The sequence below is a fragment of the Dyella telluris genome (assembly GCF_014297575.1).
Classification (GTDB): domain Bacteria; phylum Pseudomonadota; class Gammaproteobacteria; order Xanthomonadales; family Rhodanobacteraceae; genus Dyella; species Dyella telluris.
On the sequence record NZ_CP060412.1, the window covers coordinates 2110884 to 2168554 of the forward strand.

Annotated in this window: 47 protein-coding genes (2 of these 47 cut by a window edge); 21 read left to right on the plus strand and 26 right to left on the minus strand. The window is 65.1% G+C overall.

Features of this window, described 5'->3' with window-relative positions; translation table 11 throughout:
- On the minus strand, nt 1-721 hold the 5' portion of the coding sequence (locus H8F01_RS09545; RefSeq protein ID WP_187058791.1) for an LpxL/LpxP family acyltransferase. The gene continues 161 nt to the left of window position 1, outside the view; the window shows 721 of its 882 coding nt (coding positions 1-721); its start codon is at nt 719-721; its stop codon lies off the left edge, out of view.
- Between the two features lie 138 nt (nt 722-859).
- On the opposite strand from H8F01_RS09545, the gene dtd reads away from it, so the two are divergent.
- The gene (gene dtd / locus H8F01_RS09550; RefSeq protein ID WP_187058792.1) at nt 860-1300 is read left to right on the plus strand and encodes a D-aminoacyl-tRNA deacylase; all 441 of its coding nucleotides are present in this window, start codon (nt 860-862) and stop codon (nt 1298-1300) included.
- 166 nt (nt 1301-1466) lie between these two features.
- On the plus strand, nt 1467-3326 hold the full coding sequence (rpoD, locus tag H8F01_RS09555; protein WP_187058793.1) for an RNA polymerase sigma factor RpoD: 1860 nt from the start codon (nt 1467-1469) through the stop codon (nt 3324-3326).
- Between the two features lie 202 nt (nt 3327-3528).
- Here rpoD and H8F01_RS09560 read toward each other — a convergent pair whose 3' ends face one another.
- The 5 genes from H8F01_RS09560 to ftrA all read right to left on the minus strand — a co-directional run bounded on the left by H8F01_RS09560 (nt 3529) and on the right by ftrA (nt 11121).
- Nucleotides 3529-3903: a nuclear transport factor 2 family protein gene (locus H8F01_RS09560; RefSeq protein ID WP_187058794.1), complete on the minus strand. Its 375-nt coding sequence runs from the start codon at nt 3901-3903 to the stop codon at nt 3529-3531.
- 96 nt (nt 3904-3999) lie between these two features.
- The gene (locus tag H8F01_RS09565; protein WP_187058795.1) at nt 4000-5604 is read right to left on the minus strand and encodes a S10 family peptidase; all 1605 of its coding nucleotides are present in this window, start codon (nt 5602-5604) and stop codon (nt 4000-4002) included.
- A 128-nt stretch (nt 5605-5732) separates the two neighbouring features.
- Complete coding sequence (locus tag H8F01_RS09570; protein WP_187058796.1) at nt 5733-8888, minus strand: efflux RND transporter permease subunit; 3156 nt, start codon at nt 8886-8888, stop codon at nt 5733-5735.
- Nucleotides 8889-9189: 301 nt separating this feature from the next.
- Entirely contained in the window at nt 9190-10047 is an 858-nt protein-coding gene (locus tag H8F01_RS09575; protein WP_187058797.1) for an EamA family transporter, read from the minus strand.
- Nucleotides 10048-10131: 84 nt separating this feature from the next.
- Nucleotides 10132-11121 carry a transcriptional regulator FtrA gene (gene ftrA, locus H8F01_RS09580; protein ID WP_238481206.1) on the minus strand — a complete coding sequence of 330 codons (990 nt, stop codon included), beginning with the start codon at nt 11119-11121 and terminating at the stop codon, nt 10132-10134.
- A gap of 79 nt (nt 11122-11200) precedes the next feature.
- Between ftrA and H8F01_RS09585 the strand changes: the two genes are divergently transcribed.
- The 4 genes from H8F01_RS09585 to H8F01_RS09600 all read left to right on the plus strand — a co-directional run bounded on the left by H8F01_RS09585 (nt 11201) and on the right by H8F01_RS09600 (nt 14682).
- A complete protein-coding gene (locus H8F01_RS09585) occupies nt 11201-11593 on the plus strand; it encodes a rhodanese-like domain-containing protein (protein ID WP_187058799.1) in 393 nt (130 codons plus the stop codon).
- Between the two features lies 1 nt (nt 11594).
- Nucleotides 11595-12077: a GNAT family N-acetyltransferase gene (locus H8F01_RS09590; protein ID WP_187058800.1), complete on the plus strand. Its 483-nt coding sequence runs from the start codon at nt 11595-11597 to the stop codon at nt 12075-12077.
- A gap of 47 nt (nt 12078-12124) precedes the next feature.
- Nucleotides 12125-12430, plus strand: a complete 306-nt coding sequence (locus tag H8F01_RS09595) for a DUF1272 domain-containing protein (protein ID WP_187058801.1) — start codon at nt 12125-12127, stop codon at nt 12428-12430.
- Nucleotides 12431-12504: 74 nt separating this feature from the next.
- Nucleotides 12505-14682, plus strand: coding sequence for a sensor domain-containing diguanylate cyclase (locus tag H8F01_RS09600; protein ID WP_187058802.1), 2178 nt, complete (start codon nt 12505-12507; stop codon nt 14680-14682).
- Nucleotides 14683-14686: 4 nt separating this feature from the next.
- Here H8F01_RS09600 and H8F01_RS09605 read toward each other — a convergent pair whose 3' ends face one another.
- The gene (locus tag H8F01_RS09605) at nt 14687-16012 is read right to left on the minus strand and encodes an MFS transporter (protein WP_187058803.1); all 1326 of its coding nucleotides are present in this window, start codon (nt 16010-16012) and stop codon (nt 14687-14689) included.
- 141 nt (nt 16013-16153) lie between these two features.
- On the opposite strand from H8F01_RS09605, the gene cyoA reads away from it, so the two are divergent.
- From cyoA to H8F01_RS09630, 5 genes are read left to right on the plus strand one after another with little or no spacing between them, the layout of a single operon-like run.
- Nucleotides 16154-17131: a ubiquinol oxidase subunit II gene (gene cyoA / locus H8F01_RS09610; RefSeq protein ID WP_187058804.1), complete on the plus strand. Its 978-nt coding sequence runs from the start codon at nt 16154-16156 to the stop codon at nt 17129-17131.
- A gap of 53 nt (nt 17132-17184) precedes the next feature.
- Nucleotides 17185-19158 (plus strand): cytochrome o ubiquinol oxidase subunit I, encoded by a 1974-nt coding sequence (gene cyoB / locus H8F01_RS09615; protein ID WP_222615767.1) that lies wholly within the window; start codon nt 17185-17187, stop codon nt 19156-19158.
- Entirely contained in the window at nt 19151-19786 is a 636-nt protein-coding gene (gene cyoC / locus H8F01_RS09620; protein WP_187058806.1) for a cytochrome o ubiquinol oxidase subunit III, read from the plus strand. The genes cyoB and cyoC overlap by 8 nt, the downstream gene beginning before the upstream one ends.
- On the plus strand, nt 19783-20172 hold the full coding sequence (gene cyoD, locus H8F01_RS09625) for a cytochrome o ubiquinol oxidase subunit IV (RefSeq protein WP_187058807.1): 390 nt from the start codon (nt 19783-19785) through the stop codon (nt 20170-20172). The genes cyoC and cyoD overlap by 4 nt, the downstream gene beginning before the upstream one ends.
- 34 nt (nt 20173-20206) lie before the next feature.
- Nucleotides 20207-20974: an SURF1 family protein gene (locus H8F01_RS09630; RefSeq protein ID WP_187058808.1), complete on the plus strand. Its 768-nt coding sequence runs from the start codon at nt 20207-20209 to the stop codon at nt 20972-20974.
- A 111-nt stretch (nt 20975-21085) separates the two neighbouring features.
- Here the strand turns inward: H8F01_RS09630 and H8F01_RS09635 are convergent, their stop codons facing one another.
- Entirely contained in the window at nt 21086-21625 is a 540-nt protein-coding gene (locus tag H8F01_RS09635) for a DUF2501 domain-containing protein (protein WP_222615745.1), read from the minus strand.
- A gap of 200 nt (nt 21626-21825) precedes the next feature.
- Between H8F01_RS09635 and H8F01_RS09640 the strand changes: the two genes are divergently transcribed.
- On the plus strand, nt 21826-22191 hold the full coding sequence (locus tag H8F01_RS09640; protein ID WP_187058810.1) for a lipoprotein: 366 nt from the start codon (nt 21826-21828) through the stop codon (nt 22189-22191).
- A gap of 38 nt (nt 22192-22229) precedes the next feature.
- Here H8F01_RS09640 and H8F01_RS09645 read toward each other — a convergent pair whose 3' ends face one another.
- From H8F01_RS09645 to zwf, 5 genes are all read right to left on the minus strand, one after another.
- Nucleotides 22230-22631, minus strand: coding sequence for a hypothetical protein (locus tag H8F01_RS09645; RefSeq protein WP_187058811.1), 402 nt, complete (start codon nt 22629-22631; stop codon nt 22230-22232).
- Between the two features lie 202 nt (nt 22632-22833).
- On the minus strand, nt 22834-23475 hold the full coding sequence (gene eda, locus H8F01_RS09650) for a bifunctional 4-hydroxy-2-oxoglutarate aldolase/2-dehydro-3-deoxy-phosphogluconate aldolase (RefSeq protein WP_187058812.1): 642 nt from the start codon (nt 23473-23475) through the stop codon (nt 22834-22836).
- A 52-nt stretch (nt 23476-23527) separates the two neighbouring features.
- Complete coding sequence (gene edd, locus H8F01_RS09655; protein WP_187058813.1) at nt 23528-25345, minus strand: phosphogluconate dehydratase; 1818 nt, start codon at nt 25343-25345, stop codon at nt 23528-23530.
- Nucleotides 25346-25413: 68 nt separating this feature from the next.
- Nucleotides 25414-26127, minus strand: a complete 714-nt coding sequence (gene pgl, locus H8F01_RS09660; RefSeq protein ID WP_187058814.1) for a 6-phosphogluconolactonase — start codon at nt 26125-26127, stop codon at nt 25414-25416.
- Between the two features lie 154 nt (nt 26128-26281).
- The gene (zwf, locus tag H8F01_RS09665) at nt 26282-27787 is read right to left on the minus strand and encodes a glucose-6-phosphate dehydrogenase (RefSeq protein WP_238481208.1); all 1506 of its coding nucleotides are present in this window, start codon (nt 27785-27787) and stop codon (nt 26282-26284) included.
- A gap of 178 nt (nt 27788-27965) precedes the next feature.
- On the opposite strand from zwf, the gene H8F01_RS09670 reads away from it, so the two are divergent.
- Nucleotides 27966-28718 (plus strand): GntR family transcriptional regulator, encoded by a 753-nt coding sequence (locus H8F01_RS09670; protein WP_187058815.1) that lies wholly within the window; start codon nt 27966-27968, stop codon nt 28716-28718.
- A 364-nt stretch (nt 28719-29082) separates the two neighbouring features.
- Nucleotides 29083-32238, plus strand: coding sequence for an efflux RND transporter permease subunit (locus tag H8F01_RS09675; RefSeq protein ID WP_187058816.1), 3156 nt, complete (start codon nt 29083-29085; stop codon nt 32236-32238).
- A 1170-nt stretch (nt 32239-33408) separates the two neighbouring features.
- On the opposite strand, the gene H8F01_RS09680 is transcribed toward H8F01_RS09675, so the two are convergent.
- The 5 genes from H8F01_RS09680 to H8F01_RS09700 form a co-directional block, all read right to left on the minus strand.
- The gene (locus H8F01_RS09680; protein WP_187058817.1) at nt 33409-33879 is read right to left on the minus strand and encodes a DUF3617 domain-containing protein; all 471 of its coding nucleotides are present in this window, start codon (nt 33877-33879) and stop codon (nt 33409-33411) included.
- 74 nt (nt 33880-33953) lie between these two features.
- The gene (locus H8F01_RS09685) at nt 33954-35975 is read right to left on the minus strand and encodes an alkaline phosphatase family protein (RefSeq protein ID WP_238481209.1); all 2022 of its coding nucleotides are present in this window, start codon (nt 35973-35975) and stop codon (nt 33954-33956) included.
- Nucleotides 35976-36431: 456 nt separating this feature from the next.
- A complete protein-coding gene (locus tag H8F01_RS09690; RefSeq protein ID WP_238481210.1) occupies nt 36432-38078 on the minus strand; it encodes a multicopper oxidase family protein in 1647 nt (548 codons plus the stop codon).
- A gap of 188 nt (nt 38079-38266) precedes the next feature.
- Nucleotides 38267-39733: an MATE family efflux transporter gene (locus H8F01_RS09695; RefSeq protein WP_187058818.1), complete on the minus strand. Its 1467-nt coding sequence runs from the start codon at nt 39731-39733 to the stop codon at nt 38267-38269.
- Between the two features lie 28 nt (nt 39734-39761).
- Nucleotides 39762-40358: a DUF2239 family protein gene (locus H8F01_RS09700; protein ID WP_187058819.1), complete on the minus strand. Its 597-nt coding sequence runs from the start codon at nt 40356-40358 to the stop codon at nt 39762-39764.
- Nucleotides 40359-40476: 118 nt separating this feature from the next.
- Here H8F01_RS09700 and H8F01_RS09705 point away from each other — a divergent pair, with 118 nt between their 5' ends.
- Entirely contained in the window at nt 40477-41397 is a 921-nt protein-coding gene (locus tag H8F01_RS09705) for a bestrophin family protein (RefSeq protein WP_187058820.1), read from the plus strand.
- 263 nt (nt 41398-41660) lie between these two features.
- Nucleotides 41661-42176, plus strand: coding sequence for a lipid A 3-O-deacylase (locus tag H8F01_RS09710; RefSeq protein WP_187058821.1), 516 nt, complete (start codon nt 41661-41663; stop codon nt 42174-42176).
- Between the two features lie 565 nt (nt 42177-42741).
- Here the strand turns inward: H8F01_RS09710 and H8F01_RS09715 are convergent.
- From H8F01_RS09715 to H8F01_RS09735, 5 genes are all read right to left on the minus strand, one after another.
- Entirely contained in the window at nt 42742-44262 is a 1521-nt protein-coding gene (locus tag H8F01_RS09715; RefSeq protein ID WP_187058822.1) for a DHA2 family efflux MFS transporter permease subunit, read from the minus strand.
- Nucleotides 44263-44547: 285 nt separating this feature from the next.
- Complete coding sequence (locus tag H8F01_RS09720; RefSeq protein ID WP_187058823.1) at nt 44548-45750, minus strand: HlyD/EmrA/EmrK family protein; 1203 nt, start codon at nt 45748-45750, stop codon at nt 44548-44550.
- 17 nt (nt 45751-45767) lie between these two features.
- Nucleotides 45768-47234 (minus strand): efflux transporter outer membrane subunit, encoded by a 1467-nt coding sequence (locus H8F01_RS09725; RefSeq protein ID WP_187058824.1) that lies wholly within the window; start codon nt 47232-47234, stop codon nt 45768-45770.
- A 31-nt stretch (nt 47235-47265) separates the two neighbouring features.
- A complete protein-coding gene (locus H8F01_RS09730; protein WP_187059235.1) occupies nt 47266-47634 on the minus strand; it encodes a MarR family winged helix-turn-helix transcriptional regulator in 369 nt (122 codons plus the stop codon).
- A gap of 170 nt (nt 47635-47804) precedes the next feature.
- On the minus strand, nt 47805-48044 hold the full coding sequence (locus tag H8F01_RS09735; RefSeq protein WP_187058825.1) for a hypothetical protein: 240 nt from the start codon (nt 48042-48044) through the stop codon (nt 47805-47807).
- Nucleotides 48045-48287: 243 nt separating this feature from the next.
- On the opposite strand from H8F01_RS09735, the gene H8F01_RS09740 reads away from it, so the two are divergent.
- Nucleotides 48288-49112 carry an AraC family transcriptional regulator gene (locus H8F01_RS09740; protein ID WP_187058826.1) on the plus strand — a complete coding sequence of 275 codons (825 nt, stop codon included), beginning with the start codon at nt 48288-48290 and terminating at the stop codon, nt 49110-49112.
- 1235 nt (nt 49113-50347) lie between these two features.
- Here the strand turns inward: H8F01_RS09740 and H8F01_RS09745 are convergent.
- A complete protein-coding gene (locus tag H8F01_RS09745; RefSeq protein ID WP_187058827.1) occupies nt 50348-52780 on the minus strand; it encodes a S9 family peptidase in 2433 nt (810 codons plus the stop codon).
- Between the two features lie 237 nt (nt 52781-53017).
- Here H8F01_RS09745 and H8F01_RS09750 point away from each other — a divergent pair, with 237 nt between their 5' ends.
- From H8F01_RS09750 to H8F01_RS09760, 3 genes are all read left to right on the plus strand, one after another.
- On the plus strand, nt 53018-53683 hold the full coding sequence (locus H8F01_RS09750) for an alpha/beta hydrolase (RefSeq protein ID WP_187058828.1): 666 nt from the start codon (nt 53018-53020) through the stop codon (nt 53681-53683).
- 73 nt (nt 53684-53756) lie between these two features.
- Complete coding sequence (locus tag H8F01_RS09755) at nt 53757-54803, plus strand: sensor histidine kinase (protein ID WP_187058829.1); 1047 nt, start codon at nt 53757-53759, stop codon at nt 54801-54803.
- Between the two features lie 10 nt (nt 54804-54813).
- The gene (locus tag H8F01_RS09760) at nt 54814-55518 is read left to right on the plus strand and encodes a LytR/AlgR family response regulator transcription factor (RefSeq protein WP_187058830.1); all 705 of its coding nucleotides are present in this window, start codon (nt 54814-54816) and stop codon (nt 55516-55518) included.
- 53 nt (nt 55519-55571) lie between these two features.
- Here H8F01_RS09760 and H8F01_RS09765 read toward each other — a convergent pair whose 3' ends face one another.
- Nucleotides 55572-56240 (minus strand): tetratricopeptide repeat protein, encoded by a 669-nt coding sequence (locus H8F01_RS09765; protein ID WP_187058831.1) that lies wholly within the window; start codon nt 56238-56240, stop codon nt 55572-55574.
- 135 nt (nt 56241-56375) lie between these two features.
- Here H8F01_RS09765 and hemC point away from each other — a divergent pair, with 135 nt between their 5' ends.
- The gene (gene hemC / locus H8F01_RS09770; protein WP_187058832.1) at nt 56376-57293 is read left to right on the plus strand and encodes a hydroxymethylbilane synthase; all 918 of its coding nucleotides are present in this window, start codon (nt 56376-56378) and stop codon (nt 57291-57293) included.
- 73 nt (nt 57294-57366) lie between these two features.
- Here hemC and H8F01_RS09775 read toward each other — a convergent pair whose 3' ends face one another.
- Nucleotides 57367-57671, minus strand: partial view of a DUF481 domain-containing protein gene (locus tag H8F01_RS09775; RefSeq protein ID WP_187058833.1) — the final stretch only. Its footprint extends 541 nt past the window's final position; the window shows 305 of its 846 coding nt (coding positions 542-846); its start codon lies beyond the right edge, outside the window — the gene reads right to left on this strand; its stop codon occupies nt 57367-57369.

Sequence of the window (57671 nt, forward strand, 5' to 3'; positions counted from 1 at the left end):
GGATGCGGTATCCCTCGCCCCGGGGCAGGCGCTCGGCGAAGGCGAACAGCACGGTTGCCCCGGTGCGTGCCGCCAGGCGCGGCAGCAGCACCATGGTCAGGGCGTTCTGCCCGAAGAAGGGGGCGACCTCGCCCTCGCCAGCACGCGGTTTCTGATCCGGCAGGATGCCCACCGTGCCGCCGGCCGCCAGCCGCTTGTAGAGCGTGCGCACGCCGGCGCCTTCCGCGCGGACCTGCTCCGGCGCCAGCGCGCCGCGCACCTTGCGCAGCAGGCCCTCGATGGCGGCGATGCGCGGCGGGCGGTACAGGATGGCCATCGGCGTCTTGCGGCACAGCCAGTAGTTGAGCAGTTCCCAGCAGCCCAGGTGCGGCGCGGCGATGATCACGCCCTTGCCCGAGGCCAGCGCGGCATCGAACAACGCTTCGCCGCGCACCTCGCGCACCATGTCCAGCGCGCGCTCGGGGTCGTTGCCCCAGATCTTGGCGATCTCGGTGGCCGAACGGCCGCTGTCTTCCATCACGTGGCGAAGCAGGGTGGCGTGCGCGGGCGCGTCCAGCGACGGCCGCACCAGCTTGAGGTTCACCGAGGTGGTGTGCGCCGTGCCGGTGCGCAGCGCCAGCGAGAGTCGGCCGATGCCTGCGCCGATGGCATGCAGCACGCGCAGGGGCAGCAAGCCCAGCAGGCGCAGGAGCAGATAGAGGAGGGTGATGTCGAATCGCATGGGCGAAGGAGTTTAACTGGCTGGCCGGCGAGTTCACGGGTCAACGACAAGCCGCCTGTTCTCGTTCACGGCGCTCAGGACTGTCGGCTCGGCCGGCCAGGCCCTAATCTTTCGCCCCCTTCCGCCGTTACCACATCCATGATCGCCCTGATCCAGCGCGTACTGTCCGCCCGTGTCGACGTTGAAAACACCACCGTGGGTGCCATCGGGCCCGGCCTGCTGGCGCTGGTGGCCGTGCAGCCCGGGGACGACGAACCGCGCACCCGGCGGATGCTGGAGCGGCTGCTGGGGTACCGCGTGTTCCCGGACGAGCAGGGCCGCATGAACCGCTCCCTGGCCGATAGCGGAGGCGAGCTGCTGCTGGTCAGCCAGTTCACCCTGGCCGCCGACACCCGCTCGGGCATGCGACCCAGCTTTACCCGTGCGGCAACCCCCGAGGAAGGGCGCCGCTGGTTCGACCGGCTGGTCGAACTGGCCCGTGCCGCCCACCCGAGGGTGGAAATCGGTCGCTTCGGCGCCCATATGGAAGTGCACCTGGTCAACGATGGCCCGGTCACCTTCTGGTTGGAGACCCCATGATCGCCATTTCCCCCGGCGCGTCCCGACCTCCTACGAAAAAATCACTGGGAAATGCCGGTTTGGCGCGATTTTTGCGTACCGGCGTGACTCAATTTATTCCTTGAAAACTGGTCAAAAAAGTACCACATGGGTATACTGATCGGTTCCTGCATACGCGGCGGTAGGTATGAATAGCAAAGCTCCTGAGCAACAGTCTGAAATCAAGGCGCTCATCTCCAAGGGTCTGGAGCAGGGCTACCTGACTTACGCCGAGATCAACGACCACCTGCCCGACGACATCGTCGATCCGGAGCAGATCGAAGACATCATGGCGGTGCTCAAGGGCGTCGGCATCGAGGTGCATGACGCCGCGCCGGATTCCGATCCGCTGTCGGACAACGCCCCGGGCGCGTCCACCGACGATGAAGCTGCCGCCGAAGAAGCCGTGGCGCTGCTGTCGGCCGTCGACTCCGAAGTGGGCCGCACCACCGACCCCGTCCGCATGTACATGCGTGAGATGGGCACGGTCGAGCTGCTGACCCGCGAAGGCGAAATCGCCATCGCCAAGCGCATCGAGGAAGGCCTGGGCCAGGTGCAGACCGCGCTCGCCTCCTTCCCGCTGACCATCGAGCTGCTGCTGGAGGAATACGACCAGCACCTGGACGGCAAGCGCCGCCTGAGCGAAATCCTGGCCGGCTTCGCCGACCTGGAAGAAGCCGCCGACGCAGCCCAGGCTGCCCTGGCTGACGCCGAAGTCGAAGACTCCGACGCCGAAGGCGACGAAGAAGAAGGCGAAGAAGGCGGCGAGGAAGAAGAGTCCGGCCCGTCCGGTCCGGACCCGGAAGAGGTCAAGCGCCGCATGGAACTGCTGCGCGACTACTACGGCAAGTTCCAGAAGGCGGCCCCCAAGGCCACCGACATCAGCGACAAGAAGGTCACCAAGCTGCGCGACCAGATGGCTGAGGAGTTCCTCAAGCTCAAGCTGCCGTCCGCGCTGATCGACAGCTTCGTGCGCAAGCTGCGCGAAGTGGTGAACGACATCCGTCACCACGAGCGCGTGCTGATGGACATCTTCGTCAAGCACGTGAAGATGCCCAAGGCCGAGTTCCTCAAGGCGTTCCCCAGCAACGAGGGCAACCTCGAGTGGGCGAACGAGCTGGGCCGCAAGCGCCAGAAGTGGTCGCCGAACATCAAGCCGTACAAGGAAGCGATCGATGCCGAGCAGGACAAGCTCGGTGCCATCGAGCGCAAGCTGTTCCTGCCGCTGACCGACATCAAGGAAATCAACCGCACCATGTCGATCGGCGAGGCCAAGGCCCGCCGCGCGAAGAAGGAAATGGTCGAGGCCAACCTGCGCCTGGTCATCTCCATCGCCAAGAAGTACACCAATCGTGGCCTGCAGTTCCTGGATCTCATCCAGGAAGGCAACATCGGCCTGATGAAGGCCGTGGACAAGTTCGAATACCGCCGCGGCTACAAGTTCTCCACGTACGCCACGTGGTGGATCCGCCAGGCCATCACGCGCTCGATCGCCGACCAGGCACGCACCATCCGTATCCCGGTGCACATGATCGAGACGATCAACAAGTTGAACCGCATTTCCCGCCAGATGCTGCAGCAGTTCGGCCGTGAGCCGACGCCGGAAGAGTTGGCCAAGGAAATGGACATGCCCGAGGACAAGATCCGCAAGGTGCTGAAGATCGCGAAGGAACCGATCTCGATGGAAACCCCCATCGGTGACGACGAAGATTCGCATCTTGGCGACTTCATCGAGGACACCAACGCGTCCTCGCCGATCGAGTCGGCCACCGAAACGGGCCTGATGGAAACCGTGCGCGACGTGCTCGCCGGCCTCACCCCGAGGGAAGCGAAGGTGCTGCGCATGCGCTTCGGCATCGACATGAACACCGACCACACGCTGGAAGAAGTGGGCAAGCAGTTCGACGTGACGCGCGAGCGCATCCGTCAGATCGAGGCCAAGGCGCTGCGCAAGCTGCGTCATCCGAGCCGCTCGGAGCAGCTGCGCTCGTTCCTCGATATCGATTAAGCACTACGCTGGTGCAAGTTGCAGGAAGCCCCGCGAAAGCGGGGCTTTTTGTTGGTGCCGAGCTTGTCCCTGCAGGAGCGCACAGGTGCGCGACCGGCCCATGGCCTGATGTCGCATTCTCGTTGCATATCCGTGCACTGAGATACCCGATGGTCTGCGGTCGCGCACAAGTGCGCTCCTACAAAGTGGCCGGGCGCCCCGCTCAGCCACCCGCATCGTAGAAAAACTGCTCGCTGGTGATCTTGTCGTCCTTCACGTGATACACGCAGATCTCGGTCATGGTGACGCGGCCGTAGTCCTTCATGGTCACGTCCATGGTCATGACGACGCTGAACCAGTTGCCGGCGACCAGCGGTTCGCTGACTTCCAGGCCATGCATTTCCTTGACGCTGTCCTTGAACCGCTTGCCCTTCTCTAGGATGGCGTCCAGCCCTTTCACGTTGCCCAGCGGGCCGTTGGCCATGCTTTCCGGTTCGATGCTCACGGCATCCTTGGCGTATAGCTCGTGCTGGGCTTCCTCGAACTGGCCGTGGCGGCACATGGCCACCAGGCGCTTGGCGACGGCTTCGGTACTCATGGGTAACCTCCGGCGGGCGAGACCCGCGAAGGTAGCGCCGCATCCGGCATACGGGCGTGAAGGTGCACCGTTCCCGGCGCACCTTCACTGCTGCCGTCAATGCTTGCCGACGTTGTCGGTGTCGTCGATGAAGCGCGCCACGTTGTCATGCAGCTTCTTCAACGAATCCTCGTGCGCGTAGACCATGTGGCCCGACGGATACCACGCGTAGGAGATGTTCTTCTCCAGGCTTGCCGGGATCGGCATGTGGTGCATCTCGTAATCGGCGGCGTAGTACGGCGTGGCCAGGTCGTAGTAGCCACCATGCAGCGAGACGTGCAGGTTCGGGTTGGTCTTCATCGCCTTGGCCAGGTCGGGCAGCACGTTGGTGCTTTGCTGCAGGGCTTCGTCGGAGCCCGGCACGCCGTGCTTGAACTCCCAGCTGTCGATGTCGGCGAACAACCGATAGCTCTGGCCGTCACCGAACTTGAGCTGGCGGCGCACGTAGTCGTTGAATGCCGCGACATACGCCGAGCTGATGGCCGAGGACTGCGGATCGTATTCGGCCGACTTGCTCAGCGGGTCCAGCGCGGGGCCGGAGAAGCGGCTGTCCAGGCGCCCGGTGGTCATGCCATCGTCGGCCTGCAGTTGTTCTTCGAACATGCCGCCATTCACGCGCAGGTTGGCCTTCAGCAGATAGGCGACGGACAGGCCGGTGTACTGGTGCAACTTCTGCGCCACTGCCTGACGGCGCGCGTCGTCCAGTCGCGAACCGGCCATCAGCGCGGTGGCGTATTCCGTGGTGGCGTACTGCTCCACTTCGCGCAGGAAGGGCTCCAGCGCTGCCGGCTGCTGCGGCAGCTTGTGGTGGTAGTAGGCGGTGGCGGCATAGGTGGGCAGCGCCAGCTCATACGGCAGGTCCACGCCCGGGTTGGCGGTCGCACCGCCGATGTACGTGTCGAAGCTGAGGATCTGCGACAGCAGGATCACGCCATTGAGGTCGACGCTGTCCTCGTTCTCCAGGATGTTGGCCACCACCGCCGAACGGGTGGTGCCGTAGCTCTCGCCGAACAGATACTTCGGCGAGTTCCAGCGGTTGTAGGTGGACAGAAACTGGGTGATGAACTTTGCGAACGCGTGCCCATCGCCATCCACGCTGTAGATGGCCTTCCTGCGCTCCTTCATCTGCTCGTCGCGCCGGCCCTTGTCGGCATCGTCGGCAATCAGGCGGCTGAAACCCGCACCCGGCGCATCGATGAACACCAGGTCGGTGGCGTCGAGCAGGCTGTAATCGTTGTTCACCAGGCCATACGGCGCCGCCGGCGTGTGCGAGTCATCGCTGGTCACCACGCGCCGGGGCCCGAACGCGCCCATGTGCAGCCACACCGTGGCCGAACCCGGGCCGCCGTTGTAGACAAAGGTGATCGGACGCTTGCCCGGCTCCACGCCTTTCTTGAAGTAGGCGGCATAGAACATGCTGACCTGCGGCTCGTTCTCCTTGTCGCCCGTGCCATGCAGCACCAGGGTTCCCGCCACCGCCTTGTAGTCGATGCTGCGGCCTTCCACCTTCACCGTGCCCGAGGTTTCCGACGATTGCGGCTTGAGCAGCGCGGCCTCGGGCTTGTCGTCGGGTTTGTCGTTCTTGGGATTCTTGTCGGCCGCTTGGACGGTGGCGCCCAGCAGCAAGGTGGCCAGTGCCACGACCAGGGGAAGCTTGCGCATGAAGGAAGAACCTCGTGAAGGACGCAGGGCGCGAGCCACCAGCTTAGGCAGCGAGGTCGCCCGGTTTCATACGCCAGAAGTCACGAGCACCCTCCCGCCGACGCACGGCGGGAGGGTGGGGATGCGGATCAGCCCGCCGCCGTCTGCGCCTTGAGCGCCCGCTTGGCCGCCCGCTTCTCGCGGCGCTTTTCCTTGCGGATCTTGCGGTCGTGGTTCCACAGGTAGATGGCCGGCGTGCTGAGCAGGGTCAGCAGCTGCGACACCAGCAGGCCGCCCACGATGGCCACGCCCAGCGGCTGGCGCATCTCCGAGCCTACGCCGAAGCCGATGGCCAGCGGCAGGGCCGCGCCCATGGCCACCAGGGTGGTCATGGTGATCGGGCGGAAGCGCACCAGCGCCGCCTCGCGGATGGCATCCGGCGGCGACAGGCCGCGTTCGCGTTGTGCCACCAGCGCGAAGTCCACCATCAGGATCGCGTTTTTCTTCACGATGCCGATCAGCATCAGGATCGCGATGATGGCCATCAACGTGAGCTGCGTCTGCGTCACCAGCATGGCGAGGAACGCGCCCATGCCCGCGGCCGGCAGCGTGGAGAGAATGGTCAGCGGATGGCCCAGGCTCTCGTAGAGGATGCCCAGCACGATGTACATGGCCACGATGGAGCCGATCAGCAGCACCATGCCGTTGCTCTTGGCCTGCTGCATGCGCTGGTTCTGGCCCGTCCATTCCACGCGCACGCCTTCGGGCAGGCCGGCCAGGATGCCTGCGTTGCCCACCAGGCGCACACCCACGTCCTGCGTGACGTCCTTGGCCAGGTTATAGGTGATGGTCGAGGCTTCGAGCTGGTTGTGATGGCGGATGCGCATCGGGCTCATGTTCGGCTCGATGCGCGCCAGCGCCGACAGCGGAATCATCTCGCCCGAAGCATTGCGCACGCGCACATTGAGCAGCGCCTGCGGGCTCAGCGACGTTGCCGAACTGGAGGTCAGCACCACCCAGTACTGGTTGATGTCCGAATAGATGATCGACACCTGCCGCTGACCGAAAGAGTTGAGCAGCGCGGTATCCACGTCACCCATGGTCACGCCCAGCCGGCTGGCCGAGTTGCGGTCCACCTTCAGCTGCTGCTGCTTGCCCACCAGGTCGAAGTTGCTGCCGACGTCGCGGAACTCCTTCATCTTGCGCATCTGCTGCACCATCTTCAGCGTCCACGGCTGCAGGTCCTCGCCGTTGCTGCCGATGAGCTGGAATTCGTAGGCCGCGCCTTTGTCGCCACTGCCACCGCCGCCGAGGAATTGCACCAGATCCAGCGAGACGCGGATGCCCGGCAACTGGTCGTACTGCTTGGAGAGGCGCTCCATCACCACCTTGGCACTGTCGTGGCGATCGTTGGGGCCGCTGCCCTTGGGTTTGAGGTCGACGAACATGCTGCCCGCATTGCCGACCGCACCGGTGCCGTCGTTACCGCCCAGGGTGGTCATCACGTCGAGCACGGCCGGATCGGCCTTCATGATGTCCGCAGCCTTCCGCGCCTGTGTCGCCATCATGGTGGGCGAGATGTTCGCATCCGCGCGGATGTCGCCCTGGATCATGCCGATGTCTTCCTCCGGCATGAAGTTGCCGCCGGCGGTGGCCACCACGGCGGCACCGAGCGCGAAGGTGGCGAACAGCAGGATAAGTGGCTGCCAGCGCATCAGGCGGCGATGGTGCATGGCCCAGTCCAGCGCCCGCTCGTATAGGCGATGAAGGCCCTTGTCGAAGCGTTCCAGCGCGAGCTCCATGCGCCCCTGCTTCCGCTCGCCCGGTTCTTCATGCTTGAGGAACTTGCCGCACAAGGCGGGTGTGAGCGTCAACGAGACAACGGCCGAGATCACCACCGCCACGGTCAGCGTCACCGAGAATTCGCGCAGCAACATGATCAGCATGTTGTTGCCAAACAGCAGCGGTGCGAACACGGCTACCAGCGACAAGGTGATCGACACCACCGTGAAGCCGATCTCGCGCACGCCCATCAACGCGGCCTGCAGCGGCGGTTCGCCATGCTCCATATGGCGTACGATGTTCTCGATCACCACGATGGCGTCGTCCACCACGAAGCCGATGCACAGCACCAGCGCCACCAGCGACAGCGTGTTGAGCGTGTAGTTGAGCGCCAGCATCGCCACAAACGCACCTGCCAGTGACAGCGGCACGCTCAACGAGGCGATCAGCGTGGGACGCAGGCGACGCAGGAACACCAGCATCACCAGCACCACCATCGCGATACTGATCAGCAGCGCCACTTCCACTTCGTGCAGCGCCGACTTGGTGGTGGTGGTGAGGTCGAAGATCGGCGTGACCTGCACATCCGCCGGCAGCCAATGGCTGAACTCCGGCAGGCGGCGGCGGATTTCGTCCACCGTCTCCACCGCATTCGCTTCCGGGCGCTTGCTGATCTGCATCGCCACCGTGGACTGGCCGTTGAACCACGCACCCTGGTAAATGTCCTGCTGGCCGCTGTACACCTTCGCCACGTCCGACAGCCGCACCGGGGCGCCGTTGTGGGTGGCGACCAGCACGTTGGCGAAATCCGCGGCCTGGCTCAGGCCGTCATTGGCGGTCACCGTCATCTGCGTGCGGCCATCGGTGAGCACGCCCTGCGGCGAGGTCACGTTGGCCGCGATCAGCGCATTGCGCACGTCGTTGGCGGTGAGGTTCTTCGCGGCCAACGCGTTGATGTCCAGTTCCACGCGTACCGCGTGCGGCGTGCCACCGAACACCTGCACCTGCGCCACGCCGGGGATCTGCGCCACGGCCGGCTTCAGCAGCGTGTCGGTCAGGTCGTAGAGCTTGTCCTGCGGCAGGCCGGTCGACGTCAGCGAGACCAGCAGGATGGGAATCTGCGAGGTGTCGAACTTGAAGTACTGCGGCGGGCTGGGCAGCTGCGGCAGGTCGGCCTGCGCTGCATTGATGGCCGCCTGCACGTCGCGCGCGGCCTGGTCCGCCGTGCGGTCGAAGGTAAAGCGCACCTGGATCGATGCGGTGCCCTCGGCGGCATTGCCATACATGTCGTCGATGCCAGGGATGCGCCCGATGTGGCGCTCCAGCGGCGCCAGCACGGTGGACGCCATGGTCTGCGCATTCGCACCCGGCAACTGGGCCACGATGTACACGCCGGGAAATTCCAGCGACGGCAGCGCTGCGACGCCCAGCAGGCGATAGGCAAAGATGCCCGCCAGCAGCAGGCCCAGCGCCAGCAGCGACGTTCCCACGGGTCGGCGGATCAGGGGGGCGAAGATATTCACTCAGGTTTCCATACCGGTCAGGGCTGCACACCCGTCACCCAGGCAGACCATCGGCGCGGGCGCACGTTCACGCAAGCAAGGCGAAAGGCCCATACATGCCGCTCTTTATGCCTGTGGGGACGGGAATGGCGAATGTGCCTGAAGTCGGTCCGTGCCGAAAGGCAGGGGGAGGGCGACGAGGGCTCGACTGACACGATGTGACGCGTGAAACAGGGCATTCCAGCGCGGATTTCGCCCCGGCGGGCGGAAAGCGGCGGTGGATGACCTCCGGAAGAAAAGCCCGTCTCAGCGCCTCACCCGGTCAAGACCAGGCAATCACCCCGATCGCCACCAGCGCCAGCGCCACTCCCAGGCCATTGAGCCAGCTCAGCCGTTCCCGGAACGCCACCGTACCCACTACCGCGCCCAGCGCCACCACGCCCAGGTTCATACTCGCGAACACCAGCGAAGGATGATCCGGCAGCGCCCGGTGGCCACGCAGGTAGAACACGATGTTGCCGAAGTTGGCCAGGCCCAGCAGCAGACCGGCGACAGCGTCGCGCAGGGTAAAGAAGGTGCGGTCGTGCCAGCGGCGCCAGAGCAGGATGAGCAGCGACACCACCAGGGCGAGCGCGAACATCGCCTGCAGCGAGGCTTCGAACGGCGTGCCTGCCACGGCCACGCGCTTGAACAGGATATCGATCAGGCCGAAGCCCACGAACACCACGCAAGGCCACAGCCAGCTGCGTTCGCCGTTTGCGTTACTCGTCGGCGTGGCGCGCCAGATCATGCAGAGCAATGCCGCCAGGCCCAGCGCGATACCCACGCCCTTGCCCACGCTCAGGCTTTCGCCGAACAGCACGAAGGCCGCCAGCAGTGAAATCAGCAACGACAGGCGCTGCGCCGCGTCGGTGCGCACGATGCCGGCGCTGCTGACCGATGCCGCCAGCGCAAGGAAGATCAGCGGCAGCAGCAAGCCCAGCCCGATGAACCCCAGCCAGGGTGCCTGCGGACTGGTGAGCGCCGACAACGACGGGTGGAACACCGTGGCGGTAAGCACGCTGGCGGCGACGTAGTTCCAGGCAATGGCCTGGCCCACGTCCACCGACAGGCGACGTGCAAGCTTCAGCAGCACCGACACCAGCACGCTGCACACCACGCTCAGCAATACGTAAACCATGAAGATCCTTGAGGGCGGCGCTGGGACGCGCCACGCCGATATAACGGGGCTTGATGTCAGCCATGCTGCGGCCGGCCACGGGGCTTATCGCTGGTGGGTGAAGCGCTCGCGATAACGTGCCGGGCTCAGCTGCAGGTGCTGGCGAAAATGGTGTCGTAGGGTATCCGTACTGCCGAATCCGCACACCTGGGCCACGCGGTCCACACCCATGCCGCTGCCTTCCAGCAGTTCACGGGCGCGACCCAGGCGCTCGCGGGTCAGCCACTGCTTGGGCGAGCAGCCGGTGGCCTCCTCGAAACGCCGCAACAAGGTGCGTTCGCTCATGCGCGCACGCTCCGCGAGCACGGACACCGGCAGTGACTGGTCAAGATGGCGGCGCATCCATTCCAGCAGCTTGCCCAGGCCATCGCCCTGCGCTGGCAGTGGCGACTGGATGAACTGCGCCTGCCCACCATCACGATGCGCAGGCACCACGGCGCGGCGTGCGACGGTGTTGGCCGCCTCCGGGCCGTAGTCGCGGCGGATCAGGTGCAGGGACAAGTCCAGTGCGGCGGCACTGCCGGCCGACGTGAGCAGCTGCCCCTCATCCACATACAGCACATCCGGCTCCACGCGGACACGGGGGTAGCGCTGGGCCAGTGCATCCACATAGCGCCAGTGCGTGGTGGCGCGGCGCCCGTCCAGCAGGCCGGTAGCGGCCAGCACGAACACCCCGGAGCAGAAGGACATCAGCCGCGCGCCACGCGCGTGTGCCGCCCGCAGGGCGTCCAGCAGCGGCTCGGGCGGCACCGCGTCCACACCACGCCAGCCGGGCACGATGATGGTGCCGGCGGCGGCGAGTTGTTCCAGCCCGCCATCCGCGCTGACCTGCATGCCGCCGGCGGCGCGCATGGGGCCCGGGTCCACGGCGCAAAGGCCGAAGATGTACCCCTCGGGCAGCTCCGGCCGCGGCAAGCCGAACATCTCCACGGCGATGCCGAACTCGAACGTGCAAAGGCCGTCGTACACCAGCGCGGCCACGCGGCGGTTTGGCGGCCCGACAGGGCGCCTGGAACGCTTTGGCGGATTTTTCATGGTGATTGTCATTCTTGCCAATGTCGGCCAGCGACGCCAGTGCCGATACTGCGTCCACCCCAACGCAGGAGAGCCACGCATGAGCAGCGTCGTCCAACGAGTCAGTGCCGCACCCAGCCACCATGCACTGGCGCATTTCCAGGCACGCCTGGGTTTTGAAACCGACTGCGCGGATGTGCATTACGCAACCCACCACGAGTCGAAGGACTTCGTCCTGCTCGATGTCCGTACGCCCACGCTTTACGCCGCCGGCCACGTGCCTGGCGCCCTCAACCTGCCCACGCGCATGATCAGCGAGCAGCGGATGGCGGAGTACCCGGCCGACACCCTGTTCGTGGTCTATTGCGCCGGGCCGCATTGCAACGGCGCCAACAAGGCGGCGGTGAAGCTGGCGCAACTGGGCCGCCCGGTGAAGGAGATGATCGGCGGCCTTACCGGGTGGATCGACGAAGGCTTCGGGCTGGAACGCTGATATGCGCGCGGGCCCTGCCATCCGTCGCGCCACGGGCATCGATGTTCCCGCACTGTTGTCGCTCGGTGCGGAGCACGCCGCCTTCGAGCAGCTGCACCATCGCGCCAGCCAGCGGCCTGCCGCGCTGGCCGGTGCGCTCGACAGCGATCCACCTCGGCTGCATGCATGGCTCGCCTTGCAGGATGACAACGCCGTGGGCTACGCCAGCGCCACGCTCGACTACGCCACGCTGGACGGCGCGGACTATCTGCACATGGATTGCCTGTACGTTCGCGAAGCATGGCGAGGCCAAGCCATCGGCCTTGGCTTGTGGCATGCCATACGCGAATTCGCCCAGGTGCGTCGCTGCGCCGCCATCCAGTGGCAGACACCGTCGTGGAACGTGCACGCGGCACGCTTCTATCGCCGGCTGGGCGCAGCCGAAACGGCCAAGCTGCGTTACTGCCTGCCGCTGCCCGGCGACGTGAATGACAGCGGGGCGTGAGGCGACGGTGCGATCATGCCGGCACCACCCGGCCTCGAGGAGGCTGCATGCTGGAACTTCGACCCACCTGCGAGCAGTGCAACAAGGCGCTGCCGCCGGCCGCCACCGACGCCATGATCTGTTCCTACGAATGCACCTACTGTCGTGATTGCGTTGCTCTGCTGCAGAACGTATGCCCGAACTGCGGCGGCGGCTTCATGCCCCGCCCGATCCGCCCCGCCCATGCGTGGAAACCCGGCGTCTCGCTGGAACGCCAGCCCGCCACGCAGGTGATCACATACAAGCCGGTGGATCCGCTGAGCCACGCGGCGTTTGCCGCGCTGTTCGAAAGCCTGCCGCCGGAACAACGCTGAACATCGACGGCATCTTGACGCGCACCACCCTACACATGGGCCCCTGATCACGGGCCCACGGGGCGTTCCGCAGCATGCGCAGGCATGAACCCACCGCGCCGGATGGCGAACGACGGCTGCTGCTGATCGGCGCAACGGTACTGTTTCTGGTCGTCTTCGCGTCCGATGCGATCTCCCTGCTGCTGGCCCGCCATGCCGGCGCCATGCCTTCGCTCTGGACCGCCAACGGCATCGCCGCCGGCGTGTTGCTGTCGGTGCAGCGACGCTACTGGGGCCTCCTGTTCGTGGTGACCGGGCTCGCGTTGCTGCTTGGCACGTATGCCGCGTTTGGTGAACTCCAGCTCAGCCATGGGCTGCTGGTGCTGGCGAACCTGGTGGAAATCCTCATCGTCATTGTGATCATCCATCACTACTTTCCGACGATCACCGGCAGGGAAGGCGGCTATCTCCGCCTCGGTCGCGTGGCCATAGGCGCTGCGCTGGCGGCCTGTGTCGTGTCCACGCTGGTGGCCAGCCTGGCCGGGAAGCTGTCCAAGGACCCTGCCGTGTTCGGCCGTCCGGAAGAATGGTTTCGCGCGGACCTGCTCGGCATGGTGATCGTGGGCATGCTCACCCTGGTGGCGTTTCGCGAGCGGGGCCGCATGCTTGGCGCGGAGGGAACACGCTTCCGCATGCTGTGCGACGTGCTGGTACTGGTCGCCGTCACCATCGGCGTATTTGCGCAGACGCGCTACCCGCTGCTGTTCGTGGTGTTCGCACCGTTGCTCTACCTGGTGTTTCGCTACCGCTTCACCGGACTGGTGCTGGGCATGGCCGTGGTGTCCCTGATCACCAATGTCGCCACCTCCGTCGGGCTGGGCTCCTTCGCGCTCATCGCCGGGGTCGACGCCGACGAGCGCACCCTGGTCGCCCAGATCTACCTGGGCGTGGTTTGCCTGGTGGCAGTGCCGGTGGCGCTGGCGCTGGCCGACCGGCAACGTCTGTCGGAGAAGGTCGCCGAAAGCGAAGGTCTTTATCGACTGCTGGCCGATTACGCGAGCGACCTGATCGTGCGCGTCTCCCAGGATGGCACGCGCCGCTATGTCTCCCCGTCGGTGAAGGAGATGCTGGGCTGGACACCGGAGGAGTTCGCCGCGCAACGGGTGGAGCTGATTCATCCGGACGACCGCCACCTCGTGGCGGTCCTGCTCGCCCGACTGCAGCAGAGCGGCAAACCGGAAATCGTGCGTTACCGGGTCCGCAACCGCGCTGGCGAATACCAATGGCTGGAGGCCATCGGCCGACTCGCGCCCAGCCCTGATCATCCCGGACACCAGGAAACCGTCTACAGCGCCCGTGACATCACCCAACGGGTGCTGGCGGAAGAAGCACTGGCTGACAGCGAGAAGCGCCTGCGCACGATCACCGACAACGTGCCTGCCGTGATCGCGCAGATCGACGCCGAGCAGCGCTACACCTTCATCAACGCGTATGCGGCCGAGGTGATCGGTGGCATTGCCTCATCCAACATCGGCCGTACCGTGGCGGAGATGCGCGGTCCCACGGTGTATGCCTTGCTCAAGCCACACATCGAGAAGGTGCTGCAGGGCAAGCCCGCCACCTTCGAGTACCAGGTACCGGTGGGCGGCGAAGCCCGCACCTTCCAGGCGACCTACCTGCCGGCCATCACGGCCGATGGCCAGCGCAGCGGCTTTTACTCCCTGACCACGGAAATCACCCGCATCAAGCAGGCCGAGCAACAACTGGATTTCCTAGCTCATCATGACGCGCTCACCGGCATCGCCAATCGGCTGTCGTTCCGCGAGAACGTCACGCGGGCGGTCGACCGCGCCGGGATCACGCATCAGCCACTGCTACTGATGATGATCGACGTGGACCACTTCAAGCAGATCAACGACACCTGGGGCCATGCCGCCGGCGACATGGCGCTCAGCGAGGTGGCGAACCGGCTAAAGGCCAGCATCCGCAAAACCGACCTGCTCGCCCGCCTGGGCGGCGATGAGTTCGTGATCCTTTGCCACGACATCGAGGATGCTGAAACGGGGCGCCAACTGGCGGAGAAGATCATCGATGCGATGCGCGCACCGGTACACGTGGGCCCGGCGGATCTGGGCGTCACGCTCAGCATCGGCCTGGCGCTGTCCCGCGATGTCTCCTCCGGCGACGAACTGGCACAGCAGGCGGACGAAGCGCTCTACCAGGCCAAGGAGGCGGGCCGCGCCCGCTACCGCATGACCACCCACGGCATGTGACGATTCATTCGCGGTCGGCCAGTGCGCGGTTCAGACGCAGAGCCAGCAAGGTGCACGCCACGCCCGAGAGCAGATAGACACTCACCGCCACCAGTCCGAAGCGCGTCGACAGGCCCAGCGCCACCAGCGGCGCAAAGGCCGCACCGATCAGCCACGCGAAGTCGGTGGTGAGCGCAGCGCCGGCATAACGCAAGCGCATCTCGAAATTGGACGTAACGCTGCCGGCTGACTGTCCGTACGACAAACCCAGGCCACCGAAGCCAAGGATGATGAAGGCGTCCTGTCCCAGTTTGCCGCCACCGAGCAGCCACGGAGCCATCAGCGCGAAGATCGCGATCAACGCTGCCATCAGGCCAAGCGTAGTGCGTCGGCCGATACGGTCGGCCAGCAGGCCTGACACGATCATGCCCAGGATGCAGGCCACCGCGCCGATGATCTCCGCCACCAGCACCGCGTTCACCGACTGGGTGGAACCCAGCACGATCCACGACAGCGGGAAGATGGTGACCAGATGAAACAGTGCGTAGCTCGCCAGCGCGGCGAACGCACCGATGAAGATGTTGCCGCCCTGGGTGCGCAACAACTCGATGATGCCGATCGGCTCGAGTTCGCGTTCTTCCATCGCGACGGTGTATTCCTCTGTGACCACCAGGCGAAGGCGTGCGAACAATGCCACCACGTTGATGGCAAACGCGACGAAGAACGGATAGCGCCAGCCCCAGTCGATGAAGTCTTCCGGGCTCAGGCTGCTGTGCAGGAACAGGAATAGCGCACCAGCCACCATGAAGCCGATCGGCGCACTCAGTTGCCCGAGCATGGCGTACCAGCCGCGCTTTCCCGGCGGCGCATTGAGCGCCAGCAACGACGGCAGGCCATCCCACGATCCACCCAGCGCAATGCCTTGCAGGATGCGGAACAGCACGAGCAGGCCGATCGCCCAATTGCCGATCACCGCGTAACCCGGCAGGAACGCCATGCCCGCTGTAGCACTGCCGAGCAGGAACAGCGCAATGGTCAGCTTGATGCCGCGACTCCATCGCCGCTGGAAGCTCATGAACAACGCAGTGCCGAGGGGACGCGCTACAAACGCCAGTGAAAAGATCGTGAAGGCGTAAAGCATGCCGTTCAACGGACTGGCGAAGGGAAAAAGCAGGGAAGGAAACACCAGCACGCAGGAAATGCCGAACACGAAGAAGTCGAAGTGTTCGGACGTCCGCCCGATGATCACGCCGATGGCGATCTCGCCCGGCGCCACCTTCGCATGGGCCTGGATGCGTTGGATGTCCTCTACCGTGTGGCCCGTGCCGTGCTCAGGAAACGTGCTTGACATAGTCATTACCCGGGAAGAAGGAGTATGTCGCCGCCACACTATGGCACCACCGCGCCTCTCGCGTCACTGGGAATGTTCCTGTTCCCGTTTCGCTCCGAACGGCGTACCGTTAATCACACTGGTCGCGTCGTCGGTATGTCTATGAAGGCTTTCCGTGGACTTCTCGTTTTCGCCGTCTTCCTGCTTGCGGGATGCCAGACTGTTTTGATGTCACCGTCCGGTGACCTCGCGATACAACAGCGCAACCTGATCATCACGTCGACGGTCCTGATGCTGCTGATCATCGTGCCGGTGATTGCGCTGACGTTGATCTTCGCCTGGCATTTCCGCGCGTCCAACAAGAAGGCCACCTACGATCCTGACTGGGATCACTCCACCATCCTGGAATTGCTGATCTGGTCGGCACCGCTGCTGATCATCATCGCGCTGGGCGCGATCACCTGGGTCAGCACGCACAAGCTCGATCCCTATCGCCCCCTTGATCGTGTCGCCGCGAACCGCCCCATGCCATCCGACGTGCGGCCGCTCCAGGTCAACGTGGTCGCGCTCGACTGGAAATGGCTGTTCATATACCCCGAGCAAGGCATTGCCACCGTGAACGAACTGGCGGCGCCGGTAGATCGCCCGATCCAGTTCAAGATCACTTCCTCCACCGTGATGAACTCGTTCTTCATTCCCGCGCTGGCAGGCCAGATCTATGCCATGCCCGGCATGGAGACCCAGCTGCAGGCAGTGATCAACAAGCCCGGTGAATTCCAGGGCTTCTCCGCCAATTACAGCGGCCAGGGTTTCTCCGGCATGCACTTCCTCTTCCACGGCTTGTCCGAGGAAGACTTTGCGCAGTGGGTGCAAAAGACCAAGTCCGGTGGCAGCGACCTCAGCCGTGACGCCTATGTGAAGCTGGCGCAGCCGAGCGAAAACGATGCGGTGAAGTACTACGCGACGGTGGAGCCGGGCCTGTATCGCGCCATCCTCACCCACTGCGTGGACCCGGAAAATCCCTCTTGCATGACCCGCATGGACTTGAGCCCGCATGAATCCGGCGACTCGGGCACGATGACGGGCGCAGGCCAGACCAACGGCATGGCCGCGATGGCCGACCACTCCCATTCCGACTGATTCCATTCCCGGTGGTGTCCACGATGCTTGCCCATCCCGACCTAGCCAAGCTGATCTTCGGTCGACTCACACTGGATTCGTTGCCGCTGCACGTACCCATCGTGTTGGGGACGTTTGTCGTCGTGGCCATCCTGGGGATCGCGCTGTTGGGCGCCATCACCTACTACAAGCTGTGGGGATATCTGTGGCACGAGTGGTTCACCAGCATCGACCACAAGAAGATCGGCATCATGTACATGATCCTGGGCTTCGTGATGCTGCTGCGCGGCTTCTCGGACGCCATCATGATGCGCGCCCAGCAGGCCATAGCCTTCGGTGACTCGCAGGGCTACCTTCCACCTGAGCATTACGACCAGATCTTCACTGCCCACGGCGTGATCATGATCTTCTTCGTCGCCATGCCGATGGTGACGGGCTTGATGAACTTCGTCATGCCGCTGCAGATTGGCGCTCGCGACGTCGCGTTTCCCTTCCTCAACAACTTCAGCTTCTGGATGACGGTTGCCGGTGCCCTGCTGGTGATGACATCCCTCTTTGTCGGCGAGTTTGCGCGCACCGGCTGGCTTGCCTACCCGCCCTTGTCGGACATCGTGTCCAGCCCGGATGCCGGCGTGGACTACTACATCTGGGCACTACAGATAGCAGGCGTAGGAACAACGTTATCAGGCATCAACCTGCTGGTGACCATCGTCAAGATGCGCGCTCCCGGCATGGCGCTGATGAAGATGCCGGTGTTCACCTGGACGTCGCTGTGCACCAACGTGTTGATCGTCGCCGCCTTCCCGGTGCTCACAGTCTGCCTTGCGCTGCTGGCGCTGGATCGCTACGTCGGCACCAACTTCTTCACGACCGAGCTTGGCGGCAACGCCATGATGTACGTGAACCTGATCTGGATCTGGGGTCATCCGGAGGTTTACATCCTGGTGTTGCCGGCGTTCGGCATCTTCTCCGAGGTCACCGCCACCTTCAGTCGCAAGCCATTGTTTGGCTACGCGTCGATGGTGTACGCCACGGTGGTGATCACGGTACTGTCCTACCTGGTGTGGCTGCACCACTTCTTCACCATGGGGTCGGGTGCGAGCGTCAACTCGTTCTTCGGCATCACCACGATGATCATCTCCATCCCTACCGGGGCGAAGATTTTCAACTGGCTGTTCACCATGTATCGCGGCCGCGTGGATTTCCAGCTGCCGATGATGTGGACCGTGGCCTTCATGGTCACCTTCGTCATCGGTGGCATGACCGGCGTGTTGCTGGCTGTGCCGCCGGCGGATTTCTCGCTGCACAACAGCCTGTTCCTGATCGCTCACTTCCACAACGTGATCATCGGCGGCGTGCTGTTCGGGCTGTTTGCCGGCATTACCTACTGGTTCCCCAAGGCCTTCGGCTTCCGGCTCGATCCGTTCTGGGGCAAATGTTCGTTCTGGCTATGGGTTACGGGCTTCTATTTCGCCTTCATGCCGCTGTACGTGCTCGGCCTGATGGGCATCACGCGCCGCCTCAGCCACTTCGACGATCCGTCGCTGCAGATCTGGTTTGTGATCGCTGCGTTCGGGGCGTTCCTCATCGCGCTTGGCATCGCGTGCAACATCATCCAGTTCATCGTCAGCTTCCGTAACCGCGAGAAGCTGCGCGACTTCACCGGTGATCCATGGGGTGGTCGTACGCTGGAGTGGTCCACCTCGTCGCCGCCGCCGAAGTACAACTTCGCCTTTACGCCGCTGGTGCACGATCACGACGCGTGGTGGATGATGAAGAAGCATCACTATCAGCGCCCCCTCAGCGGCTTCATCCCGATCCACATGCCACTCAACACCGGTGCGGGCATCATCATGGGTGGCCTGAGCTTCGTGTTCGGCTTTGCCATGATCTGGTACATGTGGCCGTTGGCAGCAGTATCGTTCTTCGCGCTGCTCGCGGTAGGCATTGGCCACACCTTCAACTATCACCGCGACTACTACCTGAGCGCGGATGAAGTGACCCGCATCGAAGCATCCCGCACGGAGCTGCTGGCGAGCCATGTCTGAGATATCCAACACCTTGCCCGGTCGTGGGCCCCATCAGCCGCTGGTGTTCCACGACACCCACGAGAGCCACCCGGCGAACGGCACCCTGCTGGGGTTCTGGGTCTACCTGATGAGCGACTGCCTCATCTTCGCCTGCCTGTTCGCCGCCTATGGCGTACTGGGGCGCGAATACGCCGGCGGGCCCACCGCGCAGGAGGTGCTGGAGCTGCCGGCAGTCGCGGTGAATACCTCGCTGCTGCTGCTCTCCTCGATCACCTACGGTTTCGCCGTGCTGGCCATGCAGCGCAACCAGCGCAACCCGATGCTGGTGTGGCTGGTGATTACCGGGCTGCTTGGCGCAGGGTTCATCACGCTGGAACTGCGCGAGTTCGCCCATCTCATATCCATTGGCGCGGGGCCGCAGCGCAGCGCGTTCCTGTCCTCGTTTTTCACCCTGGTGGGCACGCACGGCCTGCATGTGACCTGCGGCCTGATCTGGCTGGTGGTGCTGATCACCCAGGTACTGAAGAAGGGCCTGATCAGCGCCAACAAGCGTCGCCTGCTGTGCCTGTCGATGTTCTGGCACTTCCTCGACGTGGTCTGGGTGGGTGTCTTCAGCTTCGTCTATCTGATGGGAGTACTGCCATGAGTGCGCACGACGAGCTGCACGCCCACGGCGACGACCGCGGGCACGACGAGGATTTCGGCATCCACGCCACTTTCAGTGGCTACATGACCGGCTTTGTGGCGTCGGTGGTGCTCACCGTCATCCCGTTCTGGCTGGTGATGGGCCATGTGATCACCAAGTCCAGTACCGCGGCGGTGATCATCCTGGCGTTGGCCGCGGTGCAGATCGTGGTGCACATGATCTACTTCCTGCATATGAACGCGAAATCGGAAGGCGGCTGGAACATGCTCGCGCTGGTGTTTACCATCGTACTGGTGGTCATCACGCTGAGCGGGTCGATCTGGATCATGTATCACCTCAACAGCAACATGATGCCGTCGATGATGGATCCGTCGAACCTGCCCTGACGATCCATTCCCCGTCCCGAACCATGGTTTTCCGATGAGTGTTGCTGAAGAACCGGGCCGCCAGCCGCGCGGCCCCGTGGCGCTGGCCCTGCTGGCCCTGCTTGGCGTGATCCTGTTTTCCGGCTTCGTGGCCCTGGGCACCTGGCAGGTTTACCGGCTGGGGTGGAAGCGCGACCTGATCGCGCGGGTGGAAACGCGCGTGCACGCACCCGCCGTGACCGCACCGGGGCCGGACCAGTGGAGCAGCATCACCGCCGAGTCCGCCGAGTATCGCCACGTGCAGTTGCAAGGTCACTTTCTGTATGACCGCCGGACCCTGGTCTGGGCCGCCACGGATTTCGGCAGCGGCTATTGGCTGATGACACCGTTGCAGCAGGCGGATGGCACTATCGTGCTGGTCAATCGCGGCTTCGTGCCGGCCGACTGGTGCGGCGTCAACGGCAGCTGCGCGGCCGCGCCCACCGGCGACACCACGGTGACGGGTTTGCTGCGGGTGAGCGAGACCGCGCGACCGCTCCGCCACAACGACCCGGCGCGCAACAGCTGGTATACGCGCGATGTCGCCGCCATCGCCACCGCGCGCGGGCTCACCCACGTTGCACCTTATTTCGTCGATGAAGAGGCCGCGCCTGGCACGCTGGAGGTCGGCAAGCATGCATGGCCGCAGGGCGGGCTCACGGTGATCTCGTTCCCCAACAATCACCTCAGCTACCTGATTACCTGGTATCTGCTGGCGCTGATGGTGCTGGGGGCTGGCATTTACGTGGCGCGGGACGAGAAGCGGCTGCGCCGGGGGCGATAGCCCTGTCCCTTGCATGAGCGCACTCGTGCGCGACCGTTGCGTCAATCCTTTCGGTAACGCCGGAAGACGCTGTCGCGCACGAGTGCGCTCCTACACCAGGCATGGGTGCCCTTACATCTTCAGGAACGACTTGCCCTGCTTCAGCACGGTGTCGCACACCTTGGTGGTCATCTGCGACTTGAGGTCGCTGGAGCCGCCACCCAGACTATTCAGATCCATGCTCTGCCCGTCGTGGCCCTGCAGGATGCCCTTGGCACCGCTGAGGTAACCGGGATCGTTGGTGGCGCTGCCCGAGGTCGAGGCCGTGCTGTCGGAAGATTTCTTCTTGCTGCCGGTGAGCTGGCCGAGCATGTCGCTCGTGCTCGAACCGGAGCCCGAACTGCTGCTGGACGAGTTGGAACCACCGCCCAGCTTGCCCATCAACTGGTTCTGGATGCCTGAGGCGCCAGAGTTGCCGCCGAGGTAATTGTTCTTCACGCAGTACTCCAGCAGGCCCGCCACATTGCCCATGCTTCCGGATGTCATGGAGCTGCTGCCACCGGGGATCATGCTGCCGAGCTTGCCCAGGTCCTGCGCGCCGCTGGTGCTGCAGGCCAGGCTGAGGGCGATGGCCATGCCGGCCGTACCGATGCTGCCGATGCGCTTGTTCATGTGTGTCCCTCCGTCAGGTGCGGGCATTGAACACCGCGCATCGTTACGGGGGCGTCAGCGTAGGCCGGGGCTGCACGTTTTTCAGACGAATGCGCATGTAGATGGTACGCGCGTAGCATGATACGGCCAGGCCGGTTCCGTTCAGTCCGTGAACGGACCGCATGTGTCGCAGCCTCCACCCGACCGATGGAAGACTCTTGATGAAACGATATGTGGTTCCCGCCTTGGCCATGACGCTGCTTGCCGCCTGCTCCAGTGCCGGCAGCCTACGCAATTCCAAACCCACGGCGTCCTATGCAGGTGCCGGCAGCGCAGGCGACATCGCGTCCTGTGTTTCCAATGCATGGGGGACCAAGCCCGTGCATCTGGAGTCGCATGTGCTGTACACCGGTACGACCATCGAGATCCACAAGACGCCGGACGGCCCTGCGGTGGCGCTGGTGGACATCAAGCCGGTGAGCGACCGCACCGTGGCCACGTATTACTCGAACTTCGACGAGGATGACACCTGGTACTTCGAACAGGTCGCCCATTGCGTCGATACGACGCCACCGCCGCCGCAGTAAGCATCGCGAGGTGGCCCGCGCCGGCGGGCCACCTGTGCTCAGAGGTTGCGGAACACCATCGACATCGACGAGCCGAGCCCGTCGCGCGGCACGCGCACCACGTTGAGCGAATAGCCCGCACCGTTCGGCAGGGCGCGATCGGCCTTCAGACCCCCGTCGACGTGCGTTACCGCGCCATTGCCCTGCAACGAGGCGCTGACTGCATCGTACGGTGCGGGAGCCAGCACAAGCCTGGCCACGGCGCGGGCGCGTTCCAGCCACTGCGCATCGCTCGAGGCATCGTCACCGGCAATCCACAGGCGTGCCGAAAGCGCGGGCGTCACGCAGCCCGTGGTGGCCACTCGCAACACGTCGCCATTGGCATACATCAACGTGGCCCGTGTACCGGATGGATCCAGCACCACGGTCTGCACACCAGGCTCGGCCTTCAGGTGCGTCATATCCATGCTGAGAGGGCGGACCGGGCAACCGGCGGAGGCCTCATCGGCTCGCGCCGGCACGCCAGCGGCAGCCATCCATGCCCATCCCGACAGCAACACACATCCCAGAACGCCGACGCGCATCGAAACTCCCCCGGTGGTCGATGCGGCCGACTCTGACATGAACGGGAGAGGGCCGCCATGGTCCCCTCCGCAGCGGGGATCAACGCAGCGCGGCAGCCTCGCGCGCCAGCGCTTCGATGCCACTCCAGTCGCCGTTGCGCAGCTTGTCCGCTGGCGTGAGCCAGGAGCCGCCGACGCACACCACGTTGGGCAGCGAGAGGAACTCCGGCGCGCTGCTCAGGCTGATGCCGCCGGTGGGGCAGAAGGTGACCTGCGGCAGCGGGCTCGCCCAGGCGCCCAGCAGCTTGTGGCCGCCGGCCGGAACCGCGGGGAAGAACTTCAGGAAACGATAGCCGCGCTCCAGCAGTGTCATCACTTCGCTGGCGGTAGCCGCACCCGGCAAGAGCGGCAGGTCGCTGTCGTCGGCGGCATCGAGCAGGCCCGGCGACACGCCAGGCGACACCGCGAACTTGGCGCCGGCCTTGTGGGCCGCGCGCAGGTCTTTGGCACTCAGCACGGTGCCCACGCCCACCACGGCACCTTCCACTTCTTCGGCGATGGCCTTGATGGCATCCAGTGCGGCCGGCGTGCGCAGGGTGACTTCAATGGCGGGAATGCCGCCGGCCACCAGCGCGCGCGCCATCGGCACCGCATGGCGCGCGTCCTCGATGATCACCACGGGTACCACCGGCGCGAGGCGCAGCGTGGACTCGACCTGCTTCTGCTTGTTTTCGATGCTCATGGCGTTCCGTGAATGTCGATGATGGAAAGACCGCTGATCAGGTCAGGCCTGATCAAAACACGCCCGCGCCGAGGTCGGCGGTGGTGGCGTTGCGGCGGAACAGGCCGAACAGTTCGCGGCCCAGGCCAAACTGGTGCGCGGAAAGATCCGCCGTGGCCGGCACGCGCGCCTCGAACTCGGCCAACTCCACCAGCACGTCCAGGCGACCGTTGACGGCGTCCAGGCGGATGATGTCGCCATCGCGGATGCTGGCGATGGGGCCGTTGTCCTGCGCCTCCGGCGTCACGTGGATGGCCGCCGGCACGCGGCCCGATGCGCCGGACATGCGACCATCGGTAAGCAGTGCGATGCGATGGCCACGATCCTGCAGCACCGAAAGCGTCGGGGTGAGCTTGTGCAGTTCCGGCATGCCGATGGCCTGCGGGCCCTGGAAGCGCACCACGGCGATGAAGTCGCGATTGAGTTCGCCGCGCTCGAAGGCCTTGCGCACGTCATCCTGGTCATGGAACACGATGGCAGGTGCTTCGATGACCAGGCGATCATCCGGCACCGACGAGACCTTGATTACCGCGCGGCCGAGGTTGCCCGACAGCATGCGCAGGCCGCCGTCGGCGCGGAACGGTTCGGCCGCACCGCGCAGTACGCCGCGGTTGCCGCTTTCCTTTGACACCGGCATCCACGCGAGCGCGCCATGCGCGTCCAGCTGCGGCACCTGCGTATAGCCGTCCATGCCGGTGCCGAACACCGTGCGCACGTCCGCGTGCAGCAGGCCATGGCTCAACAGCTGGTCGATCAGGAAGGCCATGCCGCCCGCTTCGTGGAACTGGTTCACGTCCGCATAGCCGTTCGGGTACACGCGGGCCAGCAGCGGAATCACCGACGACAGCGCGTCGAAATCATCCCAGCGCAGCTCGATGCCCGCGGCGCGCGCAATGGCCACCAGGTGCAGCAGGTGGTTGGTGGATCCACCCGTGGCGTGCAGGCCGATGACGCCGTTGATGATGGCACGCTCATCGATGATCTGGCCCAGCGGCAGGTACGACGAACCCGGCGCGCTCAGCTCGGCCACGCGCAGCACGGCTTCACGCGTCAGAGCGTCGCGCAGCGGCGTATCCGGCGCGACGAAGCTGGAACCCGGCAGGTGCAGGCCCATGATCTCCATCAGCATCTGGTTGGAGTTGGCGGTGCCATAGAATGTGCAGGTACCCGCCGCGTGATACGAGGCGGCTTCTGCTTCCAGCAGCTCGGCCTTCGTGGCCTTGCCTTCGGCGTACGCCTGGCGGACCTTGGATTTCTGTTCGTTGCTGATGCCGCTGGGCATCGGGCCGCTCGGCACGAAGATGCCCGGCAGATGGCCAAAGCTCAGCGCGCCGATCAGCAGGCCCGGCACGATCTTGTCGCAGATGCCCAGGTACATGGCGCCGTCGAACATGTCGTGCGAAAGCGACACCGCCGTGGCCATGGCGATCAGGTCGCGCGAGAACAGCGACATCTCCATGCCGGCACGACCCTGCGTGACGCCATCGCACATCGCCGGCACGCCGCCGGCCATCTGGGCAGTGATGCCGGCTTCGCGTGCAATGTTGCGGATCAGCTCCGGGTAGCGCTCGAACGGCTGGTGCGCCGAAAGCATGTCGTTGTACGAATTGATGATGGCGAGGTTGGGCGTGTGGCCTTCGCGCAGACGCTCCTTGTCGGTCGGGCCGCAGGCCGCGAAACCATGGGCCAGGTTGCCGCACGACAGGCGCTCGCGATGCGGCCCATTGCCCTGTGCGGCCTCGATGCGGCGCAGGTACTCGGCGCGCGACTGCTGGCTACGCTCGCGCAGGCGTTCGGTGACTTCGACGAGGACGGGGTGCAGCACACTCATGTTCGAACTCCGGAAGCATCAGGTGGCGCGCGACGCGCGCCGGTGTATCGGGGCGGTGCCGTCGATGCTCAGGGGCACCAGTAGACGGACACCGGCACGCGTGGCTGGGTCAGCACCGAGCGCACGGGGAAATTCACCGCCTCGCCCGCGCCCTGCTGCGCATCGGCCAGCAACTGGCGCTTGGCCTCGCCTTCGATATGCAGGAACAGCGCACGTGTATCGAGCAGCGCGGACAAGGTAAAGGTGATGCGCGGTTCGCCGGCGCCAGGCGCACGCATCGGCAGGACGCGCGCTGCATTGTTCAGGTCCAGCGCTTCGGGCAGGCGATCGCCACCGGGAAAGAACGAGGCGGTGTGGCCGTCATTGCCCATGCCCAGGATCACCGCGTCAAACGGCAGCGCCAGCGACGCCAGGCGCGCACGCACCGTGACCAGGCCAGCCTCGGGTGTCGGCGCGTCGGAATAGAGCGGCACGAACTGCGCGGCGGTGGCGTCGTGCTGCAGCAGCATTGCCTTCACCATCGCGGCATTGGAGCGCTCGTTGCTCTCCGGCACCCAGCGCTCGTCCACCAGCGTCACCTGCACCTTCGCCCAGTCCAGCGACTGGCGTGACAACTGCTCGAAGAAGCGTTTCGGCGTGCTGCCACCGGATACCGCCAGCAGCGCATGGCCGCGCTCGGCGATGCCTGCGCGCAGGCGGTCGGCAATCTGTTCGGCCAGTGCCGCGGCGAGCGCGTGGCCATCGGGGAAGTCGTGAGTGGTGACGTTGGCAGAGTCAGACATGGCGGAAGAAGGCTAGGGCTGCGCGGGAGAACACGCGTGGCGGAGGAGGATGGTGCGAAGCGAAGGCATATCGTCGAGGGACAAGGCTAAGTCCCCGGGTGCCATGCACGGGTGAAGTACCCGTGCATGACTTTCAATCCATCCGAACGAAGACTTACTCACTGTCCTCGTTCCAGGTACGACCGTCGCGCTCGATCAGCGCCACGGCCGCACTGGGGCCCCAGGTGCCGGAGGTGTACGGACGCGGCGCCTCGCCGCTGTCCGCCCACGCGGCCAGGATGGGGTCGGCCCAGCGCCATGCCGCCTCGACTTCGTCGCGGCGCATGAACAGCGTGGGGTTGCCACGCACCACGTCGAGCAGCAGGCGTTCGTAGGCATCGGGCTGCGCCGCGCCAAAGGCTTCGGCAAAGCTCATGTCCAGCGGCACGTGGCGCAGGCGCAGGCCGCCCGGGCCCGGGTGCTTGATGGTGAGCCACAGCTTGATGTCTTCGTCCGGCTGCAGGCGCAGCACCAGGCGGTTCTGCGCCAGCGGACCGGCGGAGGCATCAAAGATGGAATGCGGCACGGCCTTGAACACCACCGTGATTTCGGAGACGCGTTCCGGCAGGCGCTTGCCCGTGCGCAGGTAGAACGGCACGCCGGCCCAACGCCAGTTGGCGATCTCGGCTTTTACGGCCACGAAGGTTTCGGTGTTGGACTTGTGGTCCTGCAGTTCGTCGAGGTAACCCGGCACTGCCTGGCCCTCGGCCGAACCCGCGCGGTACTGGCCGCGCACGGTGAGCTGGGCGGCATTGGCCTCGTTGATGGGCTTGAGCGAGCGCAGCACCTTGAGCTTCTCGTCGCGCACCGCATCGGGCGCCAGCGAGGAGGGCGGCTCCATCGCCAGCATGCACAGCAGCTGCAGGATGTGGTTCTGCACCATGTCGCGCAGCGCGCCGGCGTGGTCGTAGTAACCCGCGCGCTGGCCCACGCCCAGGGTTTCAGCCACGGTGATCTGCACGTGGTCGATGTGCTCGGCGTTCCACAACGGCTCGAACAGCGCGTTGCCGAAACGCAACGCCAGCAGGTTCTGCACCGTTTCCTTGCCGAGGTAGTGATCGATGCGGAAGGTCTGCGACTCGTCGAAGAAACGGCCGACGTCGTCGTTGATCTGGTTGGCGCTCGCCAGGTCGTGGCCGATGGGCTTTTCCAGCACCACGCGGGACTTGCCCTTGTTGAGGTCGTACTTGCCCAGGCGGTTGCAGATGTCCACGAACAGGTTCGGCGAGGTGGACAGGTAGAACACGCGGATGCGGTCCGCGTCCTTGTCCATCATCGTGGCGAAGTCGTCCCAGCCATCGTCCTTGCGGGCGTCCAGCGGGCGGTAGCCGACCAGCTTGAGGAATGCCTCCACCTTGCTGCCGTTGCCGTCCTTGACCAGCACCTTGCGCAGATTGTCGCGGTAGCCCTCGTCGTCCAGGCCTTCGCGGGCGATGCCGATGATGCGGCTGTCATCCGGAATCTGGCCGTCCGCGTAGCGGTGGTAGAGCGCCGGCAGGAGCTTGCGCAGGGCAAGGTCGCCGGTACCGCCGAAAATCACCAGGTCGAAGGTTTCAACCGGCTGGGGAGAAGCAGTCACTTCAGTCACCTCGGGGCGATGCGTGGGGCGGGCACGTGGCATGCATACCACGTGCGTTGCCCGCTGATCGTACCAGTGACATACCAGACAAAACCAGTTCTGCGGCAACACCGCGCGAACCTGCGCTGGGCAAGGAATCGGCAGCAAAATTGGTACCGCCGAAAAGCCCCGCCAGAACAGACGATTGCCAAATTGGTATGGTCATTGGTATCGTTTAGGTATGGAAACCGCTCTCGTCAACGAATACCGCCGGCTCAGCCGCGACCCCGCCACCAGCCAGCCGCTGGCGTATCTGCGCCTACGCCGGGCCATCCGCAACGTGGTGGAGCATCGCGATATCGAGCCGGGCCAGGCCCTGCCCAGCGAGCGCGATCTTTCCCGCCTGCTCCAGCTTTCGCGCGTCACGGTGCGCAAGGCCATCTCCGGCCTCGTGGAAGAAGGCCTGCTCAACCAGCGCCACGGTGCAGGCACCTTCGTGGCCGAGCGCATCATCAAGCCGATGTCGCGCCTGACCAGCTTCACGGAAGATCTTCGCGCCCGCGGCCTGAACCCGCGCTCCGAATTCTCCGAACGCATCATCGGCGAAGTGACGCCCGAGGAATCGATGGCGCTGAACCTGTCGCCCGGCGTGCTGGTGGCGCGCCTGCACCGCGTGCGTTACGCGAAGGAAGAACCCTTGGCCATCGAGCGCAGCGTGGTGCCCGCGAGCATCCTGCCTGACCCGACCATCGTGCAGGACTCGCTCTACCAGATCCTCGAAACACTGGGCGCCCGCCCGCGCCGCGCACTGCAGCGCCTGCGCGCCGTATCGCTGGGCGCACAGCAGGCGCGCCTGCTGCACGTGCCGGCCGGCAGTGCAGGCCTCAACATCGAACGCCGCAGCTTCCTCGATGACGGCCGCGTGGTGGAGTTCACCACCTCGTGGTATCGCGGCGACATCTACGACTTCGTGGCGGAACTGCAGACTGACTGAGCGTTGGTGCCAGATCTTCGTCTGGCGTCGTGAAAGACGGGAGTGGTCGCCTCACCGTCATCCCCGCGAAAGCGGGGATCCCGTGCCTTTAGGGCGCACGGCAATCCGGAAAGTCGCTGGATCCCTGCTTTCGCGGGGATCACGGTGAGGGGTAGCGAGACTGCGCCGGGATCACCAAGACGCGGAAGGCCCGCAGCTTGCGCGACGCTGAAGCCGGCGCCGGCATGACCCCTGGCACATACGCACTTACGGCACATTCGCCGTCATGGGTTTGCGTGCATAAAAGCGGCTGAGATGGCTGGTCGGTAGCATCTCGTGTCACCCAGGCGCGGACGAGAGCGCGCCGCCAGACGGTTTGCATGCCGTGAATTTCTTCGCGCCACTGATACGTCGACCCATCGGTACGTCCGTGCTGGCATTCGGACTCGCGCTGGCAGGCTTCTGGGCCTACCTGCTGCTGGGCGTGGCGGCGCTGCCGTCGCTGGAATTTCCCGGCATGGTGGTCTACACCGAACTGCCGGGCGCCAATGCGCAGACTATGGCGGCCACCGTGGCCGCGCCGCTGGAGCGGCACCTGGGGCGCATTCCCGGCATCAAGGAAATGCACTCGGAGAGCAACGACGGTTCGACGTCGGTGCGCATCATCTTCAACTTCGGCAACAACACCGACAAGGTCGCGCGCGATGTGGAAGCCGCGATCAACGCCAGCATGGCCGACCTGCCGGCAGGCATCCCGATACCGCCGCGCTACTACAAGTTCAACACCGCCAATATCCCGGTGCTGCTGCTGTCGCTGACGTCCACCACGCTGCCGCCGGACAAGCTGTACGACCTGGCCGACACGCTGATCAATCCTGCGATCTCGCAGATTCCCGGCGTGGCGCAGGTACGCGTGATCGGCGGGCGACCCAAGGCCGTGCGTGTGGAGCTCAATACCGCGGCGCTGGCCGCCAAGGGCCTCACCGCCAACGACGTGGCGAACACGCTGCGCGCCGCCAACGTCACCTCGCCCGAAGGTGCACTGAGCGACGGGCGCACCCAGATGACGGTGTCGGCCACCGACGCGCTGAGCACGCCGCAGCAGTTCGGCAACCTGCTGATCGCCGTGCAGAAGGGCGCACCGGTGCGTTTGTCCGATGTGGCCAAGGTCACCACCGGCCAGCAGGACGAGTACCAGGCAGCGTGGTTCAACGACCATCGCGCGGTGGCCATACGCATCAGCAAGCGACCCGAAGCCAATGCCGTGGCAACGGCCGATGCCGTGCGCGCCAAGCTCCCGCAGATGCGCGCGTGGCTGCCGGCCGACCTGCAGATCACGCCGATCTTCGACCTCACCCAGACCACCAAGTCGGCCCTGCACGAAGTGGAGATTGCACTGCTGCTCAGCGTGCTGCTGGTGGCCGCGGTGATGCTGGTATTCCTGCGCCGCGTCGGTCCCACCCTGATCGCCATGCTGAGCGTACCGTTGTCACTGGCCGGTGCATTCACGGTGATGTGGACGCTGGGTTTCACCCTCAACACCTTGTCGCTGGTGGCGCTGGTGTTGTGCATCGGCTTCGTGGTGGACGACGCCATCGTGGTGATCGAGAACATCGTGCGCCACATGGAGCACGGCTCGCCGCCGCTGCAGGCCTCGCTGGATGGCGTCACGGAAATCGGCTTCACCGTGGTGTCGATCACCCTGTCGCTGATCGCGGTGTTCGCGCCGCTGCTGTTCGGCAACAACCAGTTCACCATGTTGCTGCGCGAATTCTCGGTGACACTGACCGCGGCGGTGGTGATTTCGGCGGTGATCTCGCTCACGCTGACGCCCGCATTGTGCGGCCGCTTCCTGACGTTGGAAAACGCCGGCGATCGCCAGCCCAACCGCATGGAGCAGGCGCTGGCGAGGTTCGACCGCGGCCTGCATGACGTCTACGAGCGGGCGCTGGACTGGGCCATGCACCATCGCCGGCTGATGCGATGGCAGCCGCTGATCCTGCTGCTGCTCACCATCGGCATGGCCATGAGTGTGGTGAAGCTCTATGGCTTCGATTTCATGCCCAAGGAAGACATCGGCATGATCCAGGGCGACGTGCGCGCCGATACCAACATCTCGCCCACGTTGATGGCCGAGCGCGCGAAAAAGGCTGCAGCCATCATGGTGGCTGACCCGGCCATACGCGATGTCACGACCTTCCTGGGCAGCGACAACGCCGGCGGCGCCGTGGGCAACCAGGCCACCATGTTCGTCGACCTGAAGCCGAAGGGCCACGGCCCGGGCATGCGCGCGGACTCGATGAAAGACATCATCGCCCGCCTCAACAAGGCCTACGAGAAGATCCCCGAGCTGCACGTTTCACTCAATTCCATCGGCTTCTTCAACGACAACAACGACAGCAGCCGCGGCAGCCAGAGCTTCCAGCTGGTCAGCAGCAACAACATCGACCTGCAGCCCTGGGCTTACAAGGTCACCGAGCTGATGCGCAAGCACAAGGAATTCCGCGACATCAGCAGCGACTACGACAACGTCGACAAACAGCAGATGCTCACCGTCGATCGCCTTGCCGCCGGACGCCTGCACTTGAACATGGGCAACATCGACTCGGCGCTGTACAACGCCTTCGGCCAGCGGCAGGTGTCGATCATCTATTCGAACATCAACCAGTACTGGGTGGTGCTGACGTCCTCGTCAGAGCGATCGCTCAGCCCGGACACGCTGCTCAACACCTATGTGCGCAGCGATATCGGCAGCATGGTGCCGCTGTCCGCGGTGGCGCATATCGCACCGAATGTCACGCCATCGTTCGTGATCCACACCAACCAGCTGGAAGCGACGCAGATCTACTACAATACCGAGCAGGGCTTTCCGCAGAACAAGGCCACCGACCTGATCAACCAGATCGTGGACGACGCGCGCCTGCCGGCCGGTGTGCAGCTGGGTTACTCGGGCGAGGCGAAAAACCTTGAGGAAACTCGATCCAACGCCAACGTGCTCCTGCTGGGTTCCATCCTTGCCATGTACATCGTGCTGGGCATTCTCTACGAGAGCCTCGGCCACCCGCTGACCATTCTCTCCACGCTGCCGGCGGCGGGCGCGGGTGCGTTCCTGGCCATGCTGGTCACGGGGACACCGATGTCGCTGATGGCCATCATCGCAATCCTGATGCTGATCGGCATTGTGAAGAAGAACGCGATCCTGATGGTGGATTTCGCCCTCGTTGCCCAGCGCGAACACGGCCGTTCACCGCCGGAAGCCATCCGCGAGGCCGCACTGGTGCGCTTCCGTCCGATCACCATGACCACGCTGGTGGCGATGGGTGCCGCGTTGCCGCTGGCCGTGGGTTTCGGCATCGGCTCCGAACTGCGCCAGCCGCTGGGCGTGGCCATCGTCGGCGGCCTGCTGGTGTCGCAGTTGCTGACGTTGTTGAGTACGCCGGCGATTTACCTGTGGAATTACGACAGGAAGGTGCGCAAGGAGGAGCGGCAGGCGCGGCGGGCGGCGAAGCGGGCGTTGAAGGCGCAGACGGTAGTGGGGTGAGGGATTGGTGGTGGTGAAGAAGAAGGAAATCTCGCCATTCCGTTTCATTCTTTAGCCGTCACCCCAGCGGACGCTGGGGTCCAGTGACTTGCCTTGGCTCTTCGCCTCGGACGCTTCCGCGACCGGGCCGCTTACGCAGCGGGCGTTCCGACCTCCTGCCGGAGGCCGGGTCACTTTTCTTTGCTTGCCCAAAGTCCCACGGGGATTAGCTTCGCGTCAAAAGTAACCAAAAGAAAAGGCACCCCCATCGCGGCGCTGGCCGGTGAAGCCGGCCAGTCCGTGAGGGTCGGCCGGGCTTTTCGACAGGGCGTCCTGCCCTGTCGAAAAGGGATCGGCATCCTTGCCGATCCCCCTGCGGGCCTGTCGTCCGCCCCTCACCGCCGCTCAAGGGGTCGGGTAGGTCAAAAGCCAGAACCGAAGGCTCGTGCAGCTGCGCTGCACATCGCGTCGCAGGGTGCGATGACGCATGGCGTGCAGGCTCAGCTTGTCTGTAGGAGCGCACTTGTTCGCGACCACCTGACGGAGCGGTATCGACATGACGCTGCGGTCGCGCCCCAGTGCGCTCCTACAGGGGGTGTCTCGCACCGTGTGAAGCCCGCTTTTCCCTCGCCTCAGTGCTCACCCCAGTCCTCTCCCGAACGGGAGAGGACGAGCGACAGGGGATGTTCAACGTGAACACCCTAGGGGCAAGGAAGGCGGTGCCGCGCAGCGGCACGACGCTCCGCGTTAAGTCCTCTTCGCTTCGGCGCGTTGCGAAGCGCTTGGAAGTACCCGCTGTGTAGAGGCGGAGGTTGTCCCGCAACCGGGCTTCCTCAAGCTCACCGGGCTTATCCCAACAGAATGCTGCCAGCTCTTAGGGCCATTTTCTTTGGGTTACTTTTCTTTTGGGCCAGCAAAAGAAAAGTGACTCGGCCTCCGGCAGGAGGTCGAAACGCCCCCGCGGCGTAAGCGGCAACCTGGCGCCGGCATGACTACCGAAGGCACAGAGCAAAGTCACTGGATTCCCGCCTTCGCGGGAATGACGATCAAAAGAACGAAGCCCTCGGGCGATAACCGACCACCAACGCTCCAAATCTCCGCCTGCGCCGGGATGACGGCTAAAGGATGATGTTGCGAAGCGAGCAACACCCCTCACCCCAACCCTCTGCTCAAAGGATAAACCACGCCTCGTCAGTCCTTCGGACTCGTGCACGCCGCATAACGGCGCCCCTCCACCTGCACCACATCCTCACCCTTGATATTGATCCGCGCCACGTAATGCTCCGCCGAATCAAACTTCACCTGCCCACGCGCCGCGTCCATCAACCCTTGGCACTGCACCGTCCAGCTCAACGCCGTGCTACTGCGATGCTGGTCAACACGCTCGCATTGCGCATGGCCGGGCACAGGGAGGTTGGCGAACTCCACCCACGGGTCCGGGCTTTCGTCCACGCAATGCCACGTTACCTGCGGCTGTCCTTGCTTGCCGTGCTCAAACACCCGCGTGACGATCTTCCACAGGCCGGGCATGGCCTGGAAATCGCCGGGGTCCGCGTGGCCCGGCTCGCCGACCAGTGCGGCGATCAGCAGCACCAGCACCGCGACGGTGCGCGCTACCGCATGGCCGCGATGGCCGGGGGCGGGTTGGCTGAAAGGGTCCATGGCGGTGCAGGGCTCCATACGCAGGAAAGACCCTGCCCGCTCACGCAGGCAGGGTCCGGTTTCCGGCTATTGGATCAGTCTTGTGTTTCAGCTGCTGCGTAGCTGTGACCGTGACCGTCGCGGTCGAACTCGAACATGTTCATCAAGTTGCCGATGGCCGGCGCATTGAGCGGGACATACGGGTTGTTCGGCAGCGCCACCGGGTTGGGCAGGTTGTCGCGGCTGCGGCCCGAAATGGTCTCGTGCAGGCCCCAGTTGGCTTCGACGAATTTGTCGAAGGACACATGGTCGTAGTACGTATGCACCACGCGGCCGCCTTCGGAGAAGCGCGAGATCACCAGCAGCGGGATGCGCGTGCCGTCGCCGAAGAAGTCCACCGGCTGCACGTAGCCCGAATCGTAGTAACCGCCGCCTTCGTCGAAGGTCACCATGATCACGGTGTCGTTCCACACCTTCGGATTGGCCTTGGCCATGTCCACGATCTTCTTCACGTAGCCTTCGAACAGGTCCAGCTTGGACGAGGCCGGGTGGCCGTCCAGGATGCCGTCCGGCTTGGCGATGGATACCGCCGGCAGCGTGTCGTTCTGGATGTCGTTGTACAGGTCGGAGAGATCCTGGTTGTTCGCACGCAGCTTCGGATTGGTCATGACCTGCGTGGAGTACAGGAACGGATCGCAGATGTTGCAGAACGTGCCGGCCTCACCGTTTTCCTTGCCCTTGGCGTAGCCCTCGCCGTAGTACTTCCAGGACACGTGGTGGCGGCTCAGCAGCAGCGCGAGGTTGTCCTGGCGCGACGGCGGGATGGTGAACTGCGTGGCACCCAGCGGAGCCGGCGTGCCGTCACCCAGGTAGCCCGGGTTGTAGTTGTTCACCAGGTAGTAGGCGTTCTTCTTGCAGTCGGTGCCGTGGAACGTGTGGTATGGCAGGGACTTCAGGTAGTCCTTCACCGCGGCCACGCCCGGCTGCGCGTCATCGGCGCAGTTCACGTAGGAACCGCCGCTGTAGCCATCCTGCACGTACCAGTTGTTGGTACCGGCCTGCGCATCCGGGTTTTCGATCTGGTTGGACGGCGGCGTGGCCGGCTCGCCGTTGGCGTCGGCGTAATAGATCAGGTCACCGAAGCCCAGCATGATGTGGTTGGCGCCCGTGCCGCCCATCACCGACTGGTGGAAGTTGTCGCTCAGCGTGTACGTGCGGGCCAATTCGGCGAAGTAGGGTGCATCGCCCTTGGCCATGTTGAGGAACTGCATGGCGGTGGAGCCTTCGCCCGTGGTCTCGTCGTCGAAACCGGCGGCCTGCGCCTTGCCGTTGGTGCCGGCACCGATGCTGGTTTCCACCCACGGGAACAGATCCATGCGACAGCCGCTGGGGTTCTTCGCGGTGGCGGCCGTCACGTCACAGTCCATCTGCTGCCACATCTGGAAGAAGCGGTGCACCGGGCTGTTGGCGTAGTCGTCGTAGCTGATCGACGCATGCATGTCGACCGGCGCGTTCGGCAGCTGCGACGGGAAACGCGTGTCGAGGCTGTCGTTAGGCAGGCCCGTGCCGCCGGCAGCGAGCTTGCTGTAGTCGGCGGTGGGCAGGCCCGGCTCGATCGCCTGCGCCTGCGCGGCGGAAGCGAACGGCGCCTGCGTCGGCGCGCCACCGGTGTTCATCTGCGGCAACGTGCTGTAAGCCGTGGTGTGCTTTGGCGCCAGCGCGTACTTGCCGGTGTTGCTGGCCTGCCACTGTTTGGCCGCAGCCACGTTCGGGCCGGGCGTGCCGTCGGCATTGACGATGCCTTCGGACAGCAGATTGAACACGCTCTGGCCCTTCGGCGGCGTGTAGGTGGCGTACACGTGGTCGAACGTACGGTTTTCGCCGATCAGCAGGATCACATGCTTGATGGGCGTGCGCGTGTGATCGCTGTGATCGCCCCGGTCATCGTCGTCGCCAGGCCGGTGCAGCACGGCAACGCCGTTGGCGGGGCTCTGGGTGGTCGAAGCCACGGAAGCGTTGGTGGTGTTGCTCTGCGCGCTCACTACGCCGGCCAGGCCGACGGCAAGCATTCCGATGGCAAGCGGAAGGAGCCGCTTGCGGACGTTCGTCATGGACATGACTTCGATCTCCTGCAGACACCTGCAAGGGCTGCTCGAGTGGTTCCCCCTGATTGATCGCCGCTGCTCGCAGTGGGGTGCGGCGTCGATCGGCGGCGAGTCTGGTCCGCGCAGATGACGGACCCTTGGCGCTTTTGCGACAGCAAAAGCGCGTTACATGACAGTGGGGAGACGTCGCAAATGCTTGCGCAGCAAGACATGGCGCGAAGCCCTGCGGTTGCGCGCATGAGGTTTTTCGAGTCCGAATGCTGCCTTAATACGGCGGCAAGAACTTACCCCGAGATGATGCGAAGCGAATGGCGAAAACGTGCAGCACGACGCAATCCTCACATCACCACGGCAACTTTTTGTAGGAGCGCGCTTGCGCGCGACCGCAGGACCCGGCGACTCCGCACGGTCACATGCAGCGGTCGCGCGCAAGCGCGCTCCTACAATTTGTTTTGAAACGATGCTTGATCAGGCCGGCAACAACTGGAACGGCCGCATCATCTCGTTGTCTTCGTGCTCGAGCAGGTGGCAATGCCACACATAACGGCCGGGCTCGCCTTCGAAGCGCGCAATGATGCGCGTGACCATGCCGGGATCGGCGCGCACGGTGTCTTTCCAGCCCATTTCTTCCGGATCTGGCGGAATGGCCGGGCCGGTGTACTTGAGCGTCTTGCTCTCATTCCACGCGAACAGATCGAACGGGCGGCGTTCGAGCACCTGGAAGCGCACCAGATGCAGGTGCATAGGATGCGCATCGCCGGTGAGGTTCACCATGCTCCAGATCTCGGTGGTGTTCTGGCGCGGATCTTCGGTCACGGGAGCGGACCAGTGCTTGCCACCCAGCATCATCATCATCGGGCTGCCACCGGCATCGTCCTGCTCGCCCAGGGTAAGCACGCGATCGCGCACGGCGCTGGCGGCAGCCAGGCGTTCGATGGAGCGCAGCGTGGACGGCACGGCGCTGGTGTCCTTGCGTCCGCGGTCGCGCACGCGGAACTCCATGATGGCTTCGGCTTGCTGGCGCAGCTGCACCTGCTTGCCATCCATGCCAGAGAAGTCGATGACCACCTCGGCACGCTCGGCAGGATAGAGCGTCACGTGCGCGCGCGACAGCGGTGCGGCCAGCAGGCCCTGATCGCTGGCGATCTGCTGGAACGGCACGCCGCCCGACAACGACAGCTCATAGAAACGCGTATTGGCGGCATTGATGAGGCGGATGCGGTAGCGACGCGGCTCCACCTCCAGGAAGGGAAACAACTTGCCGTTGCACAGGATGGCGTTGCCGTTGCATTCCGATACCCATGGCGCATCCGGATCATCGGATACGGGATAGTAGAGTTCACCGCTCCTGGCGATCAGGCGGTCACACAGGATCAGCGGCAGGTCGCAGTCACCGGCGGGCAGGTTGAGCACGTGCTCCGCGTCGTCCTCGATCAGGTAAGCCCCCAGCAAACCGGCGTAGATGTTGAGGCGTGTGATACCCATCGCGTGGTCGTGATACCAGAGCGTGGCCGCATCCTGCGCATTGGGGTAGTGCGAAACCAGCGAGCGCCCCGGTGCGAACCAGGCTTCGGGATAACCGTCGCTATCCGCGGTGGTGCGCGCGCCATGCACGTGCGCCACGGTGCGTACTTCCGGCTTGTCGCGCTCGGCGCCGTGGATGCTGTGGTCGATGGGCAGGAAGTGTTTGTCCGGCAGCGCGTTGGCCCATTCGATCAGCACCGGTTCGTTGCGCCGTGCCATCAGCGTGGGGCCGGGGAACGATCCGCCGTAACCCCACATGGGCGTCGCCGGCAGGTCACGGTGCAGCTGTGTTTTGAACGCGCGCATCTCCATGCGGTAGAACGGCAACGGCTTGCCGGGATACGCAGGGTGCGAACGCTGCCCGACAGGCTTGGCCAGCGCGGGCAGCGGCAACGGATCGACGAAGCGCGCCAGCGTCACCGGATTCACCAGGGGCACTTTGGGCGCGGCGAGCTGCGGCATGGCCATGCGGGCCATCTTCTCGTCGCCGATGGCGGGCGAGGGCCACGCCAGCAGGCCTAGCTCCACGGCAGCCGCCGCACCGATCATGTCGGCAAAGCCACGCAGGAACTGGCGGCGCGAAAGCGTCATGCGCCACTTCCAACGATGGCGACAGCGCTGGAAATCGCGGCGGCAGGCACGGGCGAGAACGGTGGGGAGCGAGTCATCGAGCCACCCTAGGCAGCCCGCATGACAGTCGCGTGGCAAAGCGTGAAGAGCAGTTCACCCTTCGCGCAGGATCACGCGAAGGGTCAAGCCGATCTCCATGGACGCCGGTCTCAATCCATCGACGCGGGCACGCCCTGCCCGGTGGTGGGCGCCTGCTGGCCCGCCAGGTCGGCCTGGTCCTGGCCGGCTTTCTCGATCGGCGTGGCCAGCATGCGGGCGCGACGCCAGCCGCCCCATTTGTAGTAGCCCATGGCCATCAGCAGGGAGGCGAGCGAGCCCAGCGGGAAACTCCACCAGATCGAATCCGCGCCCAGATGCGGCGCCAGCGCCAGCGCGAACGGCGGGCGGATCAGCCACATCGAAATGAACAGGATCACCAGCGGCGGAATCACCGCACCGGTGGAACGCACCACGCCGAACAGCACGAAGGTGACGCCGAAGAACATGAACGACCACACCGCGATGCTGTTGAGGTGCTGCGCCAGCGTGAGCGCCTCGGCGTCGTTGGGCAGGAACAGGCCCAGCGCCGCGTGGTTGAACAGGTAGATGATGCCGATGAGCGCACCGCTGAGCAGGAAGTTGTAGAGCACGCCCACCTGAGTGATGCGGCTGACGCGATCCCACAGCCTGGCACCCACGTTCTGCGCCGCCATGGACGACACCGCCGCGCCGATGGCCATCGCAGGCATCTGCACGTAGGTCCACAGCTGCGTGGCTGCGCCGTAGGCAGCAGTGGTCTTGGAGCCGTAGTTGTTGACCATGTGGATCATGATGATGGCGGAGCTGGATATCACGATCATCTGCAGGCCCATCGGCAGGCCCTTGAACACCAGCGCGCGCAGGATCTCCATGTCGGGCTTGAGGTAGCCCAGCTCATGGCGGGTCAGGCGCAGGAAGTGCTTGCGGCGATAAAGCGTGAAGAGCAGGGCGAACAGTGCCACCGTCTGCGCGATAAGCGTGGAGGTGGCCGACCCGGCGATGCCCAGGCGCGGGAACGGACCCACCCCGAAGATCAGCAGCGGGTTGAATACGATGTCCATCAGCACCGACAGGCCCATGAAAAAGAACGGCGTGCGCGAATCGCCGGCGCCGCGCAGCGTCATCATCAGGAAGTTGTAGAAGAACATCGACGGCACGGCGACGAAGATGATGCGCAGGTACGGCACGGCGTACGCCTGGGCGTCCAGTGGCGTGTTGAGCGCGTGCAGCATCAGCGGCGTGGTGAAGTAGCCGACGATGGCCACGATGACCGAGACGGACACGAAGAAGGTCACGCCGGTGCCGACCACGCGCTTGGCTTCCAGCATGTTGCGCGCACCCAGGCTCTGGCCGATCAGGATGGTGCAGGCCATGCTGAGGCCAAACACCGCGCCCAGCAGCAGGAACAGGATCAGGTTGGCGTTGCTCACCGCCGTGAGGGCGGATTCGCCCAGGTAATGGCCGATCCACATCGCGTTGACGGAACCGTTGAGCGACTGCAGCACCGTGCTGCCCAGGATGGGCAGGGCAAACATCAACAGCGTGCGGGCAATCGGTCCTTCGGTGAGCAGCGGCTGCCTTGCAGCGATAGATGACATCAGGTGGATTCCGCCAAGGGGAAGGGGATCAGTCGCCGGCGACCGCAGCCTGCCATGCGCGTGTTGCCAGACGACGCACATGCTCGCGCACATCGGCGGGCCATGCATCCGTCAGTTGCGTGAAACGCTCGCTCTCCTTGCGCCAGAACGCGCGGGAAGCTTCTTCGTGATGCGGCAGATCGCCGGTCATGGCGTGCATGAAGCGATCCACGGCCTCGCCGGCGAGGCGTGCGGCATCGCGCTCGCGGTGGCTGCGTCGCGCTTCTTCCACCAGGCGACGCAAGGTGGCCGACGCGCCCCCCGGCTGGCTGGCCAGCCAGTCCCAGTGGCGCGGCAACAAGGTCACCTCGCGTGCGACCACGCCCAGTTTGGGGCGGCCCGGACCGCGCTGGACGGGCTCCTCATCCACGGCCGGCGGCGGCAGGCGCGCCAGCACATCCGCAGGCGAGCCACGCAGATCCAGCTCCACCGGGCGGCTGCTGAGATCGTCGAAGATCAGCAGCCGCCCCTGGGCACCGCCGTCCAGGGCCTGCTTGGCGGCCAGCGCCACGTCGGCCAGCGGGCCGGCGGCGATCCGCCGGTGTCCATCAAAGGCAATGCAGGACACGGGTTCAATGATAGACATGATTTTGCCCGGGTACAAAAGGGAATGGATAGTGCCCGGGTAATAAGCCGGACGCAAGCGGCCGCTCCGACACGGGCGCGAGGGGTACCATTTCCCGACCTCCCGCCAAGTCGTTTCCATGGTCATTCACCCGCCGCACCGCTCGCTCCGGCTGATGCTGTTCACCCTGCGCGGCTCCATCGTGCCGGTGATCTGGAAACGCGTGGTCGGGATCATGCTGCTCTCGGTGGCCGTGGTGTTGCTGGAGCACCGCCTGCCGAGCACGGGCGTGCAGCTGGGCGCCATTCCACCGACCCTGATGGGGCTGACGCTGGCGATCTTCCTGGGCTTCCGCAACACCGTCGCCTATCAGCGCTGGTGGGAAGCGCGCACCCTGTGGGGCGAGCTACTGATCGTGCTGCGCAACCTGGCGAGGCAGACGCTCAGCTTGCCGGCGGATCTGTCGCAGGAAGAGCGCGAACGCATGGTCCATCGGCTGATCGCCTTTGCCCACGCGCTACGCCACCACCTGCGTGGTACGCCGCCGGGCGAGGACGTTTCCCGCTGGCTCACGGCGGACGACGCAGCGGCCATCGCCGGGCGCCCCAATCCACCCAACGTGCTGCTCGGGCTGATCGCACAGGGTTATGCACGGCTTTGCCGCGATGGCCGGCTCGATCCCATCCTGCTGGCCAGCATCGATGCGCAGGTGACGCGCGTGTCCTACGTGCTGGGCGGCTGCGAGCGCATCCAGAACACGCCCATTCCGTTCGCTTACATCCTGCTTCTGCACCGCACCGTCTACGTCTACTGCCTGCTGCTGCCGTTCTGCCTGATCGGCAGCGTGGGCTGGGTGACGCCGCTGATGGTGGGCGTACTGTCCTACACGTTCTTCGGGCTCGACGCGCTGGGTGACCAGATCGAGAACCCCTTCGACCGCCTGCCCAACGACCTGCCGCTGGACGCCCTGTGCCGCACCATCGAGATCGGCCTGGGCGAACTGTTGGGCGAGCGCGAACTGCCGGCGCCGCTGGAGCCGGTGGATGGCGTGCTGATGTAAGCCGCGATACGGCCAGCCTCGCGCTGGTGACTCCGCAATTTTTCTGAGCAAGCTCACCGCATTTTTGCGGTGATTTCCGCGTGTGCTTCACCCCTTCGGGTGGACACTGAACACGCGCAGGGGAAAGCAAGACAGGCACTCGTACCGCCCAGGCAACGCAGTGTTGCCCAGATTCGACCTATTTCCAGTACCGGGCGGTCCAGTTAAGTAATTATACTTAGCAGTGCAGTAACCCCTCCCCAAGCAAAAAAAGAAGAACGAACATGCGATCCCTCCTCCTGCGCAGTGCCGCAGCGCTCGCACTCGTCGGCGTCTCCGCCTCCGCCCTGGCTGACCCCCGCATCGAAATCAACGGCGGCCGTAGCTACTCCGACGGCTACTGGACCAACACCGCCTGGATCGAAGGCATCTGGGGCGAGCACGCCCTGAGCAACAGCCGCATCACCTGGGCACCGATGGCCTCCCTGGGCTTCATCAACGGCCGGAATGTCGCCAAATACGGCAACGCCGTGTCCGACGACGTATGGCTGGGCGGCGGCGGCTTCCGCATCCGCTACGGCGGCGCCAACGACTGGTACCACCACCTGTTCTGGAACGCCGAAGTTGCCGTGCAGGGCGGCCGCACCCTGGCCCTCAGCAGCGGCGGCGAGTTCATCAACTCGATCGGCTGGAGCGGCGACCACTGGACCTTCCAGATCCGCCACGCCTCCAACGCCGGCATCAAGGGCTCCAACCGCGGCGAAACGATGGCGCTGGTGGGGTTTGCGTTCAATCCGTAAGCGGCGTTGTGCGCAGCAAGAACGACAACGGCCCCTTGAGGGGCCGTTGTCGTTTTGGACGGCTAAATCAGACAGAGGCAAGATTGACCCCTCACCCCGGCCCTCTCCCCGAAGGGGAGAGGGAGAAGTGAGAGGCCCCGCAAGACCACCAAACCACACGACGCTCTGTCTTAAGTCCTCAGCGCATTGGCGCGTTGCGAAGCGCTTTGATGTACCCGCTGTGTAGAGGCGGAGGTTGTCCCACAACACCGTTCCTCAGCCGCTCGGGCTTTTCCCATCGGCATGCTGCCAGCCTTTAAGGCCATTTCTTTGGGTTACTTTTCTTTGGGCCAGCAAAGAAAAGTGACTCGGCCTCCGGCAGGAGGTCGAGACGCCTCCGCGGCGTAAGCGGCAACCTTGCGCCTGCATGACTACCGAAGGCACAGAGCAAAGGCACTGGACGACCAGCCATGCGGCTGTTGAAAAGCGCCTCCAGCTTCCGCTCGGATGACGAGCTAAAGCGACATAGAGAGCAAAAGAAAAGGCCGCATCGCTGCGGCCTTCTCCAATCCATCGAAGACAAGGATCAGTGATCCGCCCCCGGCCCCGCCTTCGCACTGAACGGCGGCTTCGCCATCCACACCACCACGATCAGGCTCAGGAACACCCAGCCCAGCATGTGGAACACCTCGTTGAACGAGATCTGATACGCCTGCTGGTTGATCAGCTGCTCAAGCAAGCCGTTGCTTGCCTGGCCCGTCACGCCCGCCGCCTGCAGCGTTGCCTGGGGCGAGCTGTCGTAGGCCGTGATGTGTTCCGTCAGCTGCGCGTGATGCACGATCGCGCGGTGATCCCACAGGAACGTGGTGAGCGACGCGGAGAAGCTCGCGCCCAGCGTGCGCAGGAACGTCGCCAGACCACCGCCCGCGGCGATCTCGTTGGGCAACAGATCCGACAGCAGGATCGTCGTCACCGGCATGAAGAACAGCGCCACGCCCAGGCCCTGGATGAACTGCGCACCGGCCACATGCAGGAAGTCGATCTGGGTGAAGAACTCCGAGCGCATGAAGCAGGTCATGCCCATCACCAGGAACGCGCACGAAGCCAGCAGGCGCATGTCCGTGCGCGGCGCGTACTTGCCCACGATGAAGGTCAGCATCACCGGCAGGATGCCCAGCGGCGCCGCGGCGAAGCCGGCCCACGTCGAGGTGTAGCCGATGTTCCGCTGCAGCCACTGCGGCACCAGCAGGCCGATGGCGAAGAACGCCGCGTAGGCCAGCACCAGCGCGATGGTGCCCGTGCGGAAGTTGTGATGGCGGAGCAGGCGCAGGTTGACGATGGGTTCCTTGTCGGTGAGCTCCCAGATCAGGAACACCGCCAGGGCGACCACCGACACGATGGTGGTGATCACGATGAACTGCGAACTGAACCAGTCCTCGTCATTGCCCTTGTCCAGCACGATCTGCAACGCGCCAACGCCAACGATCAGCGTGATCAGGCCAACGTAGTCCATCTTCGGGCGCATGGTTACGTCCACGCGTCCCTTCATCTGATTGGCCACCACGGTGCTGGCAAAAATGCCGATGGGCACGTTGATGAAGAAGATCCACGGCCACGAGTAGTTGTCGGTGATCCAGCCACCCAGGATCGGGCCTGCAATAGGCGCCACCACCGTCACCATGGCCAGCAGCGCCAGCGCCATCCCTCGTTTGGCCGGTGGATAGATCGAGATCAGCAGGCTCTGCGTGATCGGGTACATCGGGCCGGCCACGGCGCCCTGCAGCGCGCGGAACGCGATCAGCATCGGCATGCTCTGCGCGAGGCCGCACAGGAAGGAGGCGATCGAGAACAGCAGCGTCGACCAGATGAACAGCTTCACTTCGCCAAAGCGGCGGGTGAGGAAGCCGGTCAATGGCAACGCAATGGCCGTGCTCACCGCAAAGGAGGTGATGACCCAGGTGCTCTGGTTGACGCTCACGCCGAGGTTGCCGGCAATCGTCGGCAACGACACGTTGGCAATCGTCGTGTCCAGCACCTGCATGAAGGTCGCCAGCGAGAGGCCGACGGTGGTCAGCGCCAGGTTGGGCGGACGGAATTCTTGGCTCATCGCACGGATAACCTGCGGTATGAAGGGTTTGCTCGCTCCGCTGAACTCAACGGAGCAGCTTTCTGTTTTTGCTCGTCATTCCGGCGCACCCCACAAAAGAGGGCAAAGGCTGGAATCCAGTGTCGGCAGGATCCGGCTTTCGCCCTGCGCTCAACAGCGTGGCCCGCTTGGCGACGACCGTGCTCTGGGGCGCTGGATTTCGGCCTACGCCGGAATGACGCTTCGAATCATTGAAGCGGCTGGCGTGGATGGCGATGCAGCGCCTCCACGCCAACCTCAAAGCACTTACTGCTTCTGGGCTTCGCCCGTACCGGCCATGTTCGCGTGGATGATCTCCGCGATCATGCCGTCGGCCTTGGCCAGCTGTTCCTTGTACACATCCGTCTTGAACACCGGCTCGGTCGGCGCCTGCTTGGAGAGCAGCGGACCGCTTTGGTCACGCAGGGCCACTTCCACCTTGGTCGACAGGCCGATGCGCAGCGGGTGTTCTTCCAGCTGCTTGGGATCGGTGAAGAACACGCGCACCGGCACGCGCTGCACGATCTTGATCCAGTTGCCGGTGGCGTTCTGCGCCGGCAGCAGAGAGAACGCGCTGCCCGTGCCCACGCCCAGGCTCTCGACCTTGCCCTTGTAGGTGACCGAGCTGCCATAGATGTCGGCACGGATGTCCACCGGCTGGCCGATGCGCATGCTGGTCAGCTGCGTTTCCTTGAAGTTGGCGTCGATCCACACTTCATGCAGCGGCACCACGGCCATCAGGGGGTTACCCGGCGCCACGCGCTGGCCCAGCTGCACCGAACGCTTGGCGACATAACCGTCCACCGGCGCAAGAATCGAGGTGCGCAGGTCGTCGAGGTAGGCGGCGCGCAGGCGGGAAGCAGCCGTCTGGACGTCCGGATGCGAGGCGACGACGGTGTCGTCCACCAGCACCTTGTTGGTCTGCAACTGCTGCTGCGAAGTCGTGAGTGCACTCTGCGCGGTGGTCAGCGCGTCCAGGGCGTGCGACAGCTCTTCGGCCGAGATGGCGCCGGTCTTGGCCAGGTCGCGACGACGGTTGTAGTCGGCCTGCGCCTTGTCCACGGCGGTCTTGCGCGCCGCCACTTCGGCCTGGGCACCGTTGACGTTGCTGTACAGGCCGCGCACCTTGCGCACCGTGCTGGCCAGGTTGGCGCGCGCCTGTTGCAGGGCAACGTCGGCGTCGGCCGGGTCGAGCTTCACCAGCACGTCGCCGGCATGCACGAGGTCGCCGTCATCGGCGCCGATGGTGATGACCGAGCCCGGCACCTGCGGGGTGATCTGCACCACGTTGCCGTTGACGTAGGCGTCGTCGGTCTCTTCAAACCAGCGGCCTTCGAGGAAGTACCACAGGCCCCAGCCGATGGCGGCAAGCACCACCACGGCCGCAAGCGCCTTCAGCATGAAACCGCGACGGCTCTTCGGGGGTTGGACGGCCGCATTCTCGGCCGCGAGCGGGGTTTGGCTAGACATGGGGGGCAGCCTTTTTCTTAAAGCGAATGATCAGAAGGGGTTTGGACGGCCACATCGGCGTTGCCTTGCGGACGGAAACCGCCGCCCAGCGCCTGGATGAGTTGCACGGACAGGTCGACCTGCTGCGACTGCAGCGCGGCAAGACGTTCCTGCGCGCCGAGCAGCTGCTGGCGCACGATCAGCGCCTCGAGGTAACTGCCCACGCCGGCCTTGTAGCGTTGTTCGGAGAGCTGCCACGCCTGCGTGGCGGCATCCACCGCGCGCTGCTGGGCGGCCACCTGCTCCTTGGCGGACTGCACGGCGTCGTAGCCGTCGGCCACTTCATTCACCGCGCGCACCAAGGTCTGGTTGTACTGGGCAACGGCTTCGTCGTACTGCGCGTCCTTGGACGACAGGTTGGAACGCAGGCGGCCACCGTCGAAGATCGGCAGGCTCAGCGACGGGCCGAAGGTGTAGAAGCGTGCCGGCAGCTGCAGCGGATTGATGCTGCCGAAGGCGGCCACGCCGGCCATGGCGCTGATGCTGACGTTGGGCAGGAACTCGGTCTTGGCGACCTTGATCTCCTTGCCCGCCGATTCCACGCGCCAGCGCGCGGCGACGATGTCGGCACGATGGCCGAGCAGTTCGGTCGACAGGTCCGCCGGGACGCTGAGCGACGCCGGCGCCAGCAGCTGCGGGCGACCGATGTCCATGCCGCGATCCGGACCCTTGCCCAGCAGTACCGACAGCGACGAACGCGCCGCATCGATGGCGCGGTTGGCAGCGGCCAGCTTCTGGTCGGCATTGGCCACTTCGGTTTCGCTCTGCTTGAGCTGCAGCTGGTTGTCGAGGCCGGCGGTAACACGCTGCTGGGTCAGCTGGCGCGCGGTGGCGGCGCGCTCGTGCTCGGCCTTGGCCACGTCCTGCTGCGCGTAGGCGTAGGACAGCTCCACATAGGCACGCGCCACGTTGGTGGAGAGCTCGATGCGCGCGGCCTGCTGTTCGATCTGCGCGGCATGCTGCATGCCAACGGCGGCTTCCCACGCGGCACGCTTGCCGCCCCACAGGTCCAGGCCCCAGCTGAAGCTGGCGCGGGCGTCCTTGAACCAGGTGAACTTGCCGCCGCCAAGTTCCGGCGGCGCCGCGGTCAGCGGCAGGCGCTGGCCGATGACGTTGGCGCCAGCGCTCACGCTGGGGCCGCGGTCCGCGTCGGCCGCACCAGCTTCGGCCTGCGCCTGGCGGGCGCGGGCATCGGCCACGGCGAGGGTCGGGTTGTCCTTCAGCGCCTCGGTGATCAGCGCGGACAGCTGGGGATCACCCAGGCCCGTCCACCAATCATCGGCCGGCCAGGCGGCGGGGGAGAGCGCGGCGCCGGACAGGCTGCGGTCGGCCTTCAGTGACGAAGCATCGGTCAGCGTGCCCTCGGGATGCAGGCCGCCGCTGCTGACGCAACCCGCCAGCGCGAGGGAGAGTGCAGTAGCTGCCGCAAGGATTTGCAGACGCATGGGCGTGGTTTCCAGGAATGAAATCGGGTTGTTACATGTCGCGGAGCGCCAACAGCACGCGCTCCAGGTAGTCGCGCAACTGTTCACGCTCGGTCGGATCCAGCGCCTTCTGCGCGGCGTCCAACACGTATTCGTTGCACGGAGTCATCTGCTCCCACATCGCCTGACCGGCATCGGTCAACTCGATGCGCAGGGCGCGCCGGTCCTGCTCATGCGGCTGGCGGCGCAACAGGCCCTTGCCTTCGAGCTGGTCCAGCTGGCGGGTCATGGCGCCGCCATCCAGTTCCACCGAGCGGGCCAGTTCGCTGGCCGACATCGGACCGATCAGCGCCAGGCGCTTGAGGATCAGGAACTGGGTGAAGCGCAGTCCGATGCCCGAAGACTGCAGCTCGGCTTCCATCTTGCGGACCAGTTCGCTGCGAACCAGCCCGATCAGGACGCCGATGCTGTCTTGGGCGTGCGAAAGGGGATTGGAGGGGCTCATGGAGCGGCAATTCTATTGCCGGAAATATATTTGTCAAGGCAAATATGTTTTGGTTAGATTTTGCCTTATCAAAATTTGAGATTGCCTCAATGAGGCCCCTCGCGCATTTCGTCCTCCAGCCAGGCGCGCAGGGCCGGATCACGCAGTTCGAACAACTCGAATACGCCCAGAGCCCGCAGCGCCGGCAACAGGGCCACCAAGCGCGGCTCCAGGGCACGGCGGGTGGCTTCCGGGGTTTCGGGGGCCAGCATCTGGTGGGCACAGGCCACAAAGACTTCCAGCGGGGCGGTCTCGGCGGGGGTCGTACGTACGGCAATCAACGACATGGGTCTGCTCTCCCTTCGACGCCGGGCGGCGGCGCCGCTTGCTTGCAACAACAGGACGCGAGTCGGGGTGCGGGCGTGACCGGGCCAGATCAAGCAGGAGGAATGGCACGGGTAGGGAAACCGCGACCGACGCCACGTTCGGCACCGCGAGCGACGGCAGCGGTGGGGATCGGGCGAGCATGATTGAGCAGGCCGGCAAATTACTGTTAGCGTTATTTGGTCAAAGTTTGTCGAGAATCGGCCATGGGCCACGTCCGCGAGAAAGACGAAGCACAGTTCCACGGGATGATCGAGCGGCTGGATGGCCCCTCGGTGATTGCCTACTGGACCGAGGGCGAAGTCGCCGGTGAGTACAACGAAACCACGCGCGAGTACGGCTGGCATTCCCATGCACGGGGGCAGCTCTACTGCGTGGAAAGCGGCCTGGTACATGTGCGCACCGCCAAGGGCTCCTGGCTGCTGCCCCCTCATCGCGCCGGCTGGATGCCGCCCGGCGTGGAGCACACCGTGACCGTCAGCGGCGCCATGAGCGGCTGGGGCGTATTCATCACTCCGCCCGAATGTACGTGCCTACCGTCTGACCCCTGCGTGATGGGCGTCACCGAGCTGATGCGCGCGCTGGTGCGACGCGCCAGCTCCTGGGTATGGGAAACGGAGCTGGACGAAAGCCAGGAGCGCATCACCGCCGTCTTGCTGGAGGAAGTCCGCCGCGCCCAGCACGAGCCCCTGCACCTGCCGATGCCGGTGGATCGCCGCGCGCTGCGCATCGCGGTAGCACTGCTGGAAAACCCCAATGACAACCGCGGGCTGGACGACTGGGCGACGTGGGCGGGTTTATCGCCACGCAGCCTCAGCCGGCTGTTCCGCAGCGAAACGGCGCTGAGTTTCGCGCAGTGGCGTCAGTTGGCGCGGTTGTCGCGGGGGCTGGAACGCCTGGCGGATGGCGAGCCGGTGTCGGCGGTGGCGGATGCGTTGGGGTATGCGAGCGTGAGTGCGTTTGTGGCGATGTTTCGCAGGAGTTTTGGGCAGCCACCGGCGAGGTATTTTGCGGCGCAGATGGGGCAATAGGGACGCGTTGGGCGCGGTTTAGCGCTTGGCTTTTGGTGTTTGGTTGCTCTCTCTTCTCCGGGGAGAGGGTCGGGGTTGGGGCGTGGGTGCTCGCGGGAACGTTTCTACATCGTCATCCCGGCGCAGGCCGGGTCTAGTTTCCGTAGTGGTCGGCAATCGCCCCCGGCGTTTCATTCTTTTGACCGTCATTCCAGCGAGGCGCTTTTCACCCGCCGGGGGGCTGGTCAAGCTGGGATCCAGTGCCTTTGCTCTCTGCCTTCGGTAGTCATGCCCGCGCCAGGTTGCCGCTTACGCCACGGAGGCGTTTCGACCTCCTGCCGGAGGCCGAGTCACTTTTCTTTTGCTGGCCCAAAAGAAAAGTAACCCAAAGAAAATGGCCCTAAAGGCTGGCAGCATGCCGTGGGGATAAGCCCGAACGGCTGAGGAACGTTGCTGCTTGGCAACCTCCGCCTCTACACAACGGGTACTTCCAAGCGCTTCGCAACGCGCCGATGCGAAGAGGGCTTAACGCGGAGCGTCGTGCCGCTGCGCGGCACCTCCTTCCTTGCCACTTGGTGGTTCACGTTGAACATCACCTGTCGCTCGTCTCCTCCCGTTCGGGAGAGGACTGGGGTGAGCACTGAGGCGAGAAAGAAACGGGCTTCACACGGTGCGAGACACCCCCTGTAGGAGCGCACTTGGGCGCGACCGCAGCGCCCTGTCGATACCGCTCCGTCAGGTGGTCGCGCACAGGGTGCGCTCCTACAGACAAGCTAAACCGGTACTCCATGCGCCGTCGCGCCTGCGACGCGATGTGCAGCGCAGCTGCACGAGCCTTCGGCTCGAGGCTTTTGACCTACCCCTCCCCTTGAGCGGCGGTGAGGGGCGGACGACAGGCCCGCAGGGGGATCGGCAAGGATGCCGATCCCTTTTCGACAGGACAGGGAGGTCCTGTCGAAAAGCCCGGCCGACCCTCACGGACTGGCCGGCTTCACCGGCCAGCGCCGCGATGGGGGTGCCTTTTCTTTTGGTTACTTTTCTTTGGGCAAGCAAAGAAAAGTGACCCGGCCTCCGGCAGGAGGACGGAACGCCCGCTGCGCAGGCGGCCCGGTCGCGGTAGCGCTAGAACCCGAAGGCCCAAGGCAAAGTCACTGGACCCTGCCTACGCAGGGGTGACGGCTAAAGAAGGAAGCCTTCCCGCGAGCACCCACCCCTCACCCCAGCCCTCTCCCCGATGGGGAGAGGGAGCCAAGGCATTACTGCTTCGCCGGCTTCACATACGTATTGAACAACTCATCAATACGACGGTACTCGTCATACCACGAGTCCGGATGCACGAAGCCGTGGCGCTCCATCGGATACAGCGACATCCAGAAGTTGTTCTTGTGCAGCTCGATGAAGCGCTGGTACAGGCGAATGGTGTCGCTGGTCAGCACGTTGTCGTCGATCAGGCCGTGCTGCATCAGCAGCGGATCCTGCAACTTGTCGGCGTAGGCGATCGGCGAGCTGATCTGGTACGACTCCGGATCGAGCTGGGGATCGTTGAGGATGTTGGCGGTGTATTCGTGGTTGTAGCTGGTCCAGTCGGTCACCGGACGCAGCGCGGAACCGGCAGCGAACTCGCCCGGTGCGCGCAGCAGGGACATCAGCGTCATGAAGCCGCCGTAGCTGCCGCCATACATGCCCACGCGCTTGGTATCCACGCCATGGTTTTTCACCAGCCACGCCTTGCCGTCGAGCAGGTCTTCCAGTTCCGGATGGCCCATCTGGCGATAGATCGCCGTGCGCCACGCGCGGCCGTAGCCTTCCGAAGCGCGGTAATCCATGTCGAGCACCACGTAACCCTGCTGCACCAGCAGGTTGTGGAACATCTGCTCGCGGAAGTAGTTGGAGTACGACAGCGTGACGTTCTGCAGGTAGCCCGCGCCGTGCACGAAGATCACGGCCGGACGCGAAGCGGCGGCGGCTTCATCGGCCGGGCCGTAGTACTTCGCCCAGATGGTGCCTGCACCATGCGAGGACGGGATGCCGACGATCTTCGGCTGGATCCACGCATGCGCGGTGAATGCCGGCTTCATGGTGTTGGTGAGTTCGCGCGGCGTGCCGCCTTCGGCGTTCTGCACCGCCAGCTGCGCCAGCGTGTACGGCGAGGAGTGCAGCACGGCGAGCTGGCGACCATCGGGCGACAGCGCGAAGTCGTCCATGCCCTGGTACTGGGTGAGGCGGGTCAATTCGCCGCCAGCGCTGGGTACGCGATAGACGTCGTAGCTGTACGGCGCGACCTGGTTGGCGCGCACGTAGAACCACTGGCCATCCTCGCTCAGCGCCGGATGGCTCACTTCGAACTTGCCGCTGGTCAGCGCCTTGGCCTTGCCGCCCAGTGCCTTGCTGTAAAGCTGCGAGTAGCCCGATTCCTCGCTGAGGAACCAAAGCGTGCGGCCGTCCTTGAGCCAGCCGAAATCGTTGAAGTTCCAGTTGATCCAGGCGTTGTCGGTGAGGCGATCCTGGTTGACCAGCGCGTGCTTGTCGAAATCGACGCTGGCGATCCAGCGATCCTTGTTGTCGATGGCGCGCAGCTGGATGGCGACGTTCTGGCCATCATCGCTCCACGCGATGCCGCCACCACCGCCGTCGTCAGCGCCGGACACGATGCGCACCGCACGCACGTCCGGGGCCTTAAGGGCCTTGGCTTCGTCGGCCTTGCCGTCCTTTTCGAGGGCAGCGATGGTCTTGGCACGGATGGCCTTGAGCGGATCGTCCTTGATGCCCGGCAGCGTGTCGGTCTTCAGCGAGTAGAACTTCGCGGTAGCCAGGTCTACCAGCAGCAGCGACTGCGGCGCGGGATCGTTGTGACCCACGTAAACACGCGTTTCCTGCTGTTCGGCGTAACCGGACTCGGTCACGTAGTGGGTGACTTCGGGGCGCCGGCCTTCCTTCGCGTCCTTGGGCTTGGTCACCACCACCATCCAGCGGCCATCCGGCGACAGTTCGGTATCGGCCGGTTCGGCGCCTTCGCCCAGATAGATGGGCTTGGGAGCGCGACCCGGATCGGCGGCCATCATCGCGTCGTCGTTCGCGCGCGCGGCGTCCTTGTCCGACTTGTTCTCGCGCAGCGACCGGAACATCTCAAGCTGCATGTCCTTGAGCTGGTCGGGCTTCTTGTCCTGCGGGTCATTGGTGAAGCGCAGCACGGCGGCCGGGCCACCCACGCCGGAGGCGAGGTCGTAGACGAACCAGTTGTTGCCCTGGCGATACTGCAGGCGACGACCGTCGCTGGAGAAGCGCGGCGAGGATTCCGCTTCGGACGAACGGGTCACCTGCACGCGGCGTCCGCTCGACAGGTCCACCATGAAGATGTCGCCGTGCATCACGTAGGCGGCGTGTCGATGGGCGCGGTCGTACACGGCCGGGCCTTCCGCCTGGGCCATGGCGGCGGGATCGAGCTTCACGCTCTGGCCACCGGAGGCGTCCACGCGATACAGGTCACGCACCTTGCTGCCGTCGCGCTTGAGCGAGTAGTACACGCTGCGGCCGTCCACGCTCCAGTAGGGCTGTTCCACCGCGGCACCGATCCAGTCCGGATTGGCCATGATGGTTTCCAGGTCCAGCTGGTTGCCGGTCGACGGCGACAGGGCCGCGGCAGGCAACGCGGCGAGGGCGGCAAGGCCGGCGAACAGCGTTCGGCGCATGGAGGGCTCCACAGTCAAAACGAGGCAGCATAACCAAGGCGTCGGCCCGCACAAGCGCCGTTGGTCCCGGTTCAAACTGATCGCCTAGACAGCTAATCTTGGCGGTTGCCCGGTCACGAATCCCTGTCACCTTGACCGGCGCCATGTCGGCCAAGCTGCGCCCCGTGCGTTCGGTGAGGTTCCCCCGCATGTCTTCGAGGCATGCTTTGCCCGCGTCCCCAAGCCCAGCGAGCCACCATGCCCCTGCCTACCGTTGAGATCGAAACCGCCCCCCATCCCGGCCATAGCGTGATCTGGCTGCACGGGCTCGGTGCCGACGGCAATGACTTCGCACCCATCGTGCCTGAACTGGTTTCCCCCACGTGGCCCGCGCTGCGCTTTGTGTTTCCGCACGCGCCGGTGCGCCCGGTGACGGTCAACGGCGGCATGCCCATGCGCGCCTGGTACGACATCGTGGGCGTGGACCTGATCTCGCGCCAGGACGAAACCGGCATGCGCGCCTCCATCGCCAGCGTGGAAACGCTGATCGCGCGGGAGAATGAACGCGGCGTGCCCACCGGGCGGATCCTGCTGGCGGGTTTCTCCCAGGGCGGCGCCATCGCGCTGGCGGCAGGGCTGCGCCACGCGGACAAGCTGGCCGGCGTGATCGCGCTGTCCACGTACCTGCCCCTGCAGGAGGCCTTTGCTGCCGAACGCAGCCCGGCCAACGGCCACACGCCGGTGTTCTGGGGGCACGGCACGGCCGACCCGATCGTGCCGCTCACCCGCGGCGTCAACTCGCGTGACTTGCTGCAGTCGCTGGGCTACCCGGTGAGCTGGCACACCTACCCGATGCCGCACTCCGTGTGCGCCGAGGAAGTGACCGACCTGCGCCAGTGGATGACGGTGCGCCTGGAAGCCTGAGCGCCGCGTCGAGTCGACCGTGCCGCGATAGGCCGCAAAGAAGCCAACACGCGCATGCGTCATACTCCTGCGCATGAGGGAGTCCGCCACCGCTACAACAGCGCCTGCTCGTGCTGAGCATCGCCCGCTGCCCGATTTCTGCAGCGGGCCGGTGATCTATGCGCTGCTGATCATCGCGGCGATCACGGTCACCGTGATGTGGCTGGCCCCGAATAACAGCCACGGCTGGGAAGGCTATAGCGTGGGCATGTTGTTCGCCGAATGGCTGGCCGTGGTGATTGGCGTGGCCCTGTGCAAGCTGCGACCGCTCTTCGAACGACTGCCCGGTCATGCCTCGTATGCTGGCGTGTGGATGGCGATGGTGGCGATCGTGGCGGCAGGCAGCATCCTGGTGCACTGGCTGGATGGCCTGATGCAGATGGCCCTGCTGCGCGATACCGCAGTCGAGTTCGTGCGCAACAACACGGTGATGGCGGCGCTGCTGGGCGCGCTCATGCTGCGCTACTTCTACCTGCTCGCGCAGTGGCAGACGCGGCTGGAGGCCGTATCGAAGGCGCAGGTGGCCGCCTTGCAGGCGCGCATCCGGCCCCACTTCCTGTTCAACAGCATGAACACCGTGGCGGCGCTGGTGCGGGTGGACCCGGCGGCGGCGGAACGCACGGTGGAAGACCTGTCCGAGCTCTTCCGCGCGGCGCTCGGTGAACACGCCACGCAGGACGGCACGCTGGGCGAGGAGCTGGGCCTGGTGGACCGTTACCTCGACATTGAACAGCTGCGCCTGGGCGAACGCCTGCGCGTGCGCCGCGAGCTGGACGAACTGCCTGCCGATTTTCCGCTCCCGCGCCTGCTGCTGCAGCCACTGGTGGAAAACGCCGTGCGCCACGGCATCCAGCCACTACGTGAAGGTGGCGAGGTGATCCTGCGCGGTGCGCGCGGGCGCGACGGCATCGTGATCGAGATCGACAACCCGCTGGCGAGCGAGCCTGCGCCATCCGGCCATGGCCATGGCCTGGACAATGTGCGCCGGCGCGTCGCTTACCGATATGGACCGCTTGCGCGCGTCAACGCCGGCCCCGATGGCGGGCGTTTCATCGTGCGCCTGCAACTGCCGGCACCGTAGAAACTAGCGTATGCGCGTACTGATCGTAGATGACGAACCCCTGGCACGCGCGCGGCTCGCCGCGTTGCTCGCCGAATGCAGCGATGTCGAGGTGGTGGGCAGCGTGGCCGATGGCGAAGCGGCGCTCGAGGCCCTGGGCGAACTGCAACCGGATCTGTTGCTGCTGGACATCAACATGCCCGGCCTCAGCGGCACCGCGCTTGCGCAGCGACTGGCCGGTCGCAAGCGGCCGCTGGTGGTGTTCTGCACGGCCTATGAAAGCCACGCACTGCACGCTTTCGATCTGGGCGCCGCCGATTACCTGCTGAAACCGGTCCGGCTGGAACGACTCAACGAAGCCTTGCAGCGGGCACGCCAGCGCCTGCAACAGGCGCCGCGCGACGCGGGCGGCTACCTGCACGGCCGTCTTCGCGGCGAACAGGTGCGCGTTGCGCTGGATGATGTGATCTGCCTGCTGGCCGAAGAGAAATACGTGGTGGTGCAGCACCGTGGCGGCCAGCTCTTGCTGGAGGATTCGCTGCGACAGCTGGAAGAAGCCTACCCGGACACCCTGATCCGACTTCACCGCAATTGCCTGGTGCCGGCACAGCGCCTGATTGGCCTGAAGACACTGTCGGACGGTCGCGTGCTCGCGCGACTGGGCAGCACGGAACTGATGCCGGAAGTCAGCCGGCGCAACCTGCCGGCACTGCGCAAGCTGCTGCGCATGGGTTGAGAGGGTATGGGCTGAAGCGGTGGCGCCGGGGCGGCCACCGCCTCATGGCGGGATCAACGCGCCGCCAGCTCGCTCGACGGCACGCCGTCACCCTGCGCGGCATAGCCGATCAATTGCCTGATCAGGCTGCGCTCGCTGGCCGTCCAGCGGAGCGTGGTGCGCAAGGTGGCGTTGTCGGTGCCGAAGCTCACCGGATCGCTTTGCGCCGCGGCGCGGTACCACGCCAGCGCCGCGTCACGCTGGCCCGATGCGGTGTAGGTCAGCGCCATGGCCATGGGCACCCACTGCGGTCGCTGTCCGGGGCGCAACGAGAGGTTTCGCTGGAACGCTTCGAGCGCGCAGGCCGGATCACCCAGATTGATCATGCCCCAGCCATAAGCCCACAGCAGGCGGCGATCATTGGGTGTCATGCGCAGGGCTCGCTCGAAATTGACCTGTGCCGCGCTGCTGCGATGCGTGCTCGCTGCCAGCCAGCCTTCATCGGTGAGCTTGCGCACTGGCGCGATCTGCGGAAATGCTCCCGCCGTACTGCCCTGATCGAACGGCGAGGCCTCGGGCAAGCCGCGCGCGGTGACATCCGGATCGGTGTACGGACGCCCATCGGGCATCAACACCGGGAGTTTCGCGTTGGTGGAAGTCGCCACCGGCGCGATATCGGCCGCGATGGCGGCGTGGCCGGCGAGGGCGAAGAGAATCGTGCAAACCATCCCATGGATCTTCATGACAACACTCCTTGCTGTCCCTATCCCAACATCAGCATAGTCCTATTCGCGATGCCGCACCTAATGCAGCCGCGACAATAATTACGCGACAATGAGCGCCCCCAAGTAGCCCTGCGCCACGCCCCCGAGACAACCATGACGCCAACCACGCTGCGTATCGCCACCCGCAAGAGCGCGCTCGCCCTTTGGCAGGCCGAACACGTCGCCGCGGAGCTGCGCGCTGTCCATCCGGGGTTGCTCGTGGAACTGGTGCCGCTGTCCACCCGCGGTGATGAAATTCTCGACAAGCCGCTGGCCACCATCGGCGGCAAGGGCCTGTTCCTGAAGGAACTGGAAGTGGCCATGCTGGAAGGCCGCGCCGAGCTGGCCGTGCACTCCCTCAAGGACGTGCCCGCCGAGTTGGAGCCCGGCTTCGTGCTGCCTGCCATCCTGCCGCGCGCTGATGCGGCCGATGCGTTCGTGAGCAACGACTACGCCGATCTGGCCGCACTGCCGCTGGGTGCACGCGTGGGCACCTCGTCGCTGCGTCGCCAGGCCCAGCTGCGAGCCGTGCGCCCTGACCTGACCCTGCTCGACCTGCGCGGCAACGTGGGCACGCGCCTCTCCAAGCTGGATGCGGGCCACTACGACGCCATCCTGCTCGCCTGTGCCGGACTGGAGCGACTGGGCCTGGCCTCCCGCATCCGCAGCCGCCTCACCGCGCCTGACTGGCTGCCCGCACCCGGGCAGGCGGCCATTGCCATCGAGGCCCGCGCGGACCAGCCCGACGTGCTCGCGCTGCTGCACGCGCTGGACGATGCGCAGACCCGCCTTGCCGTCACCGCCGAGCGCGCGATGAACCACGTACTGGGCGGCAGCTGCACCGTGCCGGTAGGTGCGTGGTGCACGGTGACCGAACGCGGCCTGCACCTGCGCGGCATGGTGGGCGATGTCAGCAGCGGCCGGCTGCTGCAGGCCGAGGCCGAGGCGGAAGGCGATCAGGCCGAAGCGCTGGGCAGGCAGGTGGCGCAGGCGCTGTTCGACAAGGGCGCTGGCCCGCTGCTCGGCCACTGACGGGCAAAAGAAAACCGCCCCGCGGGTGCCGTCGTGGACGGTCCCGCCCGGGCGGTTTCAACAACACGGCTGCTTAGAAGTTGTAGACCAGATTCGTGGTGACCAGCGAATCGGTGCTCTGCGTGCCCGGCTGCACGTCGCTGTTGTAGCGCACCTGGTAGCCAAGCTTGAGCGCCATCTTCTTGGTCATGCTGACGGCCAGGCCGATATCGTTCTGGTAGTACTTGTTGTCCGAGCCCGCTTCGATCAGCAGCGTGTCTTCCAGCGCCGTGTTGTCGGTGATGCGGTACTTGTAGTTGATCAGGCCACGGCCCACGGCCTCGCCCACGGTGTCCTGGCGGACCTTCACGGTGCTGGTAGTGGTGGTGCCGTCGGGCT

Bases quoted from the DNA above. Each gene is read 5' to 3' on its own strand.
- dtd (WP_187058792.1), top strand. From the start codon at position 860: ATGATCGCCCTGATCCAGCGCGTACTGTCCGCCCGTGTCGACGTTGAA.
- rpoD (WP_187058793.1), top strand. From the start codon at position 1,467: ATGAATAGCAAAGCTCCTGAGCAACAGTCTGAAATCAAGGCGCTCATC.
- H8F01_RS09560 (WP_187058794.1), bottom strand. From the start codon at position 3,903: ATGAGTACCGAAGCCGTCGCCAAGCGCCTGGTGGCCATGTGCCGCCAC.
- H8F01_RS09565 (WP_187058795.1), bottom strand. From the start codon at position 5,604: ATGCGCAAGCTTCCCCTGGTCGTGGCACTGGCCACCTTGCTGCTGGGC.
- H8F01_RS09575 (WP_187058797.1), bottom strand. From the start codon at position 10,047: ATGGTTTACGTATTGCTGAGCGTGGTGTGCAGCGTGCTGGTGTCGGTG.
- ftrA (WP_238481206.1), bottom strand. From the start codon at position 11,121: ATGAAAAATCCGCCAAAGCGTTCCAGGCGCCCTGTCGGGCCGCCAAAC.
- H8F01_RS09585 (WP_187058799.1), top strand. From the start codon at position 11,201: ATGAGCAGCGTCGTCCAACGAGTCAGTGCCGCACCCAGCCACCATGCA.
- H8F01_RS09590 (WP_187058800.1), top strand. From the start codon at position 11,595: ATGCGCGCGGGCCCTGCCATCCGTCGCGCCACGGGCATCGATGTTCCC.
- H8F01_RS09595 (WP_187058801.1), top strand. From the start codon at position 12,125: ATGCTGGAACTTCGACCCACCTGCGAGCAGTGCAACAAGGCGCTGCCG.
- H8F01_RS09600 (WP_187058802.1), top strand. From the start codon at position 12,505: ATGCGCAGGCATGAACCCACCGCGCCGGATGGCGAACGACGGCTGCTG.
- H8F01_RS09605 (WP_187058803.1), bottom strand. From the start codon at position 16,012: ATGTCAAGCACGTTTCCTGAGCACGGCACGGGCCACACGGTAGAGGAC.
- cyoA (WP_187058804.1), top strand. From the start codon at position 16,154: ATGAAGGCTTTCCGTGGACTTCTCGTTTTCGCCGTCTTCCTGCTTGCG.
- cyoC (WP_187058806.1), top strand. From the start codon at position 19,151: ATGTCTGAGATATCCAACACCTTGCCCGGTCGTGGGCCCCATCAGCCG.
- cyoD (WP_187058807.1), top strand. From the start codon at position 19,783: ATGAGTGCGCACGACGAGCTGCACGCCCACGGCGACGACCGCGGGCAC.
- H8F01_RS09630 (WP_187058808.1), top strand. From the start codon at position 20,207: ATGAGTGTTGCTGAAGAACCGGGCCGCCAGCCGCGCGGCCCCGTGGCG.
- H8F01_RS09635 (WP_222615745.1), bottom strand. From the start codon at position 21,625: ATGAACAAGCGCATCGGCAGCATCGGTACGGCCGGCATGGCCATCGCC.
- H8F01_RS09640 (WP_187058810.1), top strand. From the start codon at position 21,826: ATGAAACGATATGTGGTTCCCGCCTTGGCCATGACGCTGCTTGCCGCC.
- H8F01_RS09645 (WP_187058811.1), bottom strand. From the start codon at position 22,631: ATGACGCACCTGAAGGCCGAGCCTGGTGTGCAGACCGTGGTGCTGGAT.
- eda (WP_187058812.1), bottom strand. From the start codon at position 23,475: ATGAGCATCGAAAACAAGCAGAAGCAGGTCGAGTCCACGCTGCGCCTC.
- edd (WP_187058813.1), bottom strand. From the start codon at position 25,345: ATGAGTGTGCTGCACCCCGTCCTCGTCGAAGTCACCGAACGCCTGCGC.
- pgl (WP_187058814.1), bottom strand. From the start codon at position 26,127: ATGTCTGACTCTGCCAACGTCACCACTCACGACTTCCCCGATGGCCAC.
- zwf (WP_238481208.1), bottom strand. From the start codon at position 27,787: ATGCCACGTGCCCGCCCCACGCATCGCCCCGAGGTGACTGAAGTGACT.
- H8F01_RS09670 (WP_187058815.1), top strand. From the start codon at position 27,966: ATGGAAACCGCTCTCGTCAACGAATACCGCCGGCTCAGCCGCGACCCC.
- H8F01_RS09680 (WP_187058817.1), bottom strand. From the start codon at position 33,879: ATGGACCCTTTCAGCCAACCCGCCCCCGGCCATCGCGGCCATGCGGTA.
- H8F01_RS09685 (WP_238481209.1), bottom strand. From the start codon at position 35,975: ATGTCCATGACGAACGTCCGCAAGCGGCTCCTTCCGCTTGCCATCGGA.
- H8F01_RS09690 (WP_238481210.1), bottom strand. From the start codon at position 38,078: ATGACGCTTTCGCGCCGCCAGTTCCTGCGTGGCTTTGCCGACATGATC.
- H8F01_RS09695 (WP_187058818.1), bottom strand. From the start codon at position 39,733: ATGTCATCTATCGCTGCAAGGCAGCCGCTGCTCACCGAAGGACCGATT.
- H8F01_RS09700 (WP_187058819.1), bottom strand. From the start codon at position 40,358: ATGTCTATCATTGAACCCGTGTCCTGCATTGCCTTTGATGGACACCGG.
- H8F01_RS09705 (WP_187058820.1), top strand. From the start codon at position 40,477: ATGGTCATTCACCCGCCGCACCGCTCGCTCCGGCTGATGCTGTTCACC.
- H8F01_RS09710 (WP_187058821.1), top strand. From the start codon at position 41,661: ATGCGATCCCTCCTCCTGCGCAGTGCCGCAGCGCTCGCACTCGTCGGC.
- H8F01_RS09715 (WP_187058822.1), bottom strand. From the start codon at position 44,262: ATGAGCCAAGAATTCCGTCCGCCCAACCTGGCGCTGACCACCGTCGGC.
- H8F01_RS09720 (WP_187058823.1), bottom strand. From the start codon at position 45,750: ATGTCTAGCCAAACCCCGCTCGCGGCCGAGAATGCGGCCGTCCAACCC.
- H8F01_RS09725 (WP_187058824.1), bottom strand. From the start codon at position 47,234: ATGCGTCTGCAAATCCTTGCGGCAGCTACTGCACTCTCCCTCGCGCTG.
- H8F01_RS09730 (WP_187059235.1), bottom strand. From the start codon at position 47,634: ATGGAAGCCGAGCTGCAGTCTTCGGGCATCGGACTGCGCTTCACCCAG.
- H8F01_RS09735 (WP_187058825.1), bottom strand. From the start codon at position 48,044: ATGTCGTTGATTGCCGTACGTACGACCCCCGCCGAGACCGCCCCGCTG.
- H8F01_RS09740 (WP_187058826.1), top strand. From the start codon at position 48,288: ATGGGCCACGTCCGCGAGAAAGACGAAGCACAGTTCCACGGGATGATC.
- H8F01_RS09745 (WP_187058827.1), bottom strand. From the start codon at position 52,780: ATGCGCCGAACGCTGTTCGCCGGCCTTGCCGCCCTCGCCGCGTTGCCT.
- H8F01_RS09750 (WP_187058828.1), top strand. From the start codon at position 53,018: ATGCCCCTGCCTACCGTTGAGATCGAAACCGCCCCCCATCCCGGCCAT.
- H8F01_RS09755 (WP_187058829.1), top strand. From the start codon at position 53,757: ATGAGGGAGTCCGCCACCGCTACAACAGCGCCTGCTCGTGCTGAGCAT.
- H8F01_RS09760 (WP_187058830.1), top strand. From the start codon at position 54,814: ATGCGCGTACTGATCGTAGATGACGAACCCCTGGCACGCGCGCGGCTC.
- H8F01_RS09765 (WP_187058831.1), bottom strand. From the start codon at position 56,240: ATGAAGATCCATGGGATGGTTTGCACGATTCTCTTCGCCCTCGCCGGC.
- hemC (WP_187058832.1), top strand. From the start codon at position 56,376: ATGACGCCAACCACGCTGCGTATCGCCACCCGCAAGAGCGCGCTCGCC.